We start from the raw sequence: 52,306 nt of genomic DNA on the forward strand, positions 1-52,306 counted from the left end.
TTGCCGGGGCCTTTGCCGACGTTGCCAGGGCCTTTGCCGACGTTGCCGGGGCCTTTGCCGACGTTGCCAGGGCCTTTGCTATCCGGGCGGGAGCCCGCACCGTCCTCGTAACCATGGCCATGGTCGTAGCCGTGGTCGTAATAGCGGTCACGGTTCATGGAGCCTTCAATAACGCCGCCGAGGATGCCGCCGACGACGCCACCGAGGAAGGCCTCGCCGGAGGAGGAGGTTTGGGCGGGAGCGGGTTGGGTGGTGTAGACGACGTTGAGGTTGGGGTTGTGTTGTCCTTGGACCATGGCCTCTGCACTGGCGAGGCAGGCGAGATCCAGGCTGGTCATGTCGATGGCTGACTTGACGAGCAGCTCACCGGTTTGGCGTGAGAAGCAGTCGTAGTCGAGGGAAGCGGCTTGGGCGTTGGAGGTGATGGCCAGGAGAGAGGAGCCGGCAAGGGCAGCGGCGGTGATGCCAGTGAAGCCTTGACGGAAGAAGGAGAGGGAAGTCATGGGAGGAGCGTGTGAGGAGTGAGGAGAGGGGGATGTGTTCCCCGCTGATCACAAGCTCGCCCGGTTGGAGGTTGAAGTTGTTGAGGGACGCCACGGTCTGAGGTGACGTTGGTCTCAATTTGCGACGGCTAAAGAAATAGGCGCTTTAAAACTTCCCCAGCTCCCGCTGAGCGCGGGGTCTCTGGGGGGCTGGGGCGTTGACGGCTGGCCGTGGTGCGGGACTCGTCGCCGCTTGAGGAGCTGTGGCTGGGGCGGGAGTCGTGCACTGGTTGTCCTTGAAGGCCAGCACCAAGACGGCCGTCGAGAGAAGGGAGACCGCGACCGCATTGGCGACGTGCAATTTCATGGGCCGATGCAGCCAAATCAGGGCGTCGTACTCAGCATGGAGAGGAATCTCGCGCTGCGCTGCGTGTCTGCCGCTGATCTCAAAGCGTTCCTGTCCAAGGTGGGGAACAACCAGGCCATTCGCGACCGCATCCACGCCGCGACGGGTGTGGATGACATCCTCTCGATCGCCCAGAGCCATGGCTTCAGCCTGAGCAAGCCGGCGGTGCTCAGGGCCCATGGCGAGGCGCTATCCCAAGCCGATGACGCTCAGCTTCAACGGGTGAACACCTGGGGTGATGCCCTGATTCACTGTTTTGGGGTGGCCGACTCGGACTGAGCGCCCGAGAAGCTGCTCCAGACCTCCAGTTCTTCCAGGGACATCACCCCTTCACGCCGCTCGCCTTGGTAGTCCCAGGTCGGATAGGCGCGGACCTTGGCGGCCATGCAGCGCTTGCGGCCCTCCTCCTCTTTGTCGCACTCCACATACGGCAGGAGCTCGATGGCCTCCACGCCGAAGAGTTCTTTTTGGGTGTTGCAGTGGGGGCACCACCAGGCTCCATAGACCACAAACCCCTGGGCCTTGAGGTGTTTGGCCAACTGTTGTTGCCGAGCCGTGGAGGGGCGAGCGGCCGCGGGCTGCTCTTCGGCGGCATGCGCCGCGGGTAGAAGTGCCGGTGAGCTGATCAGCAGCCCCAGGCTCAGGGCCAGGCGTCCCAGGACTTGGACGCTGCGGGGGCCAGCCATGGTGCTTGAACAACAGGTGGCCGCACCCTAAGGGCGATGGCGGAGGTGGTCACGCGTTCGGCCTTCCGCCTGTTTTCCCCCTCGCTCAATCCACCCCGCTGCTGGGACACTGAGGGTGCCGTTGATCGGTCCTTCCCAGCTGCTGCGATGAGCGCCAACGGTTACCGCGACTATTTCAAGGTTCTGGGCGTTGAGCGTGGCGCTGATGCGGACGCGATCAAGAAGGCCTTTCGCAAGTTGGCGCGCCAGTACCACCCGGATGTGAATCCCGGGGATAAGGGCGCTGAGGCGAAATTCAAGGAAGTCAGTGAGGCCTATGAGGTGCTCTCTGACCCCGATAAGCGTCGCCGCTACGAGCAATTCGGGCAGTACTGGAGTCAAGCCGGCGCTGGCCCTGGCCCTGGCGGTGTCGATGTCGATTTCGGCCGCTACGGCAATTTCGATGACTTCGTCAATGACCTGCTGGGCCGCTTTGGCGGACCTGGCGGTGGGGCTGGCGGATTCCAGGGTGGTGGTTTTGGTGGCGCCCCCGGCGGCTTTGGCGGGTTTGGCTCAGGCTTCCCCGGCGGCTTTGGCAGCGGTGGCTTTGCCGGTGCCCCGGGCCGTCAGGCGGCGCCGGTGAACCTCGATGCCGAGGCCAGCATCAACCTGACCTTCTCGGAGGCCTTCCGCGGCTGCGAGCGCACCCTGGCGGTTAATGACGAGCGCGTTCAGGTGCGCATTCCCGCCGGTGTGAAGCCCGGCAGTCGCCTGCGCCTCAAAGGCAAGGGGAACCTTCAGCCTGGAACTGGCCGCCGCGGCGACCTTTACCTCACCCTTCAGGTTCAGGACCATCCGGTCTGGACCCTCGACGGAGACCAGCTCAAGGCGGATCTTCCCCTGAGCCTCGATGAGCTGGCCCTGGGCGGTGAGGTGCGCGTGGCCACGCCCGATGGAGAAGCGACGGTGACGGTGCCCCCGGCGATGGCCGTCGGCCGGAGCCTGCGGCTCAAGGGCAAGGGCTGGCCGGTCAAGGGAGGTCGCGGTGACCTGCTGTTGAGCCTCAGCCTGAAGCAACCGGCGCGCTACAGCGACCAGGAGCGGCAGTTGTTGGAGCAGTTGCGGGCAGCGCGCAGCAGTGACCCTCGAGCCGATTGGATCAGCGCCGCACGTTTGTAACCCAGGGGCGTCTATGGCAGGGTGCGCCCAGCACTTGCATCGCCGTGAAGCGTCTCCTGCTGGGCTGTCTGCTTTGGGCCTCTGCGCCGGCGGCGATGGCCTACGAGGCCTGGTTGGTGCGCTCCACCTTTGAGCCCCACAAGGTCGGCCCCAAGGACGTGGCCGTGACCAAGGTCCCGATGCCGACCCTGAAGGCCTGCATTGCAACGGGACACCGTTGGGTGGCGGCAGCACCCAGTGATGGCAAGACCTCTCGCGGATTCGATTGCATCCCCTACCGCTAGCGCCCCCTGGTGTAGATGTGGGGCTCAACCAGAGCGGGATTGATGGCGAAGCGCCGGAAACTCAACAAAGAGATGGAGGCCGCGATGGTCGTCGCTCAGAGGAAGGTTGAGTTGATGACCGCCAAGATCCGAGATATCCGCGACGAAGATATTCAGAACGAATTCGCCCAGGCCTTCGCCCAGGTGCACGCCTCTCTCTCCCACCTGATCGAGGCCTATCGGGTCAAGGGCTTCTGCGAGGAAACCGAGGGCACCCTCGCGCTCTACAACGGCCTGATGGCGCGTTTTGAAGAGGAGTACGAGCTCTAAACGCCCCCTGTTGGATTCGAACCAACGACCGGCTGCTTAGAAGGCAGCTGCTCTATCCAGCTGAGCTAAGGGAGCTTGGATCTGACGCATTGTGCCAGCTGAGCCAAGGCTTCTATGGTGGTGTGCTGGAGAACGATGTCCACATGCCCGCTCCACGGCTGACTGAAGGCCAAAAAGAGGAGCTGGTTGCTCGCTACCGTCAGGGCGAGACCGCCCAGGCCCTGGCGGCGAGCTACGGCTGCAGCCCCAACACCGTCAGCCGGGTGCTGAAGGCTGGGATCGATCCCGAGGAGCTCGCTGAGCTCAAGAAGCAATCCCGCAGCCGCTCGTCTGCCAAGCCCGCCGCCGTTGTTGAAGCTCCAACTCCAGCTCCTGAGCCCGAGTCCAGCACCAGCGAGCCGGAAGAGTCCTCAGACGACGAGGAGGATCCGGGCGTCTTGGCGATCGATGACGCCGATGACTTCGGCGATGACGGCGATGAGGAGAACTTCGAGGACGGCGATGACGCTCTGGAGGTTGCACCCCTCGGCGGCGTTCCAGCGGCGGAGCTGATTGATCCGATCCCCCTGCTTCCCGGATTGCTGCCCAGCAGCGTCTACATGCTGGTGGACAAGGTGGTGGAGCTGCAGGCCAAGCCCCTCAACGAGTTCCCCGAGCTCGGTTCCCTGCCGGAAGCCGAGCAGGCGCGTCAGGCCCTGATGCTGTTCACCAATCCCCGCCAGGCCAAGCGCCAGTGCGGCCGCAGCCAGCGGGTGATCAAGGTGCCCGACAGCGATGTGCTGCAGCGGCGCTCCTCCTATCTGGTGGCCCAGGGCATCACCCGCCTGGTGGTGGAAGGCGGTCTGCTCTACTCCCTGCCGGAAGCCTGATCACTGCCCGGCAGCAGCAGGGCCGTTGCTGCGCCGCCGCTGATCACCCCGATCACCAGGGAGACCCCCAGGAGAAAGCCTGTCGGGAGTTCCGCCGTGCGGCCAAATCCCAGGTTCAGGCGGGTGCGTTGATCCAGGTTCTGGGCGCCCAGACAGAGGATCAGCAGCAGCAGCACCCCACCGCCGAGGCTGGCCAGAAGCAGGCGCAGGCGCAGCAGCATCAGGGGGTGTCGTCGTCTTGATGCAGCAAAGCGTAGAGCTCGCGTTTGGCGATGCCCGTGCTGCGGGCCAGTTGGCGAGCGGCATCGTTGCGGCTGAGCCCGCCGCTCACTAGGGCCTGCAGCTGCTCACGCAGCGTCTCATCGCTGGGTCGCTCGCTGGTTTTGTTCTCGGCGCCGCCCAGGACCAGGGTGAATTCCCCCTGGGGCGGGTTCAGGCGGAAGTGCGCCAGGGCCGCGCTCAGGTTGGGGCCGACCTGCTGCTCATGGCGCTTGGTCAGCTCCCGGGTGACGGCGATCGGCCTGTCCCCGAGGAGCTCGAGCAGGTCCTCCAGCAGCGCCAGCAGGCGGTGGGGTGCTTCGTAGAAGACCAGGGTCCGTTCCTCTTGGGCCAGGGCCTGCAGGCGGGCGCGGCGCGCGGTGGCCTTGGGGGGAAGAAATCCCTCAAAGCAGAACCGCCCGCAGGGCAGACCACTGCTCACCAGGGCAGTCGTGGCGGCGCAGGGCCCGGGCACACAGATCACCGTTCGCCCCTGGCCGCGGGCGGCGCTCACCAGCTCCTCGCCGGGATCGGAGATGCCCGGGAGCCCGGCATCGCTGATCACGGCGATCGCTTCCCCGTTCTCCAGCGCCTCGAGTAGCTCCGGGATTCGGGTGGCCTGGTTGTGCTCGTGGAAGCTCACCAGACGGTTCTTGATGCCCAGGTTGTGCAGCAGCAGGCCGCTGCGGCGGGTGTCTTCGCAGGCAATGCGATCGGCCCCGGCCAGCACGGTCTTGGCCCGGGGCGAGAGATCGCCGGTGTTCCCGATCGGGGTGCCCACCAGATAGAGCACGCCTGCAGCGGGTTCAGCGCCCTGCATCACAATGCTCCTTTGCCCTTCCATGATGCCCGCCGCCGCCTGCTTCCCCCCTGGCATCGAGGAGAAGCAGCTCTTGGCGGATCTGCGCCGGCTCTGCTGGGGTGCCGCCGACATCCTGCTGGCCTATGGCCGCGGCGAGCAGCCCCCCTATGGCTTCCCTAAGGCCCTGAGCGTCGACGAAGGGGGCGAGGGCCCGGTCAGCGCCGCCGATCTGGCGGTCAACCAGTGGCTGCTCGATGGCCTGGCCCAGGCCTATCCGGATGCGGGTTGGACCCTGCTGAGCGAGGAGACCGCCAAGGAGCAACTGACCGCCGGGGAACCCCTGGATGCCGAGTGGCTTTGGATCCTGGATCCCCTCGATGGCACCAAGGATTTCCTGCAGGGCACCGGCGAGTACGCCGTGCACCTGGCGCTGGTCCACCGCGGTGAGGCCGTCTTGGGCGTTGTTCTCCAACCGCTGCTGGAGGACCTCTGGTTCGGCCTGGTGCCCGAGGGCCGCGCCTGGCGGGAGAACCGCGCCGGTGAGCAGCAGCCCGCCCAGCTCAGTTCCCGTCAGGCCCTCTCCGAGATGGTGCTGGTGGCAAGCCGCAACCACCGGGACCAACGGCTGGAGCAGCTACTGGAGGCCCTGGCCCTGGGCGACACCAAGGCCATCGGCAGCGTCGGCGGCAAGGTAGCCACGATCCTGCGGGGTGAGACCGACGTCTACATCTCGCTCTCGGGCAAGAGCGCCCCGAAGGACTGGGACATGGCGGCTCCCGAGGCCGTGCTCAAGGCTGCCGGTGGCGCCTTCACTCACGCTGACCGTGCACCGCTTCGCTACAACACCGGCGATGTGCGCCAGGCCGGCTGCCTGATCGCCAGCCATGGCGTCAGCCACCAGGAGCTCTGCGAGAAGGCCGCTGCGGCGATGGCCCGCATTGATCCAGGCTTCGCGGTTTAGGCCATAAAAAAAGCCCCCTTGCGGGGGCTTCGTTCGATCAGGCCTGGGCGGGCTCGTCCTGCTGGGGAACCCCGCGCAGGGTGAGGTTGATCCGGCCGCGGTTGTCGATCTCGCGGACGCGGACGGTGACGTGGTCACCCACCTTCACCACGTCTTCCACCTTCTCAACGCGGGCTTCGCTGAGTTGGGAGATGTGGATCATGCCTTCCTTGCCAGGCAGGATCTCGACGAAGGCGCCGATCGGGATCACGCGGGTGACGGCACCGCTGAAGACCTCGCCTTCAGAGACGCGACGGGTGAGACCCTCGATGATGCGCTGCGCTTCCTCAGCGGCTGCACCGTCGTGGCTGGCGATCGTGACAATGCCGCCGTCCTCGATGTCGATCTTGGTGTTGGTGCGCTCGGTGATGCCCTTGATCGTGCGGCCGCCGGGGCCGATCACGGTGCCGATCAGCTCGGGGTCGATCCGGAAGCTGAGCAGGCGAGGGGCGTGGGGGCTCAGGACATCGCGGGGCTTGTCGATCGCCGCGAGCATCTTTTCAAGGATGTGCAGACGGGCCGGACGGGCCTGGTTGATCGCCTCAGCCACGGTCTTCACTTCGAGACCGGTGATCTTCATGTCCATCTGCAGGGCGGTGATGCCCTTCTCGGTGCCGGCCACCTTGAAGTCCATGTCGCCGAGGAAGTCCTCGATGCCTTGGATGTCGGTGAGGATCCGGACCTCAGAGCCCTCCTTGATCAGGCCCATGGCGGCGCCACTCACGGGGGCCTTCAGGGGCACGCCGGCATCCATCAGGGCCAGGGTGCTGCCGCAGACCGAACCCATCGAGGTGGAGCCGTTGGAGCTCAGGCATTCCGACACCACGCGAAGCACGTAGGGGAAGCTCTCCTTGCTGGGGAGGACGGGGATCAGGGCCCGCTCCGCCAGGGCGCCGTGGCCGATCTCGCGGCGGCCGGGGCTGCGCATCGGGCGGGTCTCGCCGACGGAGTAGGGGGGGAAGTTGTAGTGGTGGAGGTAGGTCTTCTCGTTGGACGGGTTCAGGTCGTCCATCTCCTGGGCGTCGCTCGGGGTGCCGAGGGTGGCGCAGGAGAGCACCTGGGTCATGCCGCGCTGGAACAGACCAGAGCCGTGCACGCGCTTGGGCAGCACACCGGCGGCGGCGCTGATCGGACGCACCTCATCGAGGTTGCGGCCGTCGACGCGCTTGCCGTCGTTGACGATCTGGGCGCGCATCAGCTTCTTGGTGAGCGCCTTGTAGTTGTTGCCCAGGGCCTTGCCGTTGCTGCTGACGGCCACCTTCACGGCGTCGTCGTCCTTGAGGCCGCTGATCTTCTCGGCCGCCTGGGCCTTGATCGCATCGAGCTGTTCGTCGCGCTCGGCCTTGGTCAGGCTGAACTGCTTGAGGACCTCGCCGATGCCCTTGCTGCATTCCTTCTCCAGGAAGGTGGGCAGGGTGGCGTCGACGGTCTGGGCCTCGGGGATGACCTGCTCGATGCCGAGCTCCTTGAGCAGGGTCTGCTGGACCTTGATCAGTTCGCAGACGGCCTCGTAGCCGAAGTCGATCGCCTCGATGACGTCCTGCTCGGGCAGCTGGTTGGCGCCCGCCTCGACCATGATCACGCCCTGGGGGGTGCCGGCGACCACCAGATCCAGCTCAGAGCGCTCGATCTCGCGGTAGCTGGGGTTCAAGATGAAGTCATCGCCCAGCAGGCCGACCCGCACAGCCGCCATCGGACCGTTGAAGGGGATCTTGGCCAGCAGGGTGGCCAGGGAGGCGCCGGTCACCGCCAGGACATCGGGCGGAACCCGCTCATCCAGGGACATGCAGGTGGCGACGACCTGCAGGTCATCCCGCAGCCAGCTGGGGAACAGCGGGCGCATCGGGCGGTCAATCAGACGCGCGATCAGGGTGGCGCGCTCGGGGGGACGGCTCTCGCGGCGCATGAAGCTGCCGGGGATACGACCAGCGGCGTAGAGACGCTCCTCGTAATCGCAAATCAGCGGCAGAAAATCGATGCCCTCACGGCCGCCGGAGCGGGTGGCAGTGACGAGAACAGAGGTATCTCCGCATTCGACCATGACGGAACCCCCGGCCTGCGGGGCGAACCGACCTGTGGTCAGTCGGATCTCCCGACCATCGAAGGAGACCGACTGAGTGTGACCTTGCACGTGGGCTTATGTCTTGTTTGTTGTCAAGAGCAATTCTTGCATCTGAGCCCAAAGGCTTGCGAAAAACAGGCGCAATCTCTTTCGGAATGCCACAACGCAGGCAAGCAACAAAAAAGGCGCCTTTCGGCGCCCTGACGGTCGATCAAGCGATCGAGAGACTCACCAGGAGGACTTGACCACGCCGGGCAGTTCGCCTTTGTGGGCGCGCTCACGCAGCTGGTTACGGCACAGGCCGAAGTCGCGGTACACACCACGGGGCTTGCCGGTGGCCCAGCAGCGGTTGCGCAGACGCACGCGAGCGCTGTTGCGGGGCAGGTTCTGGATCTTGCGGTGGATCTCCAGGCGCTCCATCGGATCGCCAGCGGCTTCGAAGGCGGCCATCAGAGCTGCGCGCTTGGCGGCGTAGCGATCAACAAGCTTTTGGCGCTTGACGTCGCGCGCAATCATCGACTTCTTCGCCATGCGGCCTGGATCTCGTAAGCAGTGACCAGAAAGCCTACCTCTTAGCGTCCCAGCAGCTGTTGGACCGCCGCCAGCTGGCTGGTGTCCTTGACGATCAGCACCACGCTGAGGCCCACCAGCAGGACAAAGCCCGACTGCATGAAGGCCATCTGGAACTTCTCGGGCAGGGGCTTGCGGCGCAGACCCTCCAGCAGCAGCAGGACGAACTGCCCGCCATCGAGCATCGGCAGCGGCAGGGCATTGAGCACCGCCAGGTTGATCGAGATCAAGGCGGTGTAGAGGAAGAGGCTGCTGCCGCCCTGTTTGGCCAGGGAGGCGCCCATCTCGACGATCTTCACCGGACCGGAGACCTGCCCTGCGGTCTCACCGAAGTGGGTTGCGAGGGTGATGAAGCCATCCACCGTCCGCTTGGTGAGCAGGGCGACATCGTGGTTGGCCTGCTGGATGACCTCGATCGGGCTGCGGGGGCGGCGGAAGGCCTCGGTGCCGCTGGGTTGAAGTTGGGCGCCGATGCGGCCGATGCCGCTCAAATCAGCGGGGGTCAGCTGCAGTTCCAGGGCTTGGCCCTGGCGCTCGGCCTGCAGGCGCAGGGTTTGATCGGGTGCGCCCTTCACCAGCTCGACCAATTGGCTGACGGCGCTCTGGCCGCCGCCCAGGTCGCGGCCGTCCACCGCCAGGATCCGATCGCCGGCCTTCAGGCCCGAGGCGGCAGCGGCCTGGCCCTGCTGCACGCCCGAGACCAGCACGCCGGGCGTAGCGCTGAAGCCAGCGGGGATGCCTACGAAGGCCCCCTGGGCCATCAGCACCGCCCAGGCCAAGAGCAGGTTGGCGATCACGCCAGCGGCGATCACCAGGGCCCGTTGGGGCAGGGGGCGGTTGGTCAGCAGATCGGGGTCATCCGAGGGGATGCTGCTGTCTTCGTCGTCATCGGGGAAGGAGACAAAGCCCCCCAGCGGAATCGCCCGCAGGGCGAACTGCACCCCCCGGCGCTGCTTCTGCAGCAGCACCGGGCCAAAGCCGATGGAGAAGCCGCTGACGCGGATCCCCTGCCAGGTGGCGGCAAAGAAGTGCCCCGCCTCATGCACCACGATCAGGCCGGCCAGGATCGCCAGAGCCGTCAGGACGCCCATCTCTGCAGATCCAAAGTCCGTCCATTGTGGGGGGAAGGCACGGCCATAGCGTTGGTTGTTAGTGCGCCCCGCCCGACTCCGGCTCCATGAGTGAACGCTGTGATGCCCTTCTGGTGGGCGCCGGAATCATGGGCGCCACCCTGGCGAACCTGCTTCGGCAGCTCGATCCCAGCCTGAAGGTGGTGGTGCTGGAGCGGCTCCCGCAGCTGGGGCGCGAGAGCAGCGGGCCGATGAACAACGCCGGCACCGGCCACGCCGCTAACTGCGAGCTCAACTACACCCCAGAGGCCGCCGACGGCTCGGTCCCCACCGGCAAGGCTCTAGCGATCAATGCCTCCTTTGAACGCAGCCTGGAGTTCTGGAGTTCCCTGGTGGAGGGCCAGCAGCTCAGCGATCCCGCGGGGTTCATTCGCGCCGTGCCCCACCTGAGCTTTGTCTGGGGGCAGGCCAATGTCGATTACCTGCGCCGCCGCTTTGAGGCCCTGCAGGGCTCGCCCCAGTTCGCCGACATGGCCTGGAGCAGCGACCCTGAGCAATTAAGGGAATGGATGCCCTTGGTGATGGCCGGCCGGCGCCTGGATCAACCCCTGGCCGCCACCCGGGTGACCCGCGGCACGGATGTGAACTTCGGCTCCCTGACCCGGGCGCTGCTGAAGGGTGTGGACCTGCGCCTAGGGCAGCAGGTGCTGGGGCTTGAGCGGGGCGGGGCCGGTTGGCGCGTGCAGACCAGCGCAGGCGAGCTGGAGGCACCGTTTGTCTTTTTGGGGGCCGGGGGCGGCAGCCTGCCGCTGCTGCAGCGCTCCGGGATCCCCGAGGCGCGGGTCTACGGCGCTTTCCCGGTCAGCGGCCAGTGGCTGGTCTGCCGCAACCCGGCGGTGATTGAGGGTCACAACGCCAAGGTCTACGGCAAGGCTGCGGTCGGGGCTCCGCCGATGTCTGTGCCGCACCTGGACACCCGCTGGATCGAGGGCAAGCGGGCCCTGCTCTTTGGTCCCTACGCCGGGTTCAGTACCCGCTTTTTGAGGCAGGGCTCCCTCTGGGATCTGGGTCGCTCGATCAAGCCCTACAACCTGCTGCCGACCCTGCAGGTGGGGGCCAAGAACTTTGATTTGGTGCGCTACCTGGTGGGTCAGGTGATCCAGCGCCCGAAGCAGCGGATCGACAGCCTGCGGGACTTCCTGCCGCAGGTCAACGCCAACGACTGGGAGCTGGCGGTGGCCGGCCAGCGGGTGCAGATCATCAAGCAGGTGGATGGCCGCGGCAGCCTGCAGATGGGCACCGAGGTGGTGAGCAGCGCCGATGGCTCCCTGGCGGCCCTGTTGGGTGCTTCCCCCGGGGCCTCGACAGCGGTGGACACGATGCTGGAGGTGCTGCAGCGCTGCATGGGCGAGCGCTTCGCCAGTGAGGCCTGGCAGCAGAAGCTCAAGGCTCTGATCCCCTCCTGGGGTGAGGAGCTGGGGGCCAGCGCCGAGCGACTGGCCCAGATCCGTCAGCGCAGCAATGGGCTGCTGGGCCTGAGCGCCTAGGCCGCGGGAATGGTGTCCGAGCCGAAGTAGGGCACCAGGGCGGCGGGGAGCTTGATCGAGCCATCGATCTGCTGACCGTTCTCCAGCAGGGCGGCCATGGTGCGGCCGACGGCCAGGCCACTGCCGTTGAGGGTGTGCAGCAGTTGGGTGGTCTTGCCCTCCTTGCAACGGATGGCGGAGCGGCGGGCCTGGAAGTCGCCGCAGACCGAGCAGCTGGAGATCTCGCGGTAGGCGCCGGCCCCCGGCAGCCAGACCTCGAGGTCGTAGGTGCGGGTGGCGGAGAAGCCCATGTCTCCGGTGCAGAGCTCGATCTTGCGGTATGGCAGCTCCAGGGCTTCGAGCACCGCCTCGGCATCCGCGGTGATCTGTTGGTGGGCGTCCGCGGAGTGCTCCGGGTGGCAGAACCAGTAGAGCTCCACCTTGTTGAACTGGTGCAGGCGGATCAGGCCGCGGGTGTCCCGGCCATAGCTGCCGGCCTCGCGGCGGAAGCAGGGGGTGTAGGCGACGTACTTCAGCGGCAGCTGATCGGCGGGAATGACCTCGCCGCGGTGCAGGGAGGTGACGGGAACCTCGGCGGTGGGGGTCAGCCAGAGGTCGTCCTCGGCGCAGCGGAAGCTCTCCTCGGCGAACTTCGGCAGCTGGCCTGAGCCGGTGAGGCTGGCGCTGTTGACCAGGATCGGCGGCAGGACCTCCCGGTAGCCCTTGCCGCCGTGCAGGTCGAGCATGAAGTTGATCAGGGAGCGCTCGAGCCGGGCACCCAGACCCATCAGGGTCACAAAGCGGCTCTGGGCGATGCGCACGGAGCGCTCGGTCTCAAACAGGCCCAGGCGCTCGGCGATCTGCCAGTGCTCCTCGAGCCAGTCTTCGCTCGCCCGGGGGCTGCCCCAGGTCTTGATCTCGACGTTGTCGTTCTCGTCCTTGCCGTCAGGGGCCTCGGCCGAGGGCAGGTTGGGCAGGGTCAGCAACTCCTCGCGCAGCTTGGCCTCGAGGGTCTTCTCTTCCTCCTCGAGGACCGCGACCTGTTGCTTGATCCGGTTGCCCTCATCGCGCAGGGCCTGTACCTCGGGGCTGCCCGGTGCGGCGCCGCCCTTGATCTTCAGGCCCACCTCCTTGCCGATGCGGTTGCCTTCGGCCTGGAGGTTGCTGCGTTTTTCTTCGAGATCGCGCTCCTGGCGCGCCATCAGCTGAAGGCCCGTGAGATCGAGCTTCATGCCGCGGCGTCCCAGCTGCTCGGTGATGAGCTCAGGGTTGTCGCGCAGCAGGCGCTGATCCAGCACGGGACTAGGGTTCACAGGTGCGCTTGAGCCTAGGGGCCGGGGCTCAGAGGACCTGGACGACTTCGCTGACTTCGGGGATGGCCTCGCGCAGCTTGCGCTCGATGCCCATCTTCAGGGTCATGGTGCTGCTGGGGCAGGAGCCGCAGGCGCCCTGCAGACGCACCTTGACGATCGGACCGTCGATTTCCACCACTTCCACGTTGCCGCCGTCGGCCATCAGATAAGGACGCAGCTCATCGAGGGTGCGCTCCACGTTCTCAATCGTGAGGGCGCGGGGATCGGCGTTTTCGGTGGCTGCTGCGGCTGGGGTTTCGGTGCTCATCGCGCTGAGACGGAGTTGCGCCGAGCTTAGGAACGCGGGACCGCTGCCTAGGATCAAGGCCGTCCGAGCCGGGACTTCCACCAGCGCATGACCGACGTCCCCGCTTCACGGATCCGCAATTTCTGCATCATTGCCCACATCGACCACGGCAAGTCGACCCTGGCCGATCGTCTGCTGCAGGACACCGGCACGGTGGCTGTCCGGGACATGCAGGAGCAGTTCCTGGACAACATGGAACTGGAGCGCGAGCGCGGGATCACGATCAAGCTCCAGGCCGCGCGCATGGAATACAAGGCGGCCGACGGCGAGACCTACATCCTCAACCTGATCGACACTCCCGGTCACGTTGACTTCTCCTATGAGGTCAGCCGCTCCCTGCAGGCCTGCGAGGGGGCGCTGCTGGTGGTGGATGCCAGCCAGGGCGTCGAGGCGCAGACCCTGGCCAACGTCTATCTGGCCCTGGAGAACGACCTGGAGATCATCCCGGTCCTCAACAAGATCGACCTGCCCGGTGCCGACCCCGATCGGATCGGCGAAGAGATCGAGGCAATCATCGGCCTGGACTGCACCGGGGCGATCCCCTGCTCAGCCAAGAGTGGCCTGGGGGTTCCCGAGATCCTGCAGGCCGTGGTGGACCGCGTTCCGCCGCCGCCGGATCGGGTGAAGGAGCCCCTGCGGGCGCTGATCTTCGACTCCTATTACGACCCCTACCGCGGGGTGATCGTCTACTTCCGGGTGATCTCCGGCTCGATCAGCACCAAGGACAAGGTCCTGCTGATGGCCAGCAAGAAGACCTACGAACTCGATGAGGTGGGGGTGATGGCCCCCGACCAGCGCAAGGTCGACAGCCTGCAGGCCGGTGAGGTGGGTTACCTGGCGGCCTCGATCAAGGCCGTGGCCGATGCCCGCGTGGGCGACACGATCACCTTGATGAACAACCCCGCCGAGGCGCCGCTGCCGGGTTACACCGAGGCCAAGCCGATGGTGTTCTGCGGCCTGTTCCCAACCGACGCCGACCAGTACCCGGACCTGCGCGAGGCCCTGGACAAGCTGCAGCTGAGTGATGCGGCCCTGAAGTACGAGCCCGAGACCAGCAGCGCGATGGGCTTTGGCTTCCGCTGCGGCTTCCTGGGTCTCCTGCACATGGAGATCGTCCAGGAGCGTCTGGAGCGCGAGTACAACCTCGATCTGATCGTCACCGCCCCATCGGTGATCTATCAGGTGAACATGCTCGACGGGCAGACCTTGATGGTCGACAACCCCGCGACGCTGCCGGATCCCCAGAAGCGCGAATCGATCGAAGAGCCCTACGTGAAGCTCGAGATCTACACGCCGAACACCTACAACGGCACCTTGATGGAGCTCTGCCAGGAGCGCCGCGGTGAGTTCATCGACATGAAGTTCATCACCACCGAGCGGGTGACCCTGCACTACGAGATGCCCCTGGCGGAGGTGGTGACGGACTTCTTTGATCAGATGAAGTCGCGCACTAAGGGTTACGCCTCGATGGAGTACTCCCTCATCGGCTATCGCAAGAACGATCTGGTGCGCCTGGATGTCCTGATCAATGCCGAGCGGGCCGACCCCCTGACGACGATCGTGCACCGGGACAAGGCCTACAACGTCGGCAAGGGCCTGGTGGAGAAGCTCAAGGAGTTGATCCCCCGCCAGCAGTTCAAGATCCCGATCCAGGCCTCCATTGGTAGCCGCGTGATTGCGTCGGAGAGCATCAGTGCGATGCGCAAGGACGTGCTCGCCAAGTGCTACGGCGGTGACATCTCCCGCAAGAAGAAACTGCTGCAGAAGCAGGCCAAGGGCAAAAAGCGGATGAAGGCGATGGGCAAGGTCGAGGTGCCCCAGGAGGCCTTCATGGCCGTGCTGAAGCTCAACCAGTGATGCGGCGCGTGTTGGCGCTGGCGGCCCTGCTGGCTGCACCGGCGACGCTGGCTCCAGCGATGGCGGCTCCCCAGGAGCCATATCCCGCCCTACAGCTCACGACGGGAGCCGATGTCTGGAGCATTCCCTACGCGGCACTCGAGCAGTTCATCAACGAGGGCAGCTTCAGCGACCAACGGCTGATGAAGCTGGTGATCCACTCCGGCTGGCCGGAGAAGGATCTGCGGGTGGCCCTGGCCAAGCCCTACAGCGTGGACTACCTGGCCCTTTCGCGCTTCCTCAATTCCAAGGCCGGCGAGGCCTTTTTGATCCAGCAGACCCAGGCCTACAAACCCCTGAAGGCCAGCGGCACGGTCGGGATCGAAGGCCTGCGCTACGCGATCCTCGAGAACGCCAAGTCCGGCACGATCTCGGCGATGGGGATCCTGAAGCAACTGCCGGTGCCGATGGCCTTCAACCTCGGCGGCCCGCCGATCGTGCGCTGCTCGTCGCTGCCCTGCGAGAAGCCGGAGCAGTGCCGCTCGGTGCTGAGCTGGTGGATCTTCCTGCCGGCCTGCCTCCAGGCCGCGGCGATGAACGGCTGAATCAGCTCTGACGATTGATGCGGTCGCGCGCCAGGAGGGCTCGCTCTTCGGCGCAGTAGTCCCGTCGGCCCAGTTGATGGGCGCTCTTGCTGAAGCCGTTTTGGGCCTCCAGGCGCAGGTTCTCGGTGCAGCGGCGGTAGAGCTCGGCGCGGTTGATGGCCTCTGAGCTCCACCAGAAGCTGGGCTGCCCGACGGCTTTACAGACCAGCGTTCCGGCTGGAGAGACCAGCCATTGGGCCGCCTGGGTGCCGGCCTTGAGGGTGCTGCCGCCGCAGGAGCGGGGTTGATCGAGGGGTGAAAACCGTTTGCTGGTGATCACCACGGTGGTGGGGTGACTGCGGTCGCAGAAGAGCTCGCTGCCATCGATCGGGTTGCGGATGCCGCTGCTGACGCTGTTGTTCTTTAGGGCCAGGGCACAGGCGCGGGCGGCCTTGTCGGCTTCGCTGATGGAGAGGGCGGCCAGGGGCGCATTGATCTCGGCATCGGGGCCGGGGGCTTGCAGCATGCGCACCGCCACCCATTGGCCATAGGCCAAGGGCGGGGCGGCCACGACTCCGATCAGGGCCCAGGGGACCCAGCTGCCCTTGACTCGCTCAAAGGCGGCGATGGAGGCCAGCAGTCCAACGGGGCCAGAGGTGAGCAAACCCAGGCCAGCGGCTAGCAGCTTGTCGCGCCACTGCTGGGCCTCTTGGCTTTCCAGCAGCTCGGTTTCGCGATTCCCGGACTGGGCCATGGAGACGCTCTCCTGCATTCGTTCTAGCGACGTTTGGTTGTTTGATCCCGCGGGCGGGGAATGCTCAGCGCAGTTGGCCTGAATCCCGATGGCACGCCGAACGCCTGAAGACGCGGGTTTTGTCTTGCCCCTGGCCCTGGCGGGGGTGCTGCTGCTCTGGCTCAGCAGCCTGTCGCTGCAGGCCGCGGTCTTGCATGGCCGCCGGCTCCAGCGGCTCGAGCACCAGGGGGTGCAGCAACGCGATCAGTTGGCCTCCGCCGCCCAGCTCTGGGCGGATTGGTTTAGGGCTGAGGGGCGCTGCCAGCGGCCGCTTCCCCCCAGCCAGTGGGCCGAGGTTTGTTCGATGGAAGGGCCGTCCTTTGATGACCCGGGCGCTCTTCTGCAGTCCTGGAGTCCCAGCGCCGAGGGCGGCACCTTGGCGCTGCAGCTGAGGAACTCCGAAACCCAGGGGCGCTTTGCCCTTGGTCCCTTTGGTGTTCGGGAGCTGAGCTGATGCAGTTGATCGAAGTCAGCCTGGCGGCCGTGCTGTTCACCGGCGCGACGGGGGGATCCCTGCGGCTCTGGGCGGCCAGTGGCGGCCAGCAGCAGCAGTTGGCCTCCCGCAGCGAACTGCAGGAGCGGATTGAGCTGGATCGTCTCCAGCTCCAGGCCCGTTGGCGTCAGGCATTTGCCCCTGGCCAGTCCTGCCCGGCGGTGGAGGGGCAGCTGGAGGCGGAGGCGGCCCGGATTCAGCCGCCACCGCAGGTGAGCCGTGCGTTGCAGGACCCCGCTGATGGCCGCGGCGTGGTGGTGGTCTGGAGTGCGCTGGATCAGCCCGAGCTCCAGCGTCAGCGCCGTTTCACTGCGGCGGGGCTTGGGCTGTGTTGAGGTCTGCTGGCTATTCCTTACCGGAGCTGCTGCTGGTGATGGGGCTGCTTGGGGTCGTGGGTTCCTTGAGTGTTCAGAACGGTGGCGATTTGCTGGCCCGGCAGCGCCTGGAGGCAGCAACGCGGTCGCTGGAGCAGGGCATCAACCGCGCTCGGGCTGAGGCGATCAAGCGGCAGGAGCCCTGCGGCATGCAGCTCGCGGAGATGGCCTGGCAGGCCCCGCCTGCGGGCAGTGACCTGGAGCCTTGCTTTGCCGCCAATACGCCCTGGCCGCAGGGCGTGAGGGTGCAGCACAACTTCCCTGCGCTGCTGCGCTTCACCAGCTCAGGTCTGGTGCTGGATGGCGGCACGGCGGTGCTGCGGCATCACGGGACGGACCTGGAGCGCTGCGTGGTGATGGGCTTGCCGTTGGGGGTGGTGCGATTGGGGCGACTGGGAGCAGCGGGCTGTGCGGTTGACCCGGGCCTCTAAGAGCGGAGGCTTCTCCCTGGTGGAGCTGCTCTTGGCGCTGGCCCTGGGGATGGGGCTGTTCGGGGTGATCCTGCAGGCGCTACTCGCGGAGGGGCGCAACAGCAGCCAGTTGGTCCGTGGGTTGCGGGAGAGGGGCTTTCAGCGGCGCAGCCTGGATCTAGTCGCCAGCGACCTGCACCAGGCCGAAGGGATCAACGCCTGGCCGGAGCTGGCGGAGCCGGCCTGTTCCCTGGCGGGCCGAACTCCGGTGCTGCATTTGGAGACTGCCGCAGGTCCGATCAGCTATTCACTAGGCCGCGCCCCGAGTTCCATTTGGCGCGGGCAGGTGTTGATGCGCTGCGGACCGGCCTATGGGCTCGATGGCCGCCTCAGCCTTGGTGGATCGTCTCCCAACCGGGTGGTGATCGATGGCTTGATGGCGAGCGGCCCGGAGACGTTCCGCGCTGAGGTGGCTGCAGCCGAGGGGGTGTTGCGCTTGGAGCTGGTGCAGCAGTTCGCGAACGGGGGGCGTCAGCAAACGATCCGCTCGCAGCGGTTGCTGGATCTCACAGGCCTGGAGTTGTTTTAGCTAGCTGCGGAGCGCGCTACTTCAGGTCGTATCGACCGTCGCGGAAGATCAGCACTTCTGCGTTGGTTGTTGTGAGGGTGTAGGCCGTTCCGGCGTTGCTGTAGCTCAGGCTGCAGTTGCTGCGCGTGCAGGCGCTCAAGCCGCTGAAGTTGTTGCGGACGTCATCGAGAAAGACCACGTCTAGATCAGGCCCGCCCACGATGGAGTCGTTGCCGAGGCCTGGGAGATAGCGGTTTTCCCCGGTTCCTCCTGTGAGGGTGTCATTGCCGTCTTGGCCAATCAGGACGTCATCGCCCGCGTTGCCATTGAGAGCGTCAGCTCCCTTGCCGCCAACGAGGCGATCGTTGCCGTCGAGGCCATTGAGGGTCGCTCCAGGATGGCTGTTGCCGGTCAGATCGCCTGCTTCCAGGACGTCATTCCCTGTCGACCCCTCGATGTTGTCCCCGCCGCCATAGCCGCAGATCAGCACGTCTTGGTCTTCCGGAACTTCACCTTGAGGAACGCTGAGAGTATTGGCTGAGCTGTCGCCACCACTCAGCTTGTAGAAGCCCTCAATCGTCAGGTTTTGATCGCTGCAGAGACTGGTCGCGTTGGGATAGGAGAAAATTGGGCTGATGCGCGAGTAGGTGTTGGTCTCTCCCTCGAACGTCTGTGTGCTGATTCCCTTGATGCACAAGTTGATTCGAAGTGATTTGCTCGTGTTGGTTGTATTGCTGGGGTCTGGGATGACGCTGAGATCGCAGTCCTCGGCTAATCCATCAAGAACGAGCTTGCTTACTCCAAGACTTGATTCAGTCCCTGTAATTTGGTTGGCATAGTCTCCGTCTTCCGCGATGCTGGGGCCGCAGCGATAGAGACTTGCACTTCCATTCCAGATACTGCTGCTATTGACCTCGTTATCCCGCACGAAGTAAATGACTGGTGGTAGATCCCGGCGGATCTCTAGGGCAAAGCGAAATTCATCAGCGGTAATAGAAGGACTGCACTGGTCCAGATTGACCGAGCCCGGGCTAGTGAGAACGCGTTCGCTAAGGGCTACTTCTGACTCGATGAAATGACTGGCGCGATTCCAATCATTGCGAAGGCGCTCGAGGGATTCTAGGCGGGCATTGGATTGGAGATGGGAGACGAGTGCTTCTCCAGCGACCACGCTCAGTAGGACTCCGATTGAGGCCGCGACGAGCAGCTCCGTCAGCGTGAAGCCATCGGCTTTTGTCCGCTTTAGTAGCTCGTTGTGTAGACGCATAGTCCCGAACGAAGCTTGCCGCTACGCAATGACCCCAGGGGTTCGAGTAAGCGCAGGCAGCGTGAATGGCGACTTCCCACCAAGTTGATGCGCAGATCGCCATCGGTTGTGGTCGTCCCTCGTGGGGTAAAGACCCAGGTGGAGGGCGATCCGCCTTGCAAGCTGAAGCTCAGACCGCTTGTGTTGGTGATCTCTTGCTGCAGATCCAAGATCGAGCTCTGAGTTGGTTGGTGATCACAGGTCCCGGTGAAGGTCGCCGCGGCGCTGTCAATCACGGCACGACAGACCGTGGAGTTTTGGATGGCTTTGCGCCTGAGATCTTCAAGCCAGCTGGTGCTGAGCTTGGCGGCGCTATTGAGCCTTTCGTCTTCCCAGCGCTGTTGGAAGTTTGGAATGGCAAGACCGGAGAGGATGCCAACGATCACGATGACAACCATGAGCTCGGGCATTGAGAACCCACCCTCGTGTTTCACGGGCACCACCCTTGAGCATGAGGGACCAGGGTGGTTGACACCACCATCTCCGGACTGGTCGCGGCTGAATAGCTGATGTGCAGCCGGTTTTGGTCAGCGGTATAGGTCGCATTGACCGTCACTGGTGGGATGGAAGCAACGTTGAAGCTGCTGGGCTTGTCAGCTGCTGAAAGGCTGGTTAAGAAAGCTTCCCCAAGGCTCTTGTTGACGCAAAGGGGTTTCAGTGTAGCCAGGTCATATTTCAATGCTTTCGATAATTCGTTGCTGCTACACCCTTGGGTGCAGAGAAACTCGAAGCTCTGCTTGCGCAATGCCTCGATATGGGTCGCAATCGAGGCGTCGACCAGTGATCTGCCTTTCGATCTGCTCATCCCACTGAGAGCGTTGGTGGTCATCCGAACACTGCTCAAGACAATAAAAATCAAGATGAAGGAGGCGATGAGAACTTCTGGAATGCTCAGTCCTGCCTGATTGGATTGTCTTGGTGTGTTCCTCATCGATGGATGCTTTCCTTACTGCTTTGTCCAGCTGCTCCAGTGCGATACCCCCAGTGCAACATAGTCCCTAATGCCTAAGGCATATTGAGGTCCAAACTTGTTGAATAATTGGGTGCCGATGTCGGCGGGGACAACCAGTTGAGCGACATTCGAAGAGGAGCCATTCCACTCCTTAGCCCAGACCGCTCCATTGATATCGCCACCAGTGCATTCGCCCTCTGAGTCACATTCGGCTGTTTCTTTGGATCCTCCATTAATTCCCATGTTTCCATCGGGGAAATAGGCCCAAAGTGCGTTAGATGTTGATGCTCCGGCAAGTCTGACGAATTGGTCCGTTGTTGTGTTGCCTGGATCGATTGGGTTGCCAAATAGGCCGAGAGAGCTTGCGCTCGCACCTGCTGGTAGGTGTTTGATAGCGGCACCGCCAGTGAAGACGGCTTCGCGTCCTCGAACATAAATCCGGACATCACCTGCTGTGGTATCGACCGTCAGGATTTCATTCTTGCTTTTCAGGCTGATGTCATTGACCATGCAATGGGTGATGGAGGTGTCGTCTTCTTTTTGCTCGACGCGGCAGGCACCCGTGTTTTGTCCTGCGGTAAAGGTGGTGCTGCTTGTGATTGATTCCGGTGGCTCAAAAGCAAGCCCTGTTGGTGGTTCTGGCACCGGTGGAAGGTCAATCGGACCGAGAAAAATCTGGCCCGCTACATATCCATTTCTATTCATCTGGATATAGCTTTCTTGTTGCTCTCTGCTAAGAGACTCAGATTCTGTCCCTGAGTAGCATTGAAGGCAGAGGACGTTCCCCGAGAGGGTTCCGAAGACATCATTGTTTCCCAGGACGACTTGTTGGCCAAGTAGTCCCGGAAATCCGCTGGTCACCGTGGGCTCTCCAAAGGAATTCGTGCAGCTCTTGGGTCTGACATCAATCGTCTGCTCGACGACTGATGTAGCGGCAACCGAATTGTTGGAATGCAGTCGCTCGCCCCTCATTCGAATAGTTGCTTTGCCTCCGTAAAAGGGGCTGCCTTGAAAGAGATAGCTGAGGAGTGTGTACTTGCCGCTGCTTCCAACTGTTCCGCTGAGGCTGGGTTCCCCAAAGGTCGCATCTGGACAGACTGATGAAATGTAGTCGCCATCATTCCATGGTTGCCCGACATTGCTGGAGTCGTAGCTTTTGATGAGGAGGTAGGAGTAGGACGCGTTCAGGCTTTCGAGAGTTCTGGCGATGCCTGCTTCTGCGATCTCGCGAGCCTGGCGCGATTGGCTTTGTCGAATTGTGCCGGAAAGCCCTAGCCACGATCGTGCGGCTAGGGCCATGAGTCCGGTCGCAATGATCAGCGAGATGATCATTACGAGGGGGAGGATGAAGCCGTCGCGAATAGCTTCTCTTTCGCTCTTGAGTATTCCTTTTGCCCTCGGCATAATGTATCGCTCTATCTTTGGTGAGCTGGCTATTCGATTTTGCTTGCGAAATCTAGGGCAAGGTTGCGACTTTGTCTTCGGTTAGAATTGCTCCATGCTTATTTGGTTGATTAATTGTATGGGCTACAGGCAGGTGACGGTAACTCCTGGAGAGCTGCTGATCTCTACTTCTCCTGTGTCAAGATTTACGCAGCCGTTGTATACAATGGTGTTGGGTATATTTGCATCGGTTCCGTTTCCTGTGGCAGTTGCTGTTGTAACTGGGTCGGCAACGGTGGAGGCGTAAGCGAACCGACCTGCTGTGTTCATGTTAGTTATTGTTTGATTTATGGCCGCCTGTGTATCTGCGACGACCCCTGTCATTTGCCACTCTGCCTGGGCTTCTCTGAGTATGACGGAGAGTTTCTGTTTCGCTTCTGTCCCTTTGGCCTTGTTTGTTTGATTTAAGAAGTTTGGTAAGGCAATGGCGCTGAGGATTCCAACGATTACGATTACAACCATCAGCTCCACCAAGGTGAAGCCCTTCTGGAGCGGGTTCTTCTTGCTGGACTGTCTGGTGTTCAGGTTTCTCAGCAGGGCATGGCGAAGAAGCTGAGGCTTGAGGGTGGAAGCCGTCATGAAGGTGTTCGGTGGCTTCTGTCCACCGTATGCAGCCCCAATTGCTGCAGCCAGAAGGATTGTCTGGGGTTTGCCTGAGAGTTTCCTGAGTGGCGCAGATCCATGGCTGTGCCTAACTTTCGTCCATGCCCGCCGCCTCCATCCGCCGGCACTTGCAGGCCACGAGCCTGCTGGCGGTCCTGGCTGGCTATGTGGTCTTGCTGGGCGTCAACCGCGAGCTCTCCGGGCGCCTGCGCTACGACCGGCATCTGGCCCAGGCCGAAGCCACCCGGGAGGTGCTCGAGCGCCTGGCTCCAGCTGATGTCGATACCCCGGTTGAACTGCAGGAGCTCCTGAGCGAATTGGCCACACCGACCTTGATGGTGTGGATGGTTTGGCTGGAGCCCCAGAACGCCAAAGGCCCGCCGCTGCTCTTGCCGGCTGGCTTGCTCTTTGAGGACTACAGCGCTGCTCACCCCTTGATTGACGCGGCTGCCAAGCAGTTGCGGCTGAGCCCCCAGCCCCATGAATTCGAGCTGGCCGGTCGCTCTTACTTCACCTCGGCGATTCCGATTCGCCTGGCGGGCCGGCCCTATCAGCTGCGTTTTGTGCAGGACTTCAGCCTGCAGCATGCCCAGGAGCAGCAAATGCAGTTGCTCTTGATTGCGGTGGCAGGGATGACGGCGCTCTTCACCTCAGCGCTGCTGCGGCTGGTGATTCACCGCGGTCTGATGCCGCTGGAGTCCTTCAGTGACTCCCTCAAAGGCATGTCCAGCAGCTCCCTGAGCACCGAGCGCCTGTCCTTGAAGGGCCAGCCCCAGGAGCTCAGGCCGATCGGCAACGCCTTCAACGATCTGCTCGATCGCCTCTCGGAAGCCTGGGAGCACCAGCGCACCTTTGTGAATGGCGTCTCCCATGAGCTCAGAACACCGATCACCTTGATCTCGGGCTACAGCCGCCGTCTGCTGCGCCACCGCGATCAGCTCTCCAGCGCCGATCAGGAGCAGTTGCAGTTGGTAGCGGAGGAATCCGAGGCGATGGGCCGCCTGGTGAATGACCTGCTCGAGATCGCCCGCGACGACGCCGGTCGGCTGCAGCTCGAATGCAGTCCTCTCGATCCCTATGTGGTCCTCTCGGATCTCTTTGTTCGCCTGCAGTCCAGCAGCGGTGATCGGCTGCGTTTGCGCACGGCTCCAGCGGGCTACCCGCAGGTGTCGGCGGACCCCGAGCGCCTGAGTCAGTGTCTGACGAACCTGGTGGAGAACGCCAGCAAGTACAGCCCAGCGGACGCGCCGATTGAGCTGGGCCTCAGTAGCGCTGGCGATGAAGTTGTTCTGCATGTCATCGACCACGGTCCGGGGGTTCCGGCTGAGGAGCGCACTCAGATCTTTGAGCGCTTCCGCCGCGGCAGCACCACCGGCGAGGTCTCAGGCCATGGCATCGGCCTGGCGGTGGTCAAAACCCTGATGGAACGTATGGGAGGCAGTGTCGCCGTAGTCGAGGCCCCCGCCGGTGGTGCTGACTTCCAGCTGCGCCTGCCCGCGCTTCCCCGTGCGCCGATGGAGCCGCGGCTGAGCCGCAGCGAGTCCCTGCGCCGTTGGTTCAGCCCCGGTTGAGTAGCTGCGGCAGCCGCTCGAGCGCCTCGGTCTTCAGCAGTGTTGCCGTCGCTCCCTCCCGTCGCGCGCACGCGCTCACCTGTGGATCGGAAAGGGCGGTGACGACCACCACTGGTGCGCGGAAGGCCTGGGCCCGCAGGGCCTGCAGGGTGCCGGCTCCATCCAGACCGGGCATGACCCAATCGAGCAGCACCAGTTCCACCTGATCCAGCCGGGTATCCGCCAGCAGTTCTCCCCCTTCCCGGCAGCGCAGCACCTCGGCCCCCAGGTCCTCTAGTTCGCTGGCGAGCAAGGCGCGGATGCGCGGGTCGTCGTCCACCACCGCCACCAGGGGGCTCATGGCGCCACGGCCTTTGGGGCCCCGAGCTTGAGCAGGAAGCCCACGCCACGGATGGTCTGGATCAACGTCGGTTGCCCCTCGGGCTCCAGCTTGCGGCGCAGGTAGCGCACGTAGACATCCAGCACGTTGCTGTCGCCGACAAAGCCTTCGCCCCAGACGCTCTGCAGGAGCTGTTCGCGGCTTTGCACCCGTCCGGGCTCGCGCATGAGCTGCCGCAGTAGGCTGAATTCCGTCAGGCTCAGGTGGATGGCGATCCCGCCGCGGCTGACCTCATGGCTGGCGGTGTTCAGCACCAGGTCTTCCACCTGCAGTCGCTCGGGTGCAGTGCTTCCCCGCCGGGCCAGGGCCCGCAGCCGCGCCAGGAGCTCTTCGATTGAGAACGGCTTCACCAGGTAGTCATCGGCGCCCGCGTCCAGGGCTTCGACCCGATCCGCCACCGCATCCCGGCCGGTGAGCATCAGCACTGGGAAGTTCAATCCAGTGGAGCGCAGCCGTTGGCAGACCTCGACGCCGCTGAGGTCCGGCAGCATCCAATCGAGGATCAGTAGCTCCGGCGTGTCCTGGCGAATGGCCAGCAGGGCGTCCATTCCACAGCCGCAGGACTGCACGGCATAGCCCTCCTCTTGGAGCTCGAGCTCCAGGAACTGCCGCAGCTTGGGGTCGTCGTCCGCGAGCAGCAGGCGGGTGGCTTGGCTGCCAGGGGCCATCGGTGGCATGGTGTGCCGCAATGACTCCCCCCGTCTTACCTACATCTGCGGCATCGCGCCTTCTGGCCTGGCGCCCGCAGAGCCTCGCCGCGCGGATGGCCCGCTGGGGGGTGGCGATTGTCCTGGTCTATGTCCTGATGGCGCTGCTGACCCCAGTGCTGATTCACCTGGGGGTGCTGCCGGAGGTGAATGGCGGCCTGGAGAACCCGATCTATGCCCCGCCCTCCTGGCAGCACTGGTGCGGCACCGATCGCCTGGGCCGCGATGTCTGCAGCCGCACCCTGGCGGGCAGTGGCGTGGCCCTGCAGGTGGTGGTGGTGGCCCTGGTCTCGGCGCTGGTGATCGGCGTCCCCCTGGGGATGGTCAGCGGTTACCTCGGGGGTTGGCTGGACCGGGTCCTGGTGCTGCTGATGGACACGCTCTACACACTGCCGGTCCTGCTGCTCTCGGTGGTGCTGGCCTTCTTGCTGGGTAAGGGCCTGCCCAACGCCGCTGCGGCCCTCTGCGTCGTCTACATCCCCCAATACTTCCGGGTGGTGCGCAACCAGACCGCCCAGGTCAAGGCTGAGCTCTACGTCGAGGCGGCCCGTTCCCTCGGGGCGAGTCCCTGGTGGATCCTGCGCTGCTACCTCTTCCGCAACGTCATCACCTCTGTTCCGGTCCTGCTGACCCTGAACGCCGCCGATGCCGTGCTGGTGCTGGGCGGCCTGGGCTTCCTTGGACTGGGCCTTCCGGAGACTGTGCCGGAATGGGGTAGTGATCTGCAGCAGGCCCTCAATGCCCTGCCCACAGGGGTCTGGTGGACGGCCCTCTACCCCGGGGTGGCGATGTTCGTCCTGGTGCTCGGCCTTTCGTTTCTGGGGGAGGGGCTGGAGAGTTGGCTCAGCGGCAGCGGCAACAACCTGCGCTCTGAGCAGTAGGGCTAGGGGCCAGTTAGCTCCAACATCCCCGCAGGTTGTTCACCAGCTCAAGGTCAACTGACGATCCATCCAGACGGCGTGGAATCACCATCAGCCCATTGCGCTTGATTTGGGCGGTCTCTGGGTTCTGCCGGTTGGCTTGCGCTAATCCCTGGCGAGCCCGTTCGCTGATGACGCTGCCAATGGGTTGTTTGCGCTGTCGCGCCAGGACCTTGGCGGCAGCGAGGACGTCGTCATCGAGCGACAGAGTCGTGCGCATCTGATGCTTTGCATCAAGCATCACAACTGTATGGCGAACTTCGCTGAGCGTTCCCGCCGCTGGCTCAGTAGCGCAGCTTCAACGTGCGGGGGAGGTCCTCGGCGATCTCGCCCTCGTCCGTGAGGGCCGGGTAGGGGCGACCCTCGCGGCGGCACCAGTCCGCCACCTGGGGGTAGGCCCACTCGAACAGGATCCGGCGGTATTCGCTTTCGCCCCCGGGAATTCCCTCGCCGTTGCTCGGGACCTTGCCGGCTCGCTGCCGCTGGCGCAGTGCTTCAAAGAGCAGAGTGGCCGCCGCGACACTGACGTTCAGGCTCTGGACCATTCCGGTCATGGGAATGAAGAGCGGCTGATCCACCAGCGCTAGGGCCTCCTCGCTCATGCCCCACTTCTCGGCCCCCATCAGAAAACAGCTGGGGCCGGTGAAATCGCAGTCGCGGTAGTCCACCGCATCGACGCTCAGGTGGGTCCCGTAGATCCGAAACCCCTTGTCCTTGAGCCCCTGCAGGCAGCCCTCGATGCTGGCGTGCGGATGCAGCGGCACCCATTTCTGGCTGCCCTTGGCGGTGTTGTTGAAGGTGCGGGGCCGTCCTGGCAGGCTGACGACATGGGCCTCCAGGGCGCCGACGGCGTCGCAGGTGCGCAGGATCGCCGAGAGGTTATGGGGCTTATCCACCTGCTCCATCACCACCGTCAGATCGCCCATCCGGTGGTTCAGCACGGATTTCAGGCGCTCAAAGCGGCGGGGAAGCAGCGGCATTGGCTGGGCAGGGGCCAACATCCATCGTGTCTGATGGCCGTTCGCCGCCCATGGAGCGGAGCTTTGATCAGCGGGTCTGGCGGGCCGTTGCCCAGATCCCCCCGGGGCGGCTTGCCACCTATGGCCAGATCGCTGAACTGATCGGTGCCTATGGCCGCGCGCGGCAGGTGGGTTGGGCCCTGCGCCGCCTGACCCTGCCCTCGGAGATTCCCTGGCAACGGGTGGTGAATGCCAAGGGCTGCATCTCCCTCAGCCAGAGCCGAGAGGGCTCCGATTGGATGCAGCGGGACCTGTTGATCGCCGAGGGCATCCCTGTCGATGCCGACGGCCGGCTTCCCCTGGCCCAGTACCGCTGGTCACCGGGCGCTAGTTGTGGGGGATGAGCAGCGCACCCCCCGGATTGGCCTCCCGCCAGGTGGCATGGCAGGTGCTGCAGGCCGTGGCCGCCGGGGCCTATGCCGATGGGGCCCTCGAGCGGGAGCTGGGCCGGGTCTCGCTCTCGCCTCAGGACCGCGGTCTGGCGACGGAATTGGCCTACGGGGCGATCCGGCAGCGGCGCCTGCTGGATGCCTGGCTAGATCAACTGGGCAAGGTCCCGGCCGAGCGGCAGCCCCCGAAGCTGCGCTGGCTGCTGCACCTGGGTCTCTATCAGCTCTTAAGCAGTGATCGCATTCCCGCCTCAGCCGCCGTCAGCACCACCGTGGAGTTGGCCAAGCGCGGCGGCCTGAGCCGGCTGGCACCGGTGGTCAACGGCATGCTGCGGGCTTTCCTGCGCCGCCAGGAGGCCGGCGAGGCCCTGCCCCTGCCGGGTGATCCGGTGGCGGCCCTGGCCATTCGCCAGTCCCTGCCCGATTGGCTCGCGGCTGCGCTTTTGCAGTGGCAAACCCCGGAGCAGGCGGAGGCCTTCGCGCTGGCCTGCAACACGCCGCCGGCCCTGGACCTTCGGGTCAACGGCCTGCGCGCTACACCCGAGGCGGTTCAAGCGGCCCTGGCCGCGGCGGGGGTGGTGGCTGAACCGCTCGAGGGTCTGCCGATGGGCCTCACCATCAAGGGCCGCTCCGGTGATCTGCGCCATCTGCCCGGCTACGACGAGGGGCACTGGTGCGTTCAGGACCGATCGGCTCAAACCATTGCGCCATTGCTCGATCCCAAGCCCGGTGAGCGGGTGCTGGATGCCTGCGCGGCCCCGGGGGGCAAGAGCACGCACTTGGCGGAACTCATGGGCGATCAAGGGCAGGTGCTGGCCCTCGATCGCGGCGAGGCGCGTCTGCGCCGGGTCGCCCGCAACAGCGAGCGCCTGGGTTTGGGCTGCATTGAGACCCGACATGGGGACGCCGTGGAATTGGTCTCAGAAGCCCCTGAACTCCTGGGGCAATTTGATGCGCTTTTAATCGATGCCCCCTGCTCAGGGCTGGGAACCCTGGCTCGCCATGCCGACGCCCGCTGGCGGATTGACCCGGCCGCGATTGAGGGGCTGGTGACACTGCAACGGCAGCTTCTGGAGGGATTGCTCCCCCTGCTCAAGCCCGCCGGTCGCCTGGTCTATGCCACCTGCACGGTCCATCCCGAGGAGAACGGCGACTTGCTGGAGGCGTTCCTCAAGGATCACCCACAGCTGCGCTTGGAGCAGAGCTTCCAGCTCTGGCCCGGGCAACTGGGTGGCGGGGGGGATGGCTTCTTCGCGGCGCGAATCGTTCGGACTTAAGGCGTTGGGGGCGCCTGCGGGGCCGGTGCACTGCGCCGGTTATCCAGCAGATCAAAGCGGCAGTCGACGTAGCGGGGGTTGGTCTGCATGCTTCCGCAGGGGTCCTGGCGTTTGGCCGGTCGGGATGGAGCCGGCGTGCGCACGCTGGGTTGGCCTGGAGTCACCGGTGCTGTTGTGGTCTCCTCTGTCGTTACCTCCTCAGTGGTTTCCTCCTCGTCCGGCTTCACCAGCTTGAGGTTTTTGGTGAGGGCCTTCAGTGGATTGAACTTGCCCTTGAGCACCGGCTTGGGCGGGAACTGCTCCACCGGCAGCTCCTTGAGGATCGGCGCCATGTATTCCGACCAGGCAACCACAGCGCGGGAACTGGTGCTCTTGGTCTCTTTGTTGTTGTCGTAGCCCAGCCAGAGGCCGGTGACGAGTTGGGGAACGCCGCCGATGAACCACAGATCTCGCCCCCCTTCTGAGGTGCCCGTCTTACCGGCGGCCGGCCGGCCCGGGGGGACCGCGCCATAGCCGGTGCCGCCGCTGACGACCTTCTGCAGCATCCACAGCATCGCGTCGGCGATGTCGCTTGGAACTATGCGCTTGCCGGGATCACCGTTGACGCGTCGGCTCCAGAGCAGTTCACCGCCCGGGCCCAGGATCTCCTCAAAGGGCGTCGGCTTGATGTAGACGCCGCGGTTGAAGATGCCCGCATAGGCGGCCGTCATGTCCAGGATCGTCTGCTCGGTCGCACCCACCCCCAGCGGGTAGAAGCGGCCCAGCTCCTTGGTGATTCCAAGGCTGTTGGCCGTGGCGATGACCTTGTCGAAGCCCACTTGCTTGAGCAGGCTGACCGAGACGGTGTTGAGCGAGTTCTGCAGTGCCACCCAGAGCGGCACGGTCCCGTAGTACTTGTTCTTGAAGTTTTTCGGGCAGTAGCCGCCGTAGCAAACCTGGCGGTCGGTGATCTTGTCCTCAGGCTTCATGCCCTCTTTCAGAGCCGTTAGGTAGACGAAGAGCTTGAACGTCGAGCCGGGGGAGCGCAGTGCTTGGGAGGCCCGGTTGAACTGGCTGGCGTTGAAGTCCTTGCCGCCCACCATGGAGCGAACCAATCCGGTCCCCGGTTCCATCGAGACGACCGCACCTTCCATCGCCCCGGGGGCGTGGCGGTTAATCGTGCTTTGGGCCTTCTCCTGCCAGTCGATGTTCAAGCTGGTGCGAATGGTCAGGCCACCCACCTCGAGTTGCTCCTTGGAGAGCACGTTGGGCAGTTCCTGGGCGACCCAGCTGGTGAAGTAGGGGGCGCGGCTGGTGAAGTACTTCGGCTCCGCCGGCTTCAGCAACAGGGGGGAGCTGTTGGCACTCTCGAGCTGCAGGTCATCGATGAAGCCGGCCTCGCGCATGCGCCGCAGCACGATCGCCCGGCGCTGCAGGGCCAGGTCGGGATTGACCAGCGGTGAATAGATCGAGGGGGCCGGCGGTAGGCCGGCAATCAGGGCCGCCTCAGGCAGGTTCAGCTCGGAGGGCGTTTTGGAGAAGTAGATCCAGGCCGCATCCGAGACCCCGTAGGCCCCGGCGCCGAGATAGACGTAGTTGAGGTACTGCTGAAGGATCTGCTCCTTGCTCAGCTGGCGCTCGAGCTTGCCGGCCAGCAGCGCTTCCTTGAGCTTGCGAATGATCGTGCGGTCCTGGCTGAGGAAGACCGTGCGTGCCAGCTGCTGGGTGATGGTGCTCGCACCCTCTTCGACCGAGCCGCTGGAGATGTTGCGCACCATCGCCCGGCTGATGCCGATTGGATCGATGCCGTCGTGTTGGTAGAAGCGGCGGTCCTCAGCGGCGATGAAGGCCCGCTGCACCAGCAGGGGCATCTGGCCGGTGACGAGCTTCTCGCGGGTCGCCGGACCGAGCTTTTGAATCACCTGGCCATCGCTGGCCAGCAGGGTCAAAGTGCCGGGGCGGTTGTAGCTGCTGACGCCACGCACATTCGGCAGCAGGCTGTCGACGCTGCGGGTGACGACGGCCTGGGTGAGCCCCACCGCCAGGCCGGCACCGGCTCCGACGAGACCGGCTGAGATCAGCTGCCGCCGGCGCCGCTGCTTCACATCACCACCAGGTCGCTGTGGCCGATGGCCAGAGCGGTGACGAGCATCCCGAGCACCAGGAAGGGCTGGGCGCTGGCTTGATACTTCACGTCAAAGGCCACCGGATCACGCAGCAGCCAGATGTCCTGGAAGGTGATCTGGGGAACGATCAACAGCACCAGCAGAACAGCAGCAAAATGTTGGCCGATGGCGATCAACACGGCCACCATCGCCAGCTGAAAGACGTCGATCATTCCTGCGCTGATCCAGCTGGCCCTCTCGATGCCAAAGGCCACGGGGAGCGATTGCAGACCAAGAGCGCGATCTCCCTCGACGCTCTTGAAGTCGTTCACCACGGCAATGCCCAAGCCCGCCAGGGAGTAGGCCAGGGTCAAAAACGCCGTGGTCCAGGTCAGGTGACCAAAGAGGGCCTGGCCGGCCCACCAGGGCAGGGCGATATAGCTCGCGCCCAAGGCATAGTTCCCCAGCCAGCCGTTCTGCTTGAGCTTCAGCGGGGGTGCCGAATAGATGTAACTGACAAACGAGCCGCCCAGAGCCAGGAGGAAGAGCACGGGGGTGTCGTGTCCTGCCCAGAGGTCCAGGCCGTAGGCCACGCCGAGGCCTGCCAGCAGCAGCACCCAGATCTGCGCCTTGACCTGCCAGAGGGGGATCGCCCCGGAGGGAATCGGCCGGTAGGGCTCGTTGATCGCGTCGATCTCGCGGTCGTAGTAGTCGTTGATGGTCTGGGTGAACCCAGCCAGCAGCGGGCCGCTCATCACCATGCAGGCGATCGAGGCACCGACCTCAGAGACGCTCCAGTGGAAATTGCCTGAGGCCGCGGCTCCGCAGAGAACCCCCCAGATCAAAGGAATCCAGGTGACCGGCTTCATCAGCTGAAGCCGGATCTTCCAGATGTTGGTGGTGCCGCTGGCACCTTTCATGCCCAGCAGTTGCCGGGCACCGCCACCAGTGGCGGCGGTGGGGTTGGGGGATTCGCTCACGAAAGGGGGCTTCAGGCGGCGGTGATTTCGTCGTCGAAGAACCAGGTGGTGGTGCCGTTGCTCAGCTCAACCACCACACCGATGCCCTTGCCATCGGTGACCTTGAAGTCCTTGACGGTGCCGGTGGCATCGCTCTGCAGGGCGGAAACCAGGTCGGCGGGGATGCGATCGCGCACCCGGGTGACCCGCACCTTCGAGCCGACGGTGATGGCAGCCTGGGACATGTCCGGCGCGACGAAAAAGTGGCGCCAGGCTAACCCGCTGCAAGCCTGCCCCCATGGTCGCCAAACGGATCATTCCCTGCCTGGATGTGGCCGACGGTCGGGTGGTGAAGGGGGTGAACTTTGTCGGCCTTCGCGATGCCGGTGATCCCGTCGAGCTGGCCTGCCGCTACAGCGCCTCCGGGGCCGATGAGTTGGTCTTTCTCGACATCGCCGCCAGCCACCAGGGGCGGGCCACCCTGGTCGATCTGGTGCGGCGCACTGCCGAGGCGGTGACGATCCCTTTCACCGTGGGTGGAGGCATCAGTTCTGTGGAGGGCATCACCGAACTGCTGCGGGCCGGGGCCGACAAGGTCAGCCTCAATTCCTCCGCCGTGCGGGACCCCGAGCTGGTGGCCCGTGGCGCTGAACGCTTTGGCTGCCAGTGCATCGTTGTGGCGATCGACGCCCGTCGCCGTGAGGACGGCTGGGACGTCTATGTGAAGGGTGGCCGCGAGAACACGGGGCTCGATGCGGTCGCCTGGGCGCGCCGCGTGGTGGAGCTGGGCGCCGGTGAGATTCTGTTGACCTCGATGGATGGGGATGGCACCCAGGCGGGCTATGAGCTGAACCTCACCCGGGCGGTTTCCGATGCCGTGGATGTGCCGGTGATTGCCAGCGGCGGTGCCGGCTGCATCGACCACATTGCTCAGGCCCTTGATGCCTCACCAGCCGGTGGCCATGCCTCAGCCGCCCTGTTGGCGTCTCTGCTGCATGACGGGGTGCTGACGGTGGAGCAGATCAAAACCGACCTGCTCGGCCGTGGCCTGAACATTCGGCCGCTGGAGGCCGGGTCGCGCGCCGCTTAACCCGCCGTTACAATTCACTCAGCTTTCACTTCGCACCAGTGCTGGCCCTCGATCAGAGCCATTCCCCAGTGCTGGCCGGAGCCATCGTGCTGGTGGTGATCGTGATGGTGGCCTGGGCCCTGCAACTCATGCAGGCCGCCAGTGATCGCAAGGAATTCTCCTTGATGTTGGCGGGCTGCATGGTCTGCTCCGCGGCCATTGGTCTGGCGACGGTGATGGTCATGACCTTTACCAGTGCTGAGCGTTTAGAGGCCCAGGGCTATCTCTCGGCCCTTGAAACGAATCAGTCCGAATTAATGGCAGCGGGTGTCAGTCTCGACTCGATCTCGCTGCCTTGGGATGCCGCCGAGCCCTGAGCCCTTCGCTGCCATCCCGCCTGGCAATCCCGAGGCGGTACGCGAGTTGTTCGATCGGATCGCCCCGGAATACGACCGGCTGAATGATCTGCTGAGCCTGGGGCTCCATCGCCTCTGGAAGCGTCAGGCCGTGGCTTGGCTTCAGCCAGCCCCGGGTCAGCGCTTGCTGGACCTCTGCTGCGGTACGGGGGATCTCGCTCTGCTGTTGGCTGAGAAGGTGCGCCCTGCGGGCTTGGTTTTGGGACTGGATGCGGCGGCGGCGCCCCTGGAGCAGGCCCGGCGCCGGGCGTCCCGTTGCCCCTGGTTGCCCCTGGAGTTTCGCCAGGCCGATGCCCAGGCCACTGAGCTGGCCGACGCCTGGGCCGATGGGGCTGTGATGGCCTATGGCCTGCGCAACCTGGCGGACCCCGCCGCTGGTCTCCAGGAACTGCGGCGCTTGCTCCGTCCCGGTGGTCGCGCTGCGGTGCTGGATTTCAACCGCGCCCTGAATCCCCAGGGACTGACGGCCCAGTTCCAGCGCTTGTACCTGCGTCAGTTGGTGGTTCCCCTGGCGAAGCGCGCTGGTCTCGAGGCTCAGTACGCCTACCTGGAGGACAGCCTGGCGCGTTTCCCCACTGGCCCCCAGCAGGAGCGCTTGGCGATCGAGGCGGGCTTCAGCCACGCGCGGCATCAGCTCCTGGCCGGCGGCCAGATGGGGCTGCTGCAACTGATCGCCTGAACCGCCTGGGATCACTAGCCTTTGCGCAACGATCCGCCAGGGGTTCCATGAGCAAGGCACGGGACATGATCAACGCCCACCTCTTTCCGGTGCTGGCCCTCATTGCCACGGCCAGTTCGGTGTCGATCGCCCTGTCCATTGGTGCGATTGGCGGGCAATCGGTGCGTTGGAACAAGTGCTTCAACACCTCGCTGGAGTGGTACCAGCGCAATCAACCGAGCCTGAGCCTGGATGAACAGAAGGCCTGGTCCGCGCGCTTCTGCAATGGCGGTGCCTTGGTGAAGCCAACCCCTTGAGCTCGCCCCTCGAGCGCTGCAGGGAGATTGCTGGGTTTGAGGCCCTGGTCATCGCCTTGGGCTACAGCTCGTTGGAGCACTGGATCGCCAGTTGGAGCGCCAGAGGTGGCCTGAGGATTGCCCAGGAGCTCTGGCCCCCCGGCGTTGATCCGGCCTGGATCGCTGCGGTGGGTTTGCCGCTGTTGGATCAGCTCCAGCGGCTGGATCGCGGCGCAGAGCCTTCCCTGCTGGGCCTGGCGGCGATGCCGGGTTGCGGCAAAACCACCCTCTGTGCCTGGCTCAAGCGGGCAGCGGCCTCCCAGGGCCTGGCCGTTGAGGTGGTGTCCCTCGATGACTTCTATTTCGAGGGGCAAGCGCTGGACGCGGCGATGCGGGGCAACCCTTGGCGGGCGCCCAGGGGCATACCCGGTAGCCATGACGTGGAGCTCCTGCAGCACTGCCTGCGCCAGTGGCGCAGCGACGGTGCGTTTGATTCCCCCGTCTTTGACAAGGCCCTGCGGCAGGGCCGTGGGGATCGCGCCGGCTGGAGAGCGCTGAAGGCCGATCTGCTGATCCTGGAGGGCTGGTTTGTCGGGGCGGGTCCCTGGCCGGCGAGCGAGCCTGATCTGATGTCCCTGGCTCCCGGAGAATCGGCCTACCGGCCAGTGATTCAGCGGAACCTCGCCCCCTACCAAGCGCTCTGGCGCGAGCTCGATTGTCTCTGGCAGCTCAGGCCCACAGCCCTCTCCCATGTGATGGCCTGGAAGCGCCAGCAGAACCAGACCCAGCAGCAACAGACGGGTGCTGGCCTGAGTGATCCAGATCTCGAGGCGATGACGCGCAGTCTTCAGGTCTGCATGCCGGAAGCGGCACTGGTGGCTGGCCGCTCACCCGATGTGGTGCTGCAGGTGACTGCCCAGCGCGGGCTGCAGGCGGTCGAGCTGGCGGGCGGTTAGCGACAATCCCCCAAGGCAGCCCTGCCCACCCAGTCGCCACAGCATCCGTGCACTTCCAGGACATCATCCAGACCCTGAACCGTTTCTGGGCCGAGCGGGGTTGCCTGATCCTTCAGCCCTACGACACGGAGAAGGGTGCGGGAACGATGAGCCCCCACACGGTGCTGCGGGCCATTGGTCCTGAGCCCTGGGCTGTGGCCTATCCCGAGCCCTGCCGTCGTCCGACGGATGGCCGCTACGGCGATAACCCCAACCGAGCGCAGCACTACTTCCAGTACCAGGTGCTGATCAAGCCCAGCCCGGATGCGATCCAGGAGACCTACTTGGCCTCGCTGGAGGCCCTGGGGATCCGCGCCAAGGAGCACGACATCCGCTTTGTGGAGGACAACTGGGAGTCCCCCACCCTGGGCGCCTGGGGTGTGGGCTGGGAGGTCTGGCTTGACGGCATGGAGGTGACCCAGTTCACCTACTTCCAGCAGTGCGGTGGCATCGACTGCCGGCCGGTGTCGATCGAAATCACCTATGGCCTGGAGCGTCTGGCCATGTATCTCCAGGACGTAGAGAGCATCTGGGATCTCTCCTGGGACGGCAACCGCTCCTACGGCGACATCTGGTTGCCGTTTGAGAAGGGCCAGTGCACCTACAACTTCGAGGCCTCCAATCCTGAGCGCCTCAAGCAGCTGTTCGCGATCTATGAGGCCGAGGCGGCGGACCTGGTGGCCAAGAAGCTGCCGGCTCCGGCCCTGGACTTTGTGCTGAAGTGCAGCCACACCTTCAACCTGTTGGAGGCTCGCGGCGTGATCTCGGTGACGGAGCGCACCGCGACGATTGGCCGCATCCGCAACCTGGCCCGTCAAGTCGCCGAGGCCTGGCTGGAGGAGCGCGAGGCGTTGGGGTTCCCGCTGCTCAAGCAAGAGGCGGCCGTCGCGGCCTAACTGCGGGAACGCTCACCCCAGTCTGGCTGGGGTGATGTTTGCCGCTGTTGCTGTTGAGCGGAGCCCTGGCGGCGTTGTCGCTTGGGGTGCTGCCCCTTCCGCTCGCTGCTCGAACAGCTCTGGCCGTTCTGCTGGGGTTGCTCCAGCTCTATGGCTGCAGCCGTCGGGGCTGGCCGTTGTTGAGGCGGCTGGCCCTGCTCTTGGCCTTGCTGCTGCTGGGGACCTGGGGCTGGATCGGCCGTCCCCATCCCTTGGCGGCGGACCCGGTGCATTGGATCCCGGCGGCGCAGCGTTCCGTCCCGGTCCAGCTCCAGGCCGGCCTGCTCCAGGACACGCGTCCCATGGGCGAGGGCTGTGCGGTGTTGGCGGAGCTGCCGCAGGGGCGGCTGCGTTTGCGCTTTCGCGACTGCCCGCAGCTCCAGCAGGGCTGGCGGCTGCAACTTGAGGGACGCCTGCAGCGCTTGCGTTCGGGACCGCACCCCCTGTTGCCTGGGGCGGCGGAGCGTTTGGCTGGCAAAGGGGTCTGGAGTGAACTCCAGGTCGAGCGCTGGAGCCTGATCGCCCGCCCGCCCACACCCCTGGCGGATCTGCGGCGACGGATTGCAGCGGAACTACGGCGGGTTGGCGGAGAGCAACCGGGGGTGCTGCTGGCGGCGTTGGTCCTGGGGCAGGCGATGGTCCCTTTGCCGTTGAGCGTGAAGGAGGCCTTCCGCGCGGCGGGGCTCTCCCATGCCCTGGCGGCCAGTGGCTTTCACCTGAGCGTTCTGCTTGGGGCGGTGCTGCTGCTGACCCGGCGTGCTTCGGCGCTGGTGCGCTGGCCGGCGGCCTTCGGGGCGATGGCGCTGTTTGGCCTGCTGGCGGGTGGTCAGGCGTCGGTGGTCCGTGCCCTGTTGATGGGGGCGATGGCGTTTGTCCTCAAGGAGAGCGGCCGTCGTTCGCGGCCCTTGGCCTTGTTGCTGCTCTGTCTGCTGTTGATGCTGCTTTGGCGCCCCAGCTGGCTGCTGGATGTGGGCTTTCAGCTGAGCGCGGCGGCCACGGCGGGTTTGATCCTCTCGGCCTGCCTGCTGGAGGAGCGGTTAGGCCTTTGGCTCCCGAGCTGGGCCGCCGGCGCACTGGCGATCCCCCTGGCCGCCTCGCTCTGGACCCTGCCGCTGCAGCTGCTGCATTTCGGGGTGGTGCCCAGTTACGCCGTCCTGGCCAATGTCCTGGCCGCTCCGCTGCTGACGCCCCTGACCTTGGGGGCCATGGCGATGGCCCTGATGGCGGTTCTTCTCCCGCCGCTGCTCGCGGCCATGGCATTCCTGCTGGTGCCGCTGGCCCAGCTGTTGCTGGCCCTGGTGCAGCTGATGGCGGGCTTGCCGCTGGCCCAGTTGCCGATCGGCCGGCTCGGACCGCTGTTGCTGTTGCTCGCTTTGGCGGGACTGATGCCGTGGTTGCTGCCGGCGGCACGCCGGTGGCGCCTGGTGGTGTTGCCGCTGCTGCCGCTGGCCCTCGGCCTGCGCCTCTGGCAGCAGAGCCGAGACCAGTTGCTGCTGGTGCGTCAGGCGCCGCGTCAGTGGATCGTGGCGCGCCACCAGGGCCGGGCTGGCCTGGTGAGCCTGAAGGCCGACCCCAGCAGTTGCCGCCGCGCGGAGCAACTGGCCCAGGGACTGGGCATTGCCCGCTTCGATTGGCTACTCCTACTGGATCCGCTGCCGGCCGAGTCCAAGGGCTGTTGGTCCCGCCTGGCGCTGACGACGGTCGAGCGGCTCTTGCCGCAGCAGCGCCTCAGGAGCCCGGGCTTAGAGGTGAGCCGCCTCAGCGCCGATAGCCAGGGCCTTCTTCTGCGGGCCGGGGGCCAGCGCTGGCAGGTGCTGCCCGATCGGCAGGCCTGGTGGAGCTGGCGTCGCCAGGGCGGCGGCGGCTCGCTCTGGCTTGGCTTTGTGCCAACGGCGCGCGAGCGAAGGGAGCTCCAAAGCCGCCGGGGGCTTTCGGCCTGGTGGCCCCCTGCCGGTTCCACCAGCGGATGGCACCAGAGCTGAGCTGGCGGCTTGATCCGTACACTGGCCGGGTCGCCTGGAGAGGTGGCTGAGTGGTCGAAAGCGAACGACTCGAAATCGTTTGAAGGGCAACCTTCCGTGGGTTCGAATCCCACCCTCTCCGTTGTTATCGATCAGCTGTGGAAGACCAGGACCAGCCCTTGGCTGACCTGGTGAAATTCCCGTTCTTCGCGGCTCAGATCGAGTCCGACCTGGAGACCCTCCTTGAGGGCGTTGTCATAGGGGGGTGGTGTCGGTGCCTGGCCGGCGGTCCAGAGGGCGGCGATTCCCACCGAGGTGGCGTGCCAGCTAAAGCAATCGGTGTTGCCAATGGAGGGAGCCTTCAGCTCGTCTTCCAGTAGCTCGCGGATGGCCATGGCTCAGGAACAGTCCTCTCAGCATTCAGAGTTCGCCGTTCGCCGGCAATCAGCTGAGAGGTTTCGTGACCTGACGGGCAATCAAACTTCAAGGGAACGCCCTTAGGCTTCGGCCCATGCTTGCTGGAATTGGGCCGATCGCCCTGGTGCACGAGTGGTTCACCCCCCGGTCGGTGGGCGGCTCTGAACTGGTGGTGCAGGAGCTCGATGCCCTGCTGCAGCAGCCCCAACTGTTTGCCCTGGTGGATGGGGAGAGTCGTCGCCGCGGCAGTTGGCTCGCCGGTCGCTCGATCATCAGCTCCTTTGTGCAGCGCCTGCCCTTTGGGGTCAGTCACGTTCAGCAGTACCTGCCGCTGCTGCCGATGGCGATTGAGCAGCTCGATCTGACGGGTTACCCCCTGGTGCTTAGCAGCAGCCATCTGGTGGCCAAGGGTGTGCTGACTGGTCCGGACCAGTGCCATCTGAGCTACGTCCATACCCCCGTGCGCTACGCCTGGGATCAGATGCACGCCTACCTGCGCCAGTCCGCCCTGGCCCGGCGTGGTCTGGGGCCATTGATTCGCGCGCATCTGCATCAACTGCGTCAGTGGGATGTCCTGAGTGGCCAGCGCCCGGATCAGCTGCTGGCGAACTCCCGCTTTACGGCCTCGCGCATCCGCCGCTACTGGGGCCGCGAGTCCACCGTGGTGCACCCCCCGGTGGAGGTCGATCGTTTCCGTTGGGATCAACCCCGCGATGACGTCTACCTCTGCCTGTGCCGTCTGGTTCCCTACAAGCGTGTGGATCTGGTGGTCGAGGCCTTCAACCGCACGGGGCTGCCCTTGGTGGTGATCGGTGATGGGCCCGAGCGCGCGCGCCTGCAGGCCATGGCCGGTCCCAATGTTCGGCTGCTGGGTCGCCTTCCCCAGGACGACGTCAACGCTTGGTTGAGCCGTTGCCGCGCCTACGTCTACGCCGGCCTCGAGGACTTCGGCATCGCCCCGGTGGAGGCGATGGCGGCTGGGGCGCCGGTGATTGCCTTAGGGCAGGGCGGCCTATTGGATACGGTCCGCTGCATCCAACGCGGGGACAGCCAGCCCACGGGCCTGCTCTTCCCGGACCAGCAGGTGACCTCGCTTGTGGCGGCCCTGGAGACCTTTGAGCAGCGGCGGCTCTGGCAGCAACTCCCCGCTGAACGGCTCAGGCGCTGGGCGGAGGGCTTCAGCCCCCTGCGTTTCCGTGCGCGGATGGAGGCGGTGATTGAGCAGAGCTGGAACCGCCATCAACGGACGCGGCAGGAACGCAGCCGAGCCCTGCCTGTGCCTATGGCTTGAGTGACCGCGGCGGGGTGTCGCTGCGAACACTCGACTTCTTTAATGACAGCTGGAAGCTGCCAAATCACTGCGCCGTTTGTCCGCCGTTGACTCGATTCCCGCTGAATCCACGGCCAGCTCTTGGCTGAGGGCTCAGTCCAAGCGCGGACGCATCCTCAAGCGTGTCGGTGACATCAGCTTTTCGCTGTTGGTCTTGATCCTGGGTTCGCCGCTGCTGTTGCTCTTGGCCCTGCTCGTCAAGCTCAGCTCCAAAGGATCGGTCTTCTATTGCCAGCGCCGCATTGGCCGCGGCTACAAGGGGTTTGGCTGCCTGAAGTTCCGCACGATGCGCAAGGACGCCGATCGCGTTTTGGCCTCGGTCTTGGCTTCTGATCCGGTGCTGCGGGCTGAATTTGAGCGGGATTTCAAGCTCAAGAACGATCCCCGCATCACGCCCATCGGCCGTTTCCTGCGTCGCTCCAGCCTCGATGAGCTGCCGCAGTTCATCAATGTGCTCAAGGGCGAGATGAGCGTGGTGGGCCCCAGACCGATCGTTTGGGATGAGCTGGAGCGCTACGGCCGCACGATGGATGAGGTGCTGGCGGTCCGCCCGGGCCTGACCGGCCTCTGGCAGGTCTCTGGCCGCAACAACCTGCCCTACGAAACCCGGGTCAAGCTTGATCTCTTCTACGCCCGCAACCGAAATTTCTGGCTCGACCTCGGCATCGTTCTGCGCACGATTGGGGTGGTGCTCCTACCGATGGACCGCGGCGCCTACTAGTAGCGCTGCCGCTAACCACAGGACCTCAAGCCTGCGGCTCAGGCCCAGCAGCCGCTCCACATCACTGGCCTCGGGGGCCGGAGCTCCAGCTGCCAGCAGCGGTTTCTGGGTCTCCCGCTCCCCGTAGCGATTGACCCCGCCCAGTTGAACGCCCAGGCAGTGGGCGTAGATCGCCTGGGAGACTCCGGCATTGGGGGAGGGATCGGGCTGGCCTTCCTGCAACGCCAGCTGGGCGAGGGTTATTGCTCGTCTGGCTGTGCGTCCTTGGACCAGCGGCAAGCTCAGGGCCACGAGCCGGCAGGGCAGCCAGACCAGCAGGTCATCGAGCTTGGCTCCGGCCGTGCCAAGCCAGCGCAGGCTCCCTCGGCGGTAGCCGAGCATGGAATCGAGGGTGCTGGCGGCTTTGAACCCCCAGGCGAACGCCAACGGGCCAGGCCCCCCGTACGGCCAAAGGGCAGCCCCGATCACCATCCAGAACAGCGGCGCGAACAGCCCATCAACGGCGTTTTCGCTGGCGGTCTCCGCGGCGGCCCGCAGGATCTCCTGGCGGCTTAACTCCGTCGTGTCTCGCCCAACGATCCAACCCAAGGCCGTTCGCGCTGGCCCGAGTTCCGTGGACGTTTTGAGCGCCGCCAGGACGGCCTGCACCGCCTGCTCCAGGCTGCGGCCGGCCAGGGCGCTGGCCAGCGCGATCAGCAGCAGCGGCCAGGTCCAGGGGCGCGTCTGGCAGATCTCCTCGAGCCACCAGCCGGCGCCGCCGCTGCCGAGCACCAACAGCAGGGTGATGCCACAGCCCGCCAACCGCAGGCGCCTCGGGGATCCTTTGGCCCAGCTCTCCGCCAGCTGGCGCAGCCGGCTGATCCACCAGCCCATCACCACAACCGGGTGCAGGCACCAGCGCGGATCCCCCACCAGTCGATCGAGACCGGCCGCGGCGAGGACCAATAAAAAAGGGTGGATCCCCGAGAAGGAATCCACCCCTGAAGCGAGCAGCGTCATGGCTGCAGAGCGGCCTGAATCAGGCGGACTTCAGCCAGGAGAACATCGAGCGCAGGCCTTTGCCCACGTTCTCGATCGGGTGCTGGCTGTCGCGGTCGCGGATCTTCTGCATCTCAGGCTTACCGGCTTCGCATTCAGCCACGAAGTTGCGGGCGAAGGTGCCGTCCTGGATGTCGCCCAGGATGCGCTTCATCTCGGCCTTGGTCTCGGCGGTGATCAGGCGAGGGCCGCTGACGTAGTCGCCGTACTCGGCGGTGTTGGAGATGGAGTCGCGCATGGCGGTCAGGCCGCCCTTGACCATCAGGTCAACGATCAGCTTCACCTCGTGCAGGCACTCGAAGTAGGCCAGCTCGGGCTGGTAACCGGCTTCCACGAGGGTCTCGAAACCGGCCTTGACCAGCTCGGAGAGGCCACCGCAGAGAACGGCCTGCTCACCGAAGAGGTCGGTCTCGGTCTCTTCCTTGAAGTTGGTCTCCAGGATGCCGGCGCGGGTGCCGCCGACGCCCTTGGCGTAGGCCATGGCCAGGCCGCGGGCATTGCCGGTGGCGTCCTGGTGGATGGCGAACAGAGCGGGGACGCCCTGACCGTTCTGGTACTCCCAACGGACGGTGTGACCGGGGCCCTTGGGGGCGATCATCACGACGTCAACGTCGGCGGGGGGCTTGATCAGCTCGAAGCGGACGTTGAAGCCGTGGGCGAAGCTCAGCACCTTGCCGGCGCTGAGGTGGGGGGCGATTTCTGCGTCGTAGACGGCCTTCTGGGTCTCATCGGGCAGCAGCACCATGATCCAGTCAGCCTTGGCCGAGGCGTCGCTGACGCTCAGCACTTCCAAGCCATCGGCCTTGGCTTTCTCGGCGGAGCGGCTGCCTTCGTAGAGACCCACCACCACGTTCACGCCGCTGTCCTTGAGGTTCAGGGCGTGGGCGTGGCCTTGGGAGCCGTAGCCAATGATGGCCACCGTTTTGCCGTTCAGCAGGCTGAGATCGGCGTCGGTGTCGTAGTACAGCTTGGCCATCAGGGGCTTCGGTTCAGCGCTAAGCAAGGATCGAGCTTACGAAAGCGCCGGCCGGCTCCCTCAGGCTTCGTTGGGATGGGCGATCACGCGGTCGATCAGGCCGTAGTTCATGGCCTCCTCGGCACTCATGAAGTAGTCCCGGTCGGTGTCCTTCTCGATCTTCTCGACCGGTTGGCCGGTCATGCCCGCCATGCTGTTGTTGAGCATGTCCTTCATGCGCAGGATCTCCCGCGCCTCGATCTCGATGTCACTGGCCTGGCGCTGGCTGGTGCCGCCCAGTGGCTGGTGAATCATGATCCGGCTGTGGGGTAGGGCGAGCCGTTTGCCCTTGGTGCCGGCGCCGAGCAGGAAGGCACCCATGGAGGCCGCCAGGCCCACGCAGATGGTCACCACGTCACTCTTGACGTACTGGATCGTGTCGTAGATCGCTAGGCCCGCGGTCACCGAGCCACCCGGGGAGTTGATGTACAGGTAAATGGGCTTGCTGTTGTCATCGGAGTCGAGGTACAGCATTTGCGCCACCAGGCTGTTGGCGATGGCGTCGTTGACCTCAGAGCCGAGGAAGAGGATGCGCTCCACACCGAGGCGGGTGTAGATGTCGACCCAACGCTCGTACTGGCTACCGGGAAGGCGGTAAGGAACGCTCGGGGTACCGATGGGCATGGCTGGTCGGGTGAGTGAAGAACGGGGAAAGAGAAATCAGCCGATGCCGCCTGGCACGGGTGAGGGGAGGTCTTTTTGGCTCGTCAGGACCCGATCGATCAGGCCGAACTCCACCGCCTGCTCGGCGGTCAGGTAGGTCATCCGATCGGAGGCCTTGGAGAGTTCTTCGGTGCTCTTGCCGGTGTTGGCCGCGAGCATCTCGAGCATGGTGCGCTTGTTATGCAGCACCTCCTTGGCCCGGATCTGGATGTCGCTGGCCTGGCCGCGGGCGCCGCTGCGGGGCTGGTGCAGCACGATCGAAGCGTGGGGCAGAGCAGCCCGGTGGCCCTTGGTGCCGGCGCTCAGGATCATCGCCGCGGTGCCCATCGCCTGGCCGATGCAGATGGTGTGCACCGGAGGTTTGACGTAGCGGATCGTGTCGGCGATGGCGAAGGCCTCGGTCTCAAAGCCGATGGCATCGCCTGAGTACCAGCTGGTGCCGGTGGAGTTGATGTAGAAGAAGATCGGCTTCTCCGGGTTGTCGAACTCCAGATAGAGGAGCTGGGCAATGATCAGCTCGGTGACGTCGATGCCCATCTGACGCTTGGCATCGTCATCACTGAAGAGGGGCAAACCCAGATAGACGATCCGCTCCTTCAGCAAGAGGGAGGGAAGGTCAGGCGGTGGGGTGCGCATCACGGCCGAATCGCCGTAGTAGGGGGCTGACACCGACATCCGCGGATCCACTGCTGGCATGAAGCCGGAGCCTAGCGGGGGTTGGCGGGGTCCTGATCGCCTTTGCCGCCGCGTTTCCCGCTGGCCTTGCTGCGATTGCGTGCATTGCTACCGCTTCCCTTCGGGGGAGTGGGGCCTGCGCTCTCGGTTCCCTCCCAGCCATCGCGCTTGGCGAAGACCATCCGGCCGGTCGGGGTCTGCAGCGCGCCGGTGACGGTGACCTGCAGGCGCTCGCCGCTGAGGCCGTGGCCGCCATCGACCACCACCATCGTCCCGTCCTCCAGGTAGCCCACCCCCTGGTGGGATTCCTTGCCATCGCGCACGACCTTGATGCTGAGTTCATCGCCCGGCTGCACCTCAGGTCGCAGGGCGATGACCAGTTCGCTGAGGTTCATCACCTTCAGCTCCTGCACCTCGCCGACCTTGGCGAGGTTGTAGTCGGCCGTCAGCAGGGTGCCGCCGGTGTCGGCGGTCAGCTTCAGCAGCTTGTCGTCGACGCCGTTGCCCTCGTAGCGGGTGGTGTTGACCACCAGGCGACGCCCGTAGCGCTCTCTCAGGTTGCTCAGCAGCTTGAGGCCGCGGCGTCCCTTGCCCCGTTTCTCGGTGTTGGAGGAGTCGGCCAGGGCCTGAAGCTCATCAATCACCGCCTGGGCCACGATGACCTGACCTTCCAAAAGTCCCGAATCGAGCAGGCCGCGGATGCGGCCATCGATGATCACGCTCGTGTCGAGGATCTTGGCGCTGGCGGGCATCAGCACCCCATCGGCCACCAGCAGGGCTTCGGTGCTGTTGGGGTTGAACAGGCGCAGCAGGGTGCGGCCATGGACCTCGGCGAGGTTGTAGCCCGAGACGCCAAAGAAGACGTTGGCGGCAATGGCCGCCAGCGGCTTCACCAGCACCAGCTCCCAAGGCAGGGAGAGGAACAGGATGGGGGAGATCAGCAGGTTGGCCACCAGCAGGCCCAGGATCAGACCCACGGCCCGGCTCACCAGCAGATCGGTGGGCATGGTGCGCACCTGCTCCATCAGCCGGCGCCGTAGGCGCTGGAAGACAAAGCCCGCGAAGAGGCCCGCTAAGGCGCCGCCACCCCCCAGGATCCAGCTCAGCTGCTCCAGGTTCTGGATGCGGATTAACTGTTGCTCCGGCAGCAGATCGACCCCGAGCCAGCCCGCGGCGGCTCCGGAGATCACGAACAGCACCAGGATGAGTGTGTCCACCATGGCGGGTGCTGTGGCTGCCAGTCGCTCGGAAGCAGCATGCCCTATTGCGGCGGGTTTGGCCCAGGGAGGTAACCGGCCTCTCCCGCGCAGCGCCTACCTGCACATTCCGTTTTGCCATCGCCGTTGCTTCTATTGCGACTTCCCGGTGGTGCCCCTGGGGGATCGAGCCGGTGGGGCCCCCGGGCAATCCGGCAGTCGCTCGATCGAGTCCTACCTGGATCTGCTCTGCGGGGAGATTGAGGCCTCGCCGGCTGGACCGCCCCTCTCCACCATCTATGTCGGGGGCGGCACTCCCTCAATGCTGACGGCCGAGCAGCTGCAGCGTGTGCTGCGGAGCTTGAAGAGGCGCTATGGCTTCGCGGCGGGGGCGGAGATCAGCCTGGAGCTGGACCCCGCCAGTTTTGATCAGACGCGCCTGCAGGGCTATCTCAAGGCAGGGGTCAACAGGGTCAGCCTGGGCGGTCAGAGTTTTGATGACGACGTTCTCGAGCGTCTGGGGCGCAGGCATCGCCGCAGGGACCTCCTCGAGGCAGCCGCCTGGCTTCAGCAGGCGCGCGTCCAGGGGGAACTGAGCAGTTGGAGCCTGGATCTGATTCAGAGCCTGCCGGGGGCGACGGTCGATCACTGGCGGGCGCAGCTGCAGCAGGCCCTCGCGCTGGAGCCCCCCCATCTCTCGGTCTACGACTTGATCGTGGAGCCCGGCACGGTGTTTGAGCGGCTGGAGTCCAGCGGTGAATTGCAGCTGCCTGAGGAGGACCTCTCCGCCGATTTGATGGAGCTGACCGCCGGCACCTTGGCGGCGGCTGGCTTTGGCCACTACGAGATCTCGAACTACGCCCTGCCGGGCCATGCCTCGCGCCACAACCGCGTCTACTGGAGCGGTGCGGGCTGGTGGGGCTTCGGCATGGGGGCGACGGCTGCCCCCTGGGGGGTGCGGCAGCCGCACCCCCGCACCCGTGAGGGTTACGCCGCTTGGCTGCAAAAGGCCCCTGGCGAGCTTGGGCCTCCCCAGCCCATGCCCAACGATGAGCGGGTGATGGTCGGTTTGCGCCGGCGTGAGGGTGTCCTGCTCACGCCGCTTCTGGCCGGGCTCGATCCGGCGGGACTGATGCAGCGCTGGCAGCCCTATTTGGAGCGTGGTCTGCTCCGCCGGGAAGGCCAGCGCTGGCGGCTCAGTGATCCCGAGGGCTTGGCTCTGAGTAATGCGGTGCTGCGGGAGTGGTTGGAGTGGTGGGAGGAGCAGGCTGAAGGCCCCCCACCCAGCCCCTGAGGGCGTCCACACAGAGCTCGCGGCCCTGCAGCAGGGGCGGGCAGAACGGTGGTTGTTTGGCGGTGAGCCCCAGGAGGTCGGCGGTCACCCGCACCTGGCCGTCGCACTCCTCACCGGCGCCAATACCAATGACGGGGATCTGGAGCTCTTGGCTGAGGGCGCCTGCTAACTCGGCGGGCACATGTTCGAGCACCAGCGCGAAGCAGCCGGCGGCCTGCAGATCGCGGGCTGAGCGCTTGAGGCGCTCTTGGCTGATGGGGTCCTTGGCCTGGCGGCGGTAGCCCAGGCGATGGACCGACTGGGGGGTGAGCCCCAGATGTCCCATTACCGGGATGCCGGAGCGCACGAGCCGATCGACAACGGCCAGGGTTTCCGGTTCCCCGCCTTCGAGTTTGACGGCGGCAGCGGGGCTGTTCTTGAGCACCTGTCCTGCTGCGGCCACGGCCTGATCGAGGCCGCACTGGTAACTGAGGAAGGGCAGATCCGTGATGATCAGCGGCTGCTGGTTGGCGGGGCGCTGCAGCCCGCGGCCCACGGCCCGGGTGTGCATCACCATCTCCTCCAGGGTCACCGGGAGGGTGGTGGCATGGCCGAGGACCACCATCGCCAGAGAGTCGCCCACCAAGATGGCGTCCGCCCCGGCCTCTTCCACGAGGGCCGCTGAGAGGGCATCCCAGGCGGTGAGCACGGCGATGGGCCGGCCCTCCTGCTTGCAGGTGAGTAGATCAGCAGGTCGCACCCGGCGATCACCTCATGGACGGGGGCTCATTGCTAGCATCCGACCGACTCGGACCCATGCGGCCCGGACGCCCAAATCTGGTCAGGACCGGAAGGGAGCAGCCACACGGGATGCTCTTGGCAGGCGTGGACTCCGGGTCACCCCATTTCAACGGCAATAAAAAAGGGGCCCCTGGGGCCCCTTTTTGCTGGTTCTCAGTCCAGAACTCAGTTGTTGTTTTGGCGGTTGAGCAGGAAGGAGGGGATGGCTGCACCAGGCAGATCGCCTTCGCCGCTGTCGCCGGCCACAAAGCTGTTCAAGGGCCGCTCGGGGCGATAGGCACCGCCGCCTTCGAAGCCCGTGGCGATCACCGTCACGTGGATCTCGCCTTCCAGCTTCTCGTCCACCACGGCACCAACAATGATGTTGGCCTCGGGGTCGACCACGTCGTAGATCACCTCAGAGGCGGTGGTCATGTCCTCAAGGGTCATGTCCTTGCCACCGCTGATGTTGATGACGCAGCCCTTGGCGCCGTCGATCCGTGCGGACTCCAACAGCGGGCTGTTGATGGCGGCCTGGGCGGCTTCGCTGGCGCGGGAACGGCCGGAGCCGACGCCCAGACCAAGCAGGGCGGTGCCCGCGTCGTTCATGACCGAGCGCACATCGGCGAAGTCAACGTTCACCAGGCCGGGCTTGGTGATGATGTCGGTGATGCCCTTCACGCCCATCCGCAGGACGTCATCGGCGGCGCGGAAGGCATCCTGCAGGGGTGCACCGGCAATGGCTTCCCGCAGCCGGTCGTTGGGGATCACGATCAGGGTGTCCACATGCTCGGACAGGCGGGCAATGCCCTCCTCGGCCTGACGCATGCGGCGGCGCCCTTCAAAGCCGAAGGGCTTGGTGACGATGCCCACGGTCAGGGCGCCGCATTCCTTGGCGACTTCGGCCACCACCGGAGCGGCACCGGTGCCGGTGCCACCACCCATGCCAGCGGCGATAAAGACCAGGTCTGCACCCTGGAGGGTCTGCGCCAGATCGGTGCGGGATTCTTCAGCCGCTTTTTGGCCGATGGCAGGGTTTCCGCCGGCCCCCAGGCCGCGGGTCAGCTTTTGGCCGAGCTGAACGCGCTGTTTCGCTGCCGACTGCAGCAGGGCCTGGGCATCTGTATTGAGTACGCGGTATCCAACGCCCTCGAGATCCGAGAGGATCATGCGACCAACGGCATTGCTGCCGCCGCCGCCGACGCCGATCACCTCGATGCGAGCGGACTGGCTAGGCACGATCCCCGCAGAACCATTGCTGGTGACGGCACTGAGGCCCTCGGGTGCGATCTCCATAGCCGGTGCAGTGCCGTTGGTGCTTCGCTGCATTATGTCGTTGTTCCTGCCAATCACAGGCCTAGATCGACATACCTTTGCCGGCAAAGGGCTTTAGCGCAACGCCCTGTCACCGTTTACGGGTTTTTGCTCCGGAGCTTCAGTCCGCTGCGGGCGGGGGTGTTTTGTCCGCCTTCGGCACCGGTTTGGCCGGTAGGCCCAGTTCGGGTTGATCCGGATCGCTGAGGTCAATGGACTTCAGCTTCAGATTTTTGATTTGACCGGGGAGCTCTGAGGAGAGGTGGCGCAGGACATCCAGGCGCTTGGCCAACTTGTCATCGGTCGGTCCGAGGTGAATGTCCCCCAGGGCCGCGGTGCGGAGCCAGAGGCTGCCATTGGGTTCAAAGCGCACCTGCAGCAGCGGACTGCCCAGGGCATCGCGCTCGGCTAGGACCCGCGAGAGTGAAGGGCGGAGACGCTCCTGCCAGCCCAGCACCATCACCGTTGGTGCGGCCGCCGGGGCGCCAGCGGATTGCTGACGGCGGGTCATCCAGTTCCCCAGGCGATCGACGTAGCCCATCTCAAAGCCCTTGCGGGTTCGGCGTTGGGCCTGGGCAACGGCCTCTCGATCCACCAGGGAGATCTGGAGCCGAGGGGGGAGCATCAGGCGGTTGACCTGGACCTGCTCGACAGGCAGGCCCGCCGAGAGGCGTTGAGCCAATCGCTTGGGCTGCAAGGTCAGCAGTTGCAACGGGAGTTGAAGGTCCCCCTCACGGATCACCTGGGCTCGACTGACCTGCCGGCTGCCAAGGACTTCGATTTGGTCTGGATCACGCACCACCCAGCCCTGTTGCAAGAGGCCCCAGCCCAGGGCCCCGGCACTGCCGCCCAGCACGGTCACGCGCCAGATCTGCTTCAAACGCTCTTGCCGCCGTTCCTGCCGGAGCTGGCGTCTGCGCTCGAGGGCTTGGCTCGAGCGCGAGGAGGCTGCGCTCACAACTCGCAGCGGGAGCGGGACATCAGCTGATCCCGCCAGCGGCGTGCGCGCTCAGCATCGGCAAAGGGCACATCCGCTTGCTGGCCACCGCCCATCAGCCGCAGTCGGCAGGCACCCTGCGCTTCCTCGGTCAGGGGCGCTTCCCCGGAACCCAAGGCCAAGAGGTCGACCTGATCGAGACCCTTGACCTCAAAGCTGCCCTTCTCGTTGAGCTTTCCCGACTCGAAGACGCACCAGGCGATGGTTCCGTCAATCAAGCGAGCGCCGCCGCCGTCGTCCAGCTTGGAGAGCTCGGCACCCTCAGCCCAGGCCCGAAACAAATTTTGGCGGCGGCGCTCCAGCCAACCGAGGGCGGTGATCAACGGAAAGATCACCAACAGAGGCAACCAGATCAGACCGTGACTCATGCCGCTTCGGTCCTCCTGGAGTGGCTGGGCTGCGCCGATTCTTGCGCCAGTTGCACCAATTCGTGCACCAACTCTTCAAGCGGTAACCCTGTTTTGGCCCAGAGCATCGGGTACATGCTCTGGCTGGTGAAGCCCGGCAGGGTGTTGATTTCGTTCAGCCAAAGGGCGCCACTGGCCTGCTCATAGAAGAAGTCCACCCGGGCCAATCCGGAGGCGCCGACCGCCCGGCAGGCGGCGATGGCCATCGTTCGGGCCCGCTCGCTGAGGGCCTCGGGCACCTCCGCAGGAATCACCGTGTGGCTTTTGCCGTCGCTGTATTTGGTGTCGTAGTCGTACCAGTCGGCGTCAAAACAGATCTCGCCGAGCACTGAGGCGCGCATCTGCTGCCCCCCAAGGACCGCGCACTCCAGTTCCCGGGCTTGGATGCCCTGCTCCACCACCATGCGGGGATCGTGCTGGGCCGCCAGGGCAAGGCCTTGCATGAGCTCAGCGCGGTTGCTCGCTTTGCTGATGCCAACGGATGAGCCAAGGTTGGCGGGCTTGATGAAGCAGGGATAACCGAGCTGCGCTTCCAGCTGCTGAACCAGCGCCTCCGGTTGCTCCTCGAGCTCCTGGGCATCGACGCAGGCATAGGGCACCTGGGGCAGTCCCGCCGCAGCGAAGGCCGCCTTCATCGCCTGTTTGTCCATGCCGACGGCCGAGCCCAGGACCCCCGAGCCCACAAAGGGCACCTGCATCAGGCTGAAGAGCCCTTGGATCGTCCCGTCTTCTCCGTTGGGCCCGTGGAGCACAGGGACCCAGAGTTCAACGTCCAGGGCCCCTTCTGGAAAGCCTTGAAAACCAGGCCGCAGGGGTGCGGCGGGCAGTTCACTGCGTTCGGCTGGTGTGCCCTTGGCCAGCACCGCATCGGCCACCGCCGGCGGCCACCAATGGCCCCATTGGTCGATGTAGAAACAGTCGAGCCGATAGCGCTGGGCGTTGGCCCCGGAGCGCAGGGCCGCGGCGACGGTGTTGGCCGAGCGAATCGAGACGGCGTGCTCGCCCGAGACACCCCCAAACACCAAACCCAAATTGATGGTTTCGGAGCTCATAGGGGCGTCAGATCAGGGGCCAAACGTATCAGTGATTCCGCCCTTAGCCAGCGTCAGGACAGGGCGATTCCGCTGAGGGAGAACGCCCGGACCTCCTCGATACGAACCTCCACCAGATCGCCGGCTTGCCACTGGCCTCCAGAGGCGCGGGCGGCGGGGAAGAAGGTCAGGCGGTTCGTGCGGGTTCGCCCCATCACCTGGTCCGCCTGTTTGGGATTCACCCCCTCAACGAGGACCTGCTCGGTGCGGCCGGCGTAGCGCGCGCTGCGCTCCTTGGCCTTGCGCTCCACCAGGGCGTTGATCTCCTGGAGCCGTTGCACTTTCACCTCTTCGCTCAACTGGTTGGGCCAGTCGGCCGCCGGGGTGTTGGGGCGGGGTGAGTAGGCGGCGGTGTTGACCTGGTCGAAGCCGATCTCGTCGATCAGATCGAGGGTGCGCCGGTACTGCGCATCGGTCTCACCGGGGAAGGCCACGATCACATCGGCGCTGATCGAGGCGTCGGGCATGCGATCGCGGATGCGGTCGATGATCCGGCGGTAGCGATCAATCGTGTAGCCCCGGGCCATGGCCTTGAGCACGTCGTCGTCTCCGCTTTGGAAGGGGACGTGGAAGTGCTCACAGACCTTGGGGAGATCTGCGCAGGCGTCGATCAGGCGCTCGGTGAAATAACGGGGGTGGCTGGTGGCGAAGCGAATCCGCTCGATGCCCTCGACGTCGTGGACAAACTGCAGCAGATCCGTGAGGGTGTGCTGACGGCGCCCCTCCGGCGTGATGCCAGGCAGATCGCGGCCATAGGCATCGATGTTTTGCCCGAGCAGGGTGATCTCTTTAAAGCCCTGGGCGGCCAGACCCTCCATCTCCAGCTTGATGGCCTCAGGCAGGCGCGACTGCTCTTTGCCGCGCACCGAGGGCACGACGCAGTAGGTGCAGCGCTCGTTGCAGCCGTAGATCACATTTACCCAGCCGCAGATGCTGCTGTCGCGGCGGGCGGTGGTGATGTCCTCAAGGATGTGGTGCTCCTCGGTGGCCACCACCTGTTGGCCCTGCTCAACCTGGCTGAGCAGGACATCGAGGCGATTGGCGTGCTGCGGCCCCATCACCAAGTCCAGTTCCGGCACGCGGCGCAGCAGCGATTCCCCCTCCTGTTGGGCAACGCAGCCGGCCACCACCAGGGTCAGGTTGGGGTTGACGCGTTTGCGCTGGGCCTGGCGACCTAGGTAGCTGTAGACCTTCTGTTCGGCGTTATCGCGGATCGTGCAGGTGTTGTAGAGGACCAGATCGGCCTCGAGT

Annotated in this window: 62 protein-coding genes, 2 tRNA genes and 1 other RNA gene (2 of these 65 cut by a window edge); 29 read left to right on the top strand and 36 right to left on the bottom strand. The window is 65.1% G+C overall.

Annotation, left to right across the window (positions count from 1 at the left end; translation table 11 throughout):
* A protein-coding gene (locus tag ACXIQ9_RS08085; RefSeq protein ID WP_459016327.1) for a hypothetical protein crosses the window boundary here: on the bottom strand, positions 1 to 503 show its 5' portion. Its footprint begins 298 nt before the window's first position; only the first 503 of its 801 coding nucleotides appear in the window; the start codon lies at positions 501 to 503; its stop codon lies off the left edge, out of view.
* A gap of 145 nt (positions 504 to 648) precedes the next feature.
* Positions 649 to 849 carry a hypothetical protein gene (locus tag ACXIQ9_RS08090; protein WP_247479461.1) on the bottom strand — a complete coding sequence of 67 codons (201 nt, stop codon included), beginning with the start codon at positions 847 to 849 and terminating at the stop codon, positions 649 to 651.
* A gap of 63 nt (positions 850 to 912) precedes the next feature.
* Between ACXIQ9_RS08090 and ACXIQ9_RS08095 the strand changes: the two genes are divergently transcribed.
* Positions 913 to 1,167, top strand: coding sequence for a Nif11-like leader peptide family RiPP precursor (locus tag ACXIQ9_RS08095; RefSeq protein ID WP_296419700.1), 255 nt, complete (start codon positions 913 to 915; stop codon positions 1,165 to 1,167).
* On the opposite strand, the gene ACXIQ9_RS08100 is transcribed toward ACXIQ9_RS08095, so the two are convergent.
* Positions 1,137 to 1,574 carry a hypothetical protein gene (locus ACXIQ9_RS08100; RefSeq protein WP_459016328.1) on the bottom strand — a complete coding sequence of 146 codons (438 nt, stop codon included), beginning with the start codon at positions 1,572 to 1,574 and terminating at the stop codon, positions 1,137 to 1,139. The two genes, ACXIQ9_RS08095 and ACXIQ9_RS08100, sit on opposite strands and share 31 nt — an antisense overlap.
* 147 nt (positions 1,575 to 1,721) lie before the next feature.
* On the opposite strand from ACXIQ9_RS08100, the gene ACXIQ9_RS08105 reads away from it, so the two are divergent.
* Genes ACXIQ9_RS08105 through ACXIQ9_RS08115 form a run of 3 tightly spaced genes read left to right on the top strand, consistent with a single transcriptional unit; the run spans position 1,722 to position 3,325 of the window.
* Complete coding sequence (locus tag ACXIQ9_RS08105; protein WP_029625987.1) at positions 1,722 to 2,732, top strand: DnaJ C-terminal domain-containing protein; 1,011 nt, start codon at positions 1,722 to 1,724, stop codon at positions 2,730 to 2,732.
* Between the two features lie 44 nt (positions 2,733 to 2,776).
* On the top strand, positions 2,777 to 3,016 hold the full coding sequence (locus tag ACXIQ9_RS08110) for a hypothetical protein (protein WP_296416599.1): 240 nt from the start codon (positions 2,777 to 2,779) through the stop codon (positions 3,014 to 3,016).
* A 42-nt stretch (positions 3,017 to 3,058) separates the two neighbouring features.
* A complete protein-coding gene (locus tag ACXIQ9_RS08115) occupies positions 3,059 to 3,325 on the top strand; it encodes a hypothetical protein (RefSeq protein WP_010312920.1) in 267 nt (88 codons plus the stop codon).
* 1 nt (position 3,326) lies between these two features.
* On the opposite strand, the gene ACXIQ9_RS08120 is transcribed toward ACXIQ9_RS08115, so the two are convergent.
* Positions 3,327 to 3,400 (bottom strand) — tRNA-Arg (locus ACXIQ9_RS08120).
* 68 nt (positions 3,401 to 3,468) lie between these two features.
* On the opposite strand from ACXIQ9_RS08120, the gene ACXIQ9_RS08125 reads away from it, so the two are divergent.
* Positions 3,469 to 4,194, top strand: a complete 726-nt coding sequence (locus ACXIQ9_RS08125; protein WP_459016405.1) for a hypothetical protein — start codon at positions 3,469 to 3,471, stop codon at positions 4,192 to 4,194.
* Here the strand turns inward: ACXIQ9_RS08125 and ACXIQ9_RS08130 are convergent.
* Both ACXIQ9_RS08130 and rsmI read right to left on the bottom strand, forming a co-directional pair.
* Complete coding sequence (locus ACXIQ9_RS08130; protein WP_010312917.1) at positions 4,173 to 4,415, bottom strand: hypothetical protein; 243 nt, start codon at positions 4,413 to 4,415, stop codon at positions 4,173 to 4,175. The two genes, ACXIQ9_RS08125 and ACXIQ9_RS08130, sit on opposite strands and share 22 nt — an antisense overlap.
* Positions 4,415 to 5,272 (bottom strand): 16S rRNA (cytidine(1402)-2'-O)-methyltransferase, encoded by an 858-nt coding sequence (rsmI, locus tag ACXIQ9_RS08135; RefSeq protein WP_459016329.1) that lies wholly within the window; start codon positions 5,270 to 5,272, stop codon positions 4,415 to 4,417. The genes ACXIQ9_RS08130 and rsmI overlap by 1 nt, the downstream gene beginning before the upstream one ends.
* A 22-nt stretch (positions 5,273 to 5,294) precedes the next feature.
* Here rsmI and ACXIQ9_RS08140 point away from each other — a divergent pair, with 22 nt between their 5' ends.
* Positions 5,295 to 6,215: a 3'(2'),5'-bisphosphate nucleotidase CysQ gene (locus ACXIQ9_RS08140; RefSeq protein WP_459016406.1), complete on the top strand. Its 921-nt coding sequence runs from the start codon at positions 5,295 to 5,297 to the stop codon at positions 6,213 to 6,215.
* Positions 6,216 to 6,252: 37 nt separating this feature from the next.
* Here the strand turns inward: ACXIQ9_RS08140 and ACXIQ9_RS08145 are convergent, their stop codons facing one another.
* The 3 genes from ACXIQ9_RS08145 to rseP all read right to left on the bottom strand — a co-directional run bounded on the left by ACXIQ9_RS08145 (position 6,253) and on the right by rseP (position 9,977).
* Positions 6,253 to 8,385 carry a polyribonucleotide nucleotidyltransferase gene (locus ACXIQ9_RS08145; RefSeq protein WP_459016330.1) on the bottom strand — a complete coding sequence of 711 codons (2,133 nt, stop codon included), beginning with the start codon at positions 8,383 to 8,385 and terminating at the stop codon, positions 6,253 to 6,255.
* Between the two features lie 159 nt (positions 8,386 to 8,544).
* Positions 8,545 to 8,847, bottom strand: a complete 303-nt coding sequence (gene rpsN, locus ACXIQ9_RS08150) for a 30S ribosomal protein S14 (protein WP_010312910.1) — start codon at positions 8,845 to 8,847, stop codon at positions 8,545 to 8,547.
* 41 nt (positions 8,848 to 8,888) lie between these two features.
* A complete protein-coding gene (gene rseP, locus ACXIQ9_RS08155) occupies positions 8,889 to 9,977 on the bottom strand; it encodes an RIP metalloprotease RseP (RefSeq protein WP_459016331.1) in 1,089 nt (362 codons plus the stop codon).
* An 86-nt stretch (positions 9,978 to 10,063) separates the two neighbouring features.
* Between rseP and mqo the strand changes: the two genes are divergently transcribed.
* Complete coding sequence (mqo, locus tag ACXIQ9_RS08160) at positions 10,064 to 11,503, top strand: malate dehydrogenase (quinone) (RefSeq protein WP_459016332.1); 1,440 nt, start codon at positions 10,064 to 10,066, stop codon at positions 11,501 to 11,503.
* Here the strand turns inward: mqo and serS are convergent.
* Both serS and ACXIQ9_RS08170 read right to left on the bottom strand, forming a co-directional pair.
* Entirely contained in the window at positions 11,500 to 12,780 is a 1,281-nt protein-coding gene (serS, locus tag ACXIQ9_RS08165; protein WP_459016407.1) for a serine--tRNA ligase, read from the bottom strand. The two genes, mqo and serS, sit on opposite strands and share 4 nt — an antisense overlap.
* Before the next feature lie 43 nt (positions 12,781 to 12,823).
* Positions 12,824 to 13,102: a NifU family protein gene (locus ACXIQ9_RS08170; RefSeq protein ID WP_010312903.1), complete on the bottom strand. Its 279-nt coding sequence runs from the start codon at positions 13,100 to 13,102 to the stop codon at positions 12,824 to 12,826.
* 87 nt (positions 13,103 to 13,189) lie between these two features.
* On the opposite strand from ACXIQ9_RS08170, the gene lepA reads away from it, so the two are divergent.
* Entirely contained in the window at positions 13,190 to 14,998 is a 1,809-nt protein-coding gene (lepA, locus tag ACXIQ9_RS08175; RefSeq protein WP_459016333.1) for a translation elongation factor 4, read from the top strand.
* Complete coding sequence (locus ACXIQ9_RS08180) at positions 14,998 to 15,582, top strand: alpha/beta hydrolase (protein WP_459016334.1); 585 nt, start codon at positions 14,998 to 15,000, stop codon at positions 15,580 to 15,582. Before lepA ends, ACXIQ9_RS08180 begins: the two co-directional genes overlap by 1 nt.
* Position 15,583: 1 nt before the next feature.
* Here the strand turns inward: ACXIQ9_RS08180 and ACXIQ9_RS08185 are convergent, their stop codons facing one another.
* Complete coding sequence (locus ACXIQ9_RS08185; protein ID WP_459016335.1) at positions 15,584 to 16,333, bottom strand: hypothetical protein; 750 nt, start codon at positions 16,331 to 16,333, stop codon at positions 15,584 to 15,586.
* 70 nt (positions 16,334 to 16,403) lie between these two features.
* Here ACXIQ9_RS08185 and ACXIQ9_RS08190 point away from each other — a divergent pair, with 70 nt between their 5' ends.
* From ACXIQ9_RS08190 to ACXIQ9_RS08205, 4 genes are read left to right on the top strand one after another with little or no spacing between them, the layout of a single operon-like run.
* The gene (locus ACXIQ9_RS08190; protein ID WP_459016336.1) at positions 16,404 to 16,808 is read left to right on the top strand and encodes a hypothetical protein; all 405 of its coding nucleotides are present in this window, start codon (positions 16,404 to 16,406) and stop codon (positions 16,806 to 16,808) included.
* The gene (locus ACXIQ9_RS08195; protein WP_459016337.1) at positions 16,808 to 17,182 is read left to right on the top strand and encodes a hypothetical protein; all 375 of its coding nucleotides are present in this window, start codon (positions 16,808 to 16,810) and stop codon (positions 17,180 to 17,182) included. The genes ACXIQ9_RS08190 and ACXIQ9_RS08195 overlap by 1 nt, the downstream gene beginning before the upstream one ends.
* Positions 17,179 to 17,652 carry a GspH/FimT family protein gene (locus ACXIQ9_RS08200; RefSeq protein ID WP_459016338.1) on the top strand — a complete coding sequence of 158 codons (474 nt, stop codon included), beginning with the start codon at positions 17,179 to 17,181 and terminating at the stop codon, positions 17,650 to 17,652. Before ACXIQ9_RS08195 ends, ACXIQ9_RS08200 begins: the two co-directional genes overlap by 4 nt.
* The gene (locus ACXIQ9_RS08205; protein WP_459016340.1) at positions 17,636 to 18,220 is read left to right on the top strand and encodes a prepilin-type cleavage/methylation domain-containing protein; all 585 of its coding nucleotides are present in this window, start codon (positions 17,636 to 17,638) and stop codon (positions 18,218 to 18,220) included. Before ACXIQ9_RS08200 ends, ACXIQ9_RS08205 begins: the two co-directional genes overlap by 17 nt.
* A gap of 16 nt (positions 18,221 to 18,236) precedes the next feature.
* Here ACXIQ9_RS08205 and ACXIQ9_RS08210 read toward each other — a convergent pair whose 3' ends face one another.
* From ACXIQ9_RS08210 to ACXIQ9_RS08230, 5 genes are all read right to left on the bottom strand, one after another.
* Positions 18,237 to 19,466, bottom strand: coding sequence for a prepilin-type N-terminal cleavage/methylation domain-containing protein (locus tag ACXIQ9_RS08210; RefSeq protein ID WP_459016341.1), 1,230 nt, complete (start codon positions 19,464 to 19,466; stop codon positions 18,237 to 18,239).
* Complete coding sequence (locus tag ACXIQ9_RS08215; RefSeq protein WP_459016342.1) at positions 19,442 to 19,948, bottom strand: prepilin-type N-terminal cleavage/methylation domain-containing protein; 507 nt, start codon at positions 19,946 to 19,948, stop codon at positions 19,442 to 19,444. Before ACXIQ9_RS08215 ends, ACXIQ9_RS08210 begins: the two co-directional genes overlap by 25 nt.
* A complete protein-coding gene (locus ACXIQ9_RS08220; RefSeq protein WP_459016343.1) occupies positions 19,936 to 20,436 on the bottom strand; it encodes a type IV pilus modification PilV family protein in 501 nt (166 codons plus the stop codon). The genes ACXIQ9_RS08215 and ACXIQ9_RS08220 overlap by 13 nt, the downstream gene beginning before the upstream one ends.
* Before the next feature lie 15 nt (positions 20,437 to 20,451).
* A complete protein-coding gene (locus ACXIQ9_RS08225) occupies positions 20,452 to 21,861 on the bottom strand; it encodes a hypothetical protein (RefSeq protein WP_459016344.1) in 1,410 nt (469 codons plus the stop codon).
* A gap of 123 nt (positions 21,862 to 21,984) precedes the next feature.
* Complete coding sequence (locus ACXIQ9_RS08230; RefSeq protein WP_459016345.1) at positions 21,985 to 22,479, bottom strand: type IV pilin protein; 495 nt, start codon at positions 22,477 to 22,479, stop codon at positions 21,985 to 21,987.
* A 125-nt stretch (positions 22,480 to 22,604) separates the two neighbouring features.
* On the opposite strand from ACXIQ9_RS08230, the gene ACXIQ9_RS08235 reads away from it, so the two are divergent.
* The gene (locus ACXIQ9_RS08235) at positions 22,605 to 24,074 is read left to right on the top strand and encodes a HAMP domain-containing sensor histidine kinase (RefSeq protein ID WP_459016346.1); all 1,470 of its coding nucleotides are present in this window, start codon (positions 22,605 to 22,607) and stop codon (positions 24,072 to 24,074) included.
* Here ACXIQ9_RS08235 and ACXIQ9_RS08240 read toward each other — a convergent pair.
* Both ACXIQ9_RS08240 and ACXIQ9_RS08245 read right to left on the bottom strand, forming a co-directional pair.
* Positions 24,061 to 24,414, bottom strand: a complete 354-nt coding sequence (locus ACXIQ9_RS08240; RefSeq protein ID WP_459016347.1) for a response regulator — start codon at positions 24,412 to 24,414, stop codon at positions 24,061 to 24,063. The two genes, ACXIQ9_RS08235 and ACXIQ9_RS08240, sit on opposite strands and share 14 nt — an antisense overlap.
* Positions 24,411 to 25,121, bottom strand: coding sequence for a response regulator transcription factor (locus ACXIQ9_RS08245; protein WP_459016348.1), 711 nt, complete (start codon positions 25,119 to 25,121; stop codon positions 24,411 to 24,413). The genes ACXIQ9_RS08240 and ACXIQ9_RS08245 overlap by 4 nt, the downstream gene beginning before the upstream one ends.
* A gap of 20 nt (positions 25,122 to 25,141) precedes the next feature.
* Here ACXIQ9_RS08245 and ACXIQ9_RS08250 point away from each other — a divergent pair, with 20 nt between their 5' ends.
* Positions 25,142 to 26,041 (top strand): ABC transporter permease, encoded by a 900-nt coding sequence (locus tag ACXIQ9_RS08250; protein WP_459016349.1) that lies wholly within the window; start codon positions 25,142 to 25,144, stop codon positions 26,039 to 26,041.
* A 13-nt stretch (positions 26,042 to 26,054) separates the two neighbouring features.
* Here ACXIQ9_RS08250 and ACXIQ9_RS08255 read toward each other — a convergent pair whose 3' ends face one another.
* Positions 26,055 to 26,300 (bottom strand): ribbon-helix-helix domain-containing protein, encoded by a 246-nt coding sequence (locus tag ACXIQ9_RS08255; RefSeq protein ID WP_459016350.1) that lies wholly within the window; start codon positions 26,298 to 26,300, stop codon positions 26,055 to 26,057.
* Positions 26,301 to 26,364: 64 nt separating this feature from the next.
* On the bottom strand, positions 26,365 to 27,060 hold the full coding sequence (trmH, locus tag ACXIQ9_RS08260; protein ID WP_459016352.1) for a tRNA (guanosine(18)-2'-O)-methyltransferase TrmH: 696 nt from the start codon (positions 27,058 to 27,060) through the stop codon (positions 26,365 to 26,367).
* Between the two features lie 50 nt (positions 27,061 to 27,110).
* Here trmH and ACXIQ9_RS08265 point away from each other — a divergent pair, with 50 nt between their 5' ends.
* Both ACXIQ9_RS08265 and ACXIQ9_RS08270 read left to right on the top strand, forming a co-directional pair.
* Positions 27,111 to 27,443, top strand: a complete 333-nt coding sequence (locus ACXIQ9_RS08265) for an MGMT family protein (RefSeq protein WP_010312883.1) — start codon at positions 27,111 to 27,113, stop codon at positions 27,441 to 27,443.
* On the top strand, positions 27,440 to 28,765 hold the full coding sequence (locus ACXIQ9_RS08270) for a 16S rRNA (cytosine(967)-C(5))-methyltransferase (protein WP_459016353.1): 1,326 nt from the start codon (positions 27,440 to 27,442) through the stop codon (positions 28,763 to 28,765). The genes ACXIQ9_RS08265 and ACXIQ9_RS08270 overlap by 4 nt, the downstream gene beginning before the upstream one ends.
* Here ACXIQ9_RS08270 and ACXIQ9_RS08275 read toward each other — a convergent pair.
* The 3 genes from ACXIQ9_RS08275 to petP all read right to left on the bottom strand — a co-directional run bounded on the left by ACXIQ9_RS08275 (position 28,762) and on the right by petP (position 32,053).
* Positions 28,762 to 30,849 carry a transglycosylase domain-containing protein gene (locus ACXIQ9_RS08275; protein ID WP_459016354.1) on the bottom strand — a complete coding sequence of 696 codons (2,088 nt, stop codon included), beginning with the start codon at positions 30,847 to 30,849 and terminating at the stop codon, positions 28,762 to 28,764. The two genes, ACXIQ9_RS08270 and ACXIQ9_RS08275, sit on opposite strands and share 4 nt — an antisense overlap.
* The gene (chlG, locus tag ACXIQ9_RS08280; protein ID WP_459016408.1) at positions 30,846 to 31,769 is read right to left on the bottom strand and encodes a chlorophyll synthase ChlG; all 924 of its coding nucleotides are present in this window, start codon (positions 31,767 to 31,769) and stop codon (positions 30,846 to 30,848) included. Before chlG ends, ACXIQ9_RS08275 begins: the two co-directional genes overlap by 4 nt.
* A gap of 71 nt (positions 31,770 to 31,840) precedes the next feature.
* A complete protein-coding gene (petP, locus tag ACXIQ9_RS08285; RefSeq protein ID WP_010312876.1) occupies positions 31,841 to 32,053 on the bottom strand; it encodes a cytochrome b6f subunit PetP in 213 nt (70 codons plus the stop codon).
* 53 nt (positions 32,054 to 32,106) lie between these two features.
* Between petP and hisF the strand changes: the two genes are divergently transcribed.
* The 8 genes from hisF to ACXIQ9_RS08325 all read left to right on the top strand — a co-directional run bounded on the left by hisF (position 32,107) and on the right by ACXIQ9_RS08325 (position 38,280).
* Positions 32,107 to 32,898, top strand: a complete 792-nt coding sequence (gene hisF, locus ACXIQ9_RS08290) for an imidazole glycerol phosphate synthase subunit HisF (protein WP_424163887.1) — start codon at positions 32,107 to 32,109, stop codon at positions 32,896 to 32,898.
* A 38-nt stretch (positions 32,899 to 32,936) separates the two neighbouring features.
* The gene (locus ACXIQ9_RS08295; protein ID WP_296416728.1) at positions 32,937 to 33,254 is read left to right on the top strand and encodes a hypothetical protein; all 318 of its coding nucleotides are present in this window, start codon (positions 32,937 to 32,939) and stop codon (positions 33,252 to 33,254) included.
* A complete protein-coding gene (ubiE, locus tag ACXIQ9_RS08300; RefSeq protein ID WP_424163888.1) occupies positions 33,238 to 33,972 on the top strand; it encodes a bifunctional demethylmenaquinone methyltransferase/2-methoxy-6-polyprenyl-1,4-benzoquinol methylase UbiE in 735 nt (244 codons plus the stop codon). Before ACXIQ9_RS08295 ends, ubiE begins: the two co-directional genes overlap by 17 nt.
* 47 nt (positions 33,973 to 34,019) lie before the next feature.
* Positions 34,020 to 34,268, top strand: coding sequence for a hypothetical protein (locus tag ACXIQ9_RS08305; RefSeq protein ID WP_459016355.1), 249 nt, complete (start codon positions 34,020 to 34,022; stop codon positions 34,266 to 34,268).
* On the top strand, positions 34,265 to 35,203 hold the full coding sequence (locus ACXIQ9_RS08310) for a hypothetical protein (protein WP_459016356.1): 939 nt from the start codon (positions 34,265 to 34,267) through the stop codon (positions 35,201 to 35,203). Before ACXIQ9_RS08305 ends, ACXIQ9_RS08310 begins: the two co-directional genes overlap by 4 nt.
* Positions 35,204 to 35,250: 47 nt before the next feature.
* Complete coding sequence (glyQ, locus tag ACXIQ9_RS08315) at positions 35,251 to 36,138, top strand: glycine--tRNA ligase subunit alpha (protein ID WP_296416315.1); 888 nt, start codon at positions 35,251 to 35,253, stop codon at positions 36,136 to 36,138.
* 38 nt (positions 36,139 to 36,176) lie between these two features.
* Entirely contained in the window at positions 36,177 to 38,159 is a 1,983-nt protein-coding gene (locus ACXIQ9_RS08320) for a ComEC/Rec2 family competence protein (protein WP_459016357.1), read from the top strand.
* 36 nt (positions 38,160 to 38,195) lie between these two features.
* Positions 38,196 to 38,280 (top strand) — tRNA-Ser (locus ACXIQ9_RS08325).
* A 10-nt stretch (positions 38,281 to 38,290) separates the two neighbouring features.
* Here the strand turns inward: ACXIQ9_RS08325 and ACXIQ9_RS08330 are convergent.
* Complete coding sequence (locus ACXIQ9_RS08330) at positions 38,291 to 38,533, bottom strand: hypothetical protein (protein WP_296416319.1); 243 nt, start codon at positions 38,531 to 38,533, stop codon at positions 38,291 to 38,293.
* A 116-nt stretch (positions 38,534 to 38,649) separates the two neighbouring features.
* On the opposite strand from ACXIQ9_RS08330, the gene ACXIQ9_RS08335 reads away from it, so the two are divergent.
* Complete coding sequence (locus tag ACXIQ9_RS08335; RefSeq protein WP_459016358.1) at positions 38,650 to 39,846, top strand: glycosyltransferase; 1,197 nt, start codon at positions 38,650 to 38,652, stop codon at positions 39,844 to 39,846.
* A gap of 76 nt (positions 39,847 to 39,922) precedes the next feature.
* Positions 39,923 to 40,606 carry an undecaprenyl-phosphate galactose phosphotransferase family protein gene (locus ACXIQ9_RS08340; RefSeq protein ID WP_247479346.1) on the top strand — a complete coding sequence of 228 codons (684 nt, stop codon included), beginning with the start codon at positions 39,923 to 39,925 and terminating at the stop codon, positions 40,604 to 40,606.
* Here ACXIQ9_RS08340 and cbiB read toward each other — a convergent pair.
* The 5 genes from cbiB to ACXIQ9_RS08365 are packed head-to-tail and all read right to left on the bottom strand — an operon-like array spanning position 40,580 to position 45,217.
* Complete coding sequence (gene cbiB, locus ACXIQ9_RS08345; RefSeq protein WP_459016359.1) at positions 40,580 to 41,605, bottom strand: adenosylcobinamide-phosphate synthase CbiB; 1,026 nt, start codon at positions 41,603 to 41,605, stop codon at positions 40,580 to 40,582. The two genes, ACXIQ9_RS08340 and cbiB, sit on opposite strands and share 27 nt — an antisense overlap.
* Before the next feature lie 19 nt (positions 41,606 to 41,624).
* Positions 41,625 to 42,620, bottom strand: a complete 996-nt coding sequence (gene ilvC, locus ACXIQ9_RS08350; protein WP_247479342.1) for a ketol-acid reductoisomerase — start codon at positions 42,618 to 42,620, stop codon at positions 41,625 to 41,627.
* 60 nt (positions 42,621 to 42,680) lie between these two features.
* Positions 42,681 to 43,283: an ATP-dependent Clp protease proteolytic subunit gene (locus ACXIQ9_RS08355; RefSeq protein ID WP_010318135.1), complete on the bottom strand. Its 603-nt coding sequence runs from the start codon at positions 43,281 to 43,283 to the stop codon at positions 42,681 to 42,683.
* Between the two features lie 36 nt (positions 43,284 to 43,319).
* The gene (locus ACXIQ9_RS08360) at positions 43,320 to 43,997 is read right to left on the bottom strand and encodes an ATP-dependent Clp protease proteolytic subunit (RefSeq protein WP_010318134.1); all 678 of its coding nucleotides are present in this window, start codon (positions 43,995 to 43,997) and stop codon (positions 43,320 to 43,322) included.
* Positions 43,998 to 44,029: 32 nt separating this feature from the next.
* Positions 44,030 to 45,217, bottom strand: coding sequence for a PIN/TRAM domain-containing protein (locus ACXIQ9_RS08365; protein WP_247479341.1), 1,188 nt, complete (start codon positions 45,215 to 45,217; stop codon positions 44,030 to 44,032).
* On the opposite strand from ACXIQ9_RS08365, the gene hemW reads away from it, so the two are divergent.
* A complete protein-coding gene (gene hemW, locus ACXIQ9_RS08370) occupies positions 45,201 to 46,487 on the top strand; it encodes a radical SAM family heme chaperone HemW (protein ID WP_459016360.1) in 1,287 nt (428 codons plus the stop codon). The two genes, ACXIQ9_RS08365 and hemW, sit on opposite strands and share 17 nt — an antisense overlap.
* On the opposite strand, the gene panB is transcribed toward hemW, so the two are convergent.
* A complete protein-coding gene (gene panB, locus ACXIQ9_RS08375) occupies positions 46,390 to 47,226 on the bottom strand; it encodes a 3-methyl-2-oxobutanoate hydroxymethyltransferase (protein ID WP_459016361.1) in 837 nt (278 codons plus the stop codon). The genes hemW and panB overlap by 98 nt on opposite strands.
* Positions 47,227 to 47,271: 45 nt before the next feature.
* On the opposite strand from panB, the gene ffs reads away from it, so the two are divergent.
* Positions 47,272 to 47,368: signal recognition particle sRNA small type (gene ffs / locus ACXIQ9_RS08380), an RNA gene on the top strand.
* 64 nt (positions 47,369 to 47,432) lie between these two features.
* On the opposite strand, the gene ftsZ is transcribed toward ffs, so the two are convergent.
* The 5 genes from ftsZ to miaB form a co-directional block, all read right to left on the bottom strand.
* Entirely contained in the window at positions 47,433 to 48,575 is a 1,143-nt protein-coding gene (gene ftsZ, locus ACXIQ9_RS08385; protein WP_029626421.1) for a cell division protein FtsZ, read from the bottom strand.
* Positions 48,576 to 48,681: 106 nt separating this feature from the next.
* Positions 48,682 to 49,518 carry a cell division protein FtsQ/DivIB gene (locus tag ACXIQ9_RS08390; protein ID WP_459016362.1) on the bottom strand — a complete coding sequence of 279 codons (837 nt, stop codon included), beginning with the start codon at positions 49,516 to 49,518 and terminating at the stop codon, positions 48,682 to 48,684.
* On the bottom strand, positions 49,515 to 49,925 hold the full coding sequence (locus ACXIQ9_RS08395) for a hypothetical protein (protein WP_010318124.1): 411 nt from the start codon (positions 49,923 to 49,925) through the stop codon (positions 49,515 to 49,517). The genes ACXIQ9_RS08390 and ACXIQ9_RS08395 overlap by 4 nt, the downstream gene beginning before the upstream one ends.
* Positions 49,922 to 51,016, bottom strand: coding sequence for a D-alanine--D-alanine ligase family protein (locus tag ACXIQ9_RS08400; protein ID WP_424175164.1), 1,095 nt, complete (start codon positions 51,014 to 51,016; stop codon positions 49,922 to 49,924). Before ACXIQ9_RS08400 ends, ACXIQ9_RS08395 begins: the two co-directional genes overlap by 4 nt.
* A gap of 53 nt (positions 51,017 to 51,069) precedes the next feature.
* A protein-coding gene (gene miaB / locus ACXIQ9_RS08405; RefSeq protein ID WP_296416328.1) for a tRNA (N6-isopentenyl adenosine(37)-C2)-methylthiotransferase MiaB crosses the window boundary here: on the bottom strand, positions 51,070 to 52,306 show its 3' portion. It continues 149 nt past the right edge of the window; the window shows 1,237 of its 1,386 coding nt (coding positions 150-1,386); the start codon falls outside the window, past its right edge; it ends in the stop codon at positions 51,070 to 51,072.

This window comes from Synechococcus sp. LTW-G (assembly GCF_054459035.1).

Coding starts and splice junctions, on each gene's coding strand:
- rseP (WP_459016331.1), bottom strand. CDS start 9,977: ATGGGCGTCCTGACGGCTCTGGCGATCCTGGCCGGCCTGATCGTGGTG.
- ACXIQ9_RS08250 (WP_459016349.1), top strand. CDS start 25,142: ATGACTCCCCCCGTCTTACCTACATCTGCGGCATCGCGCCTTCTGGCC.
- ubiE (WP_424163888.1), top strand. CDS start 33,238: ATGCCGCCGAGCCCTGAGCCCTTCGCTGCCATCCCGCCTGGCAATCCC.
- hemW (WP_459016360.1), top strand. CDS start 45,201: ATGAGTGTGTCCACCATGGCGGGTGCTGTGGCTGCCAGTCGCTCGGAA.
- rsmI (WP_459016329.1), bottom strand. CDS start 5,272: ATGCAGGGCGCTGAACCCGCTGCAGGCGTGCTCTATCTGGTGGGCACC.
- ACXIQ9_RS08210 (WP_459016341.1), bottom strand. CDS start 19,466: ATGCGTCTACACAACGAGCTACTAAAGCGGACAAAAGCCGATGGCTTC.
- ACXIQ9_RS08335 (WP_459016358.1), top strand. CDS start 38,650: ATGCTTGCTGGAATTGGGCCGATCGCCCTGGTGCACGAGTGGTTCACC.
- ACXIQ9_RS08305 (WP_459016355.1), top strand. CDS start 34,020: ATGAGCAAGGCACGGGACATGATCAACGCCCACCTCTTTCCGGTGCTG.
- ACXIQ9_RS08170 (WP_010312903.1), bottom strand. CDS start 13,102: ATGAGCACCGAAACCCCAGCCGCAGCAGCCACCGAAAACGCCGATCCC.
- ACXIQ9_RS08130 (WP_010312917.1), bottom strand. CDS start 4,415: ATGCTGCTGCGCCTGCGCCTGCTTCTGGCCAGCCTCGGCGGTGGGGTG.
- ACXIQ9_RS08400 (WP_424175164.1), bottom strand. CDS start 51,016: ATGAGCTCCGAAACCATCAATTTGGGTTTGGTGTTTGGGGGTGTCTCG.
- ACXIQ9_RS08140 (WP_459016406.1), top strand. CDS start 5,295: ATGATGCCCGCCGCCGCCTGCTTCCCCCCTGGCATCGAGGAGAAGCAG.
- ACXIQ9_RS08245 (WP_459016348.1), bottom strand. CDS start 25,121: ATGGCCCCTGGCAGCCAAGCCACCCGCCTGCTGCTCGCGGACGACGAC.
- ACXIQ9_RS08255 (WP_459016350.1), bottom strand. CDS start 26,300: ATGCGCACGACTCTGTCGCTCGATGACGACGTCCTCGCTGCCGCCAAG.
- ACXIQ9_RS08330 (WP_296416319.1), bottom strand. CDS start 38,533: ATGGCCATCCGCGAGCTACTGGAAGACGAGCTGAAGGCTCCCTCCATT.
- petP (WP_010312876.1), bottom strand. CDS start 32,053: ATGTCCCAGGCTGCCATCACCGTCGGCTCGAAGGTGCGGGTCACCCGG.
- ACXIQ9_RS08355 (WP_010318135.1), bottom strand. CDS start 43,283: ATGCCCATCGGTACCCCGAGCGTTCCTTACCGCCTTCCCGGTAGCCAG.
- ACXIQ9_RS08240 (WP_459016347.1), bottom strand. CDS start 24,414: ATGAGCCCCCTGGTGGCGGTGGTGGACGACGACCCGCGCATCCGCGCC.
- trmH (WP_459016352.1), bottom strand. CDS start 27,060: ATGCCGCTGCTTCCCCGCCGCTTTGAGCGCCTGAAATCCGTGCTGAAC.
- ilvC (WP_247479342.1), bottom strand. CDS start 42,620: ATGGCCAAGCTGTACTACGACACCGACGCCGATCTCAGCCTGCTGAAC.
- ftsZ (WP_029626421.1), bottom strand. CDS start 48,575: ATGCAGCGAAGCACCAACGGCACTGCACCGGCTATGGAGATCGCACCC.
- mqo (WP_459016332.1), top strand. CDS start 10,064: ATGAGTGAACGCTGTGATGCCCTTCTGGTGGGCGCCGGAATCATGGGC.
- ACXIQ9_RS08125 (WP_459016405.1), top strand. CDS start 3,469: ATGCCCGCTCCACGGCTGACTGAAGGCCAAAAAGAGGAGCTGGTTGCT.
- ACXIQ9_RS08220 (WP_459016343.1), bottom strand. CDS start 20,436: ATGAGGAACACACCAAGACAATCCAATCAGGCAGGACTGAGCATTCCA.
- ACXIQ9_RS08225 (WP_459016344.1), bottom strand. CDS start 21,861: ATGCCGAGGGCAAAAGGAATACTCAAGAGCGAAAGAGAAGCTATTCGC.
- ACXIQ9_RS08265 (WP_010312883.1), top strand. CDS start 27,111: ATGGAGCGGAGCTTTGATCAGCGGGTCTGGCGGGCCGTTGCCCAGATC.
- ACXIQ9_RS08090 (WP_247479461.1), bottom strand. CDS start 849: ATGAAATTGCACGTCGCCAATGCGGTCGCGGTCTCCCTTCTCTCGACG.
- ACXIQ9_RS08180 (WP_459016334.1), top strand. CDS start 14,998: ATGCGGCGCGTGTTGGCGCTGGCGGCCCTGCTGGCTGCACCGGCGACG.
- ACXIQ9_RS08105 (WP_029625987.1), top strand. CDS start 1,722: ATGAGCGCCAACGGTTACCGCGACTATTTCAAGGTTCTGGGCGTTGAG.
- ACXIQ9_RS08230 (WP_459016345.1), bottom strand. CDS start 22,479: ATGACGGCTTCCACCCTCAAGCCTCAGCTTCTTCGCCATGCCCTGCTG.
- ACXIQ9_RS08100 (WP_459016328.1), bottom strand. CDS start 1,574: ATGGCTGGCCCCCGCAGCGTCCAAGTCCTGGGACGCCTGGCCCTGAGC.
- ACXIQ9_RS08235 (WP_459016346.1), top strand. CDS start 22,605: ATGCCCGCCGCCTCCATCCGCCGGCACTTGCAGGCCACGAGCCTGCTG.
- ACXIQ9_RS08360 (WP_010318134.1), bottom strand. CDS start 43,997: ATGTCGGTGTCAGCCCCCTACTACGGCGATTCGGCCGTGATGCGCACC.
- cbiB (WP_459016359.1), bottom strand. CDS start 41,605: ATGACGCTGCTCGCTTCAGGGGTGGATTCCTTCTCGGGGATCCACCCT.
- ACXIQ9_RS08190 (WP_459016336.1), top strand. CDS start 16,404: ATGGCACGCCGAACGCCTGAAGACGCGGGTTTTGTCTTGCCCCTGGCC.
- ACXIQ9_RS08115 (WP_010312920.1), top strand. CDS start 3,059: ATGGCGAAGCGCCGGAAACTCAACAAAGAGATGGAGGCCGCGATGGTC.
- ACXIQ9_RS08395 (WP_010318124.1), bottom strand. CDS start 49,925: ATGAGTCACGGTCTGATCTGGTTGCCTCTGTTGGTGATCTTTCCGTTG.
- chlG (WP_459016408.1), bottom strand. CDS start 31,769: ATGAAAGGTGCCAGCGGCACCACCAACATCTGGAAGATCCGGCTTCAG.
- ACXIQ9_RS08365 (WP_247479341.1), bottom strand. CDS start 45,217: ATGGTGGACACACTCATCCTGGTGCTGTTCGTGATCTCCGGAGCCGCC.
- ACXIQ9_RS08185 (WP_459016335.1), bottom strand. CDS start 16,333: ATGCAGGAGAGCGTCTCCATGGCCCAGTCCGGGAATCGCGAAACCGAG.
- ACXIQ9_RS08270 (WP_459016353.1), top strand. CDS start 27,440: ATGAGCAGCGCACCCCCCGGATTGGCCTCCCGCCAGGTGGCATGGCAG.
- lepA (WP_459016333.1), top strand. CDS start 13,190: ATGACCGACGTCCCCGCTTCACGGATCCGCAATTTCTGCATCATTGCC.
- rpsN (WP_010312910.1), bottom strand. CDS start 8,847: ATGGCGAAGAAGTCGATGATTGCGCGCGACGTCAAGCGCCAAAAGCTT.
- ACXIQ9_RS08195 (WP_459016337.1), top strand. CDS start 16,808: ATGCAGTTGATCGAAGTCAGCCTGGCGGCCGTGCTGTTCACCGGCGCG.
- hisF (WP_424163887.1), top strand. CDS start 32,107: ATGGTCGCCAAACGGATCATTCCCTGCCTGGATGTGGCCGACGGTCGG.